The sequence below is a fragment of the Aliterella sp. E5.1 genome, from assembly GCF_057473825.1.
The window spans coordinates 1-43,608 of record NZ_JBYCCV010000029.1 but is presented as its reverse complement, the minus strand read 5'-3'; the positions used below and the strand labels follow the sequence as shown (position 1 = coordinate 43,608).

Genomic DNA, 43,608 nt, shown 5'->3' with positions numbered 1-43,608 from the left:
ATGTAAGATCCTCGTTAAGAACTTTGAGCGCACCTTGACCAATGCCACCACGAAGCTCAATCTCTGCTTCGTCAGGTTAATGATTAAGCGACTTGCCGCCTTTTAGAGATGTCAAATGGGTTCTATAGATAAAATCTTCAATTAATAGTTTTGTTAAGCTCTTGGTGTTTAATTAAGGATACTTAGTTATGTAAAAAAAATTATGTGTGATTTACCTACATTAGATACAAGAACTATCTGGGCTATTCTAAATGATGAAATTGATGATGCTACCGTCAATAGGCTAGTTTGGCATTACTTAGGATACGAATACGATCGACAAACCGAAACTTGGAATAATAGCAATGTCATTTCTAATTGGTGCGACGAATATCCAGAACCGCCAGATTTTTTAGAAAGCCGTCCAGCTACAGTAAAACTAACTCGTTCTATACCTGCGGAAAACAAACAGCTACTAAAAGAAGAACTTGGCTTTAAAGGTTATAAAGTAGGCGAATTTACTCCTAGACATACTCGCCGTGCTACGGCGGCTAGTTGGCTATTGAGTTATTTAAAACTTAGTAAATAAGTTTATAAACTATTAATACATTCTGGAGTGTTATTTTTAGGACTGTTAACTTTGGTACTAACAGTATAACTTGTCATCAAATCAGCTTGATAGGGCTGCAAAAGCGGTTGTAAAAGTTCGGGTTGTTGAACTTCTGGATCTAGCCAAAGATCGTAGTCTTTCTCGTCAAGAATCACTGGCATTCGATCGTGAATAGGACGCAATAAATCGTTAGCTTCTGTAGTTAAGATAGTGCAAGAACCAAGGGTTTGTTCGTCAGGAGATTTCCAATGTTCCCACAAACCTGCAAAAGCAAAGGGTTGTCCATTTTGCAGCCGAAAATAGTAAGGTTGTTTTTTCCCCTCTTGACGTTGCCATTCATAGAAACCATCGGCAATTATTAAACACCGCCGTCGCTTAAAAGCTGCTTTGAATGATGGTTTTTCGCTGACTGTTTCGGCTCTGGCATTAATTAGTTTTGCTCCTATTGCAGGATCTTTTGCCCAAGAGGGAATTAAACCCCAACGTAACATCTGTAGTTGTCTTTCGCCTTGTTCAACCGCAGATATTATCGCTGGAATTAGCTGGGTAGGCGCGATATTGTAGCTTGGCTCTAGATGGGGGATTTGGCTTAAATTAAACGCCGATGCGATCACACTGGTTGGCTGGCTTAAAGTAAATCTTCCGCACATAAAACTTACAGTGACTACCTACTAAATATTAGTCCTGATCACAATGATCTTTCCTCTCCTATTTGGTATAAAGGTGCAGGTCGTTCGTGAATATGCGCTTCAATGGGCTTGACTTTGCTGATAAAAGTAACTAACTCCTTATAGCTAGGTGGTTGAGCATTGGGAATATACCCCGCTTGCTGGGCTATTTCGGGTGTAGCTTGATTCATAGCTTGCTGGAGCGAATTTTGCTGATTGCGCTCAATATTGGGACTAACTAAAACCGCTCCCGATGGAATTGCTTTACTAGCGTGTAAAATTTTCAACTCTACAGGCAGAAACTTAGAGCGATAGCGCTCAAATTCATGCTTAGACAAAGCTCCCGCAGCTACCTCACCTTTGGCAATTAATTCTAGGATAGTTTTAGGAGTTGACGCAATTTGAACGGCGGCGAGAGTAATACCGTACAGGTTATATAGCGGCAAATAATAGCCCGTCGCCGAGCCTGGTTGTCCTAAAGCAACAGTTTTCCCATTTAGATCGGTTAATGTTTTAATCTTGCTGTTTTTTAAAACGACCAAAACCGAGCGGCGGTTATTCACGCCCTGAAGCGGAAACAAAGGCAAATACTGGGATTGAGTAGCGATCGCCGCTAAACCAGGTGATGCAAATACTAAAGCCCAAGCCTGAGCCTGAATTTGCTGTACCGCCTTAACTTCGTTGTATACAGGTTCCAATTCGATGATTGTCTGAGTTTGACTTTGCAGATAATTAATAAAACTTTGGTATTGCTCAACAGAGCTTACCCCTTCCCCATATACAACTAAGCCAATAGTTAATTTTCCTAACAGTTTCTGGTTAGACTTAAATTGCTCACAACCAGCTAACAACAGAATAATTTGAGACAAAAACAAACGGCGTGAAGTCATACCTATCTAAATATGAAATGAAAGGAAACTTAACTTAAAAGCCTCTGCTTTTAATAAATACTTTCTAATTTTAGTGGCTGCACTACAGCTTTAAGCTATTTTTATTTCTCTACATAAACTTAAAAACTTATACTATTTGGGCGAGTATGCTTTCGTGCCATTTTTTCTTTTAATTGTTAAAATAACGTAGATTGTAGTATGGCAAAATATAATGCTCAGGTCTAATCAAAGTTTAGGTTGAGTAGCGATGCTTAAAAATTTTCAACTCAGCCAAAAATTCAACATACTGTTACTAACAGTATTTTTAGTAGTAGCGATTATTGGCGGCGTAGCTTTCTCAGCTATTTTAAGCCGAAATACGGAGCAGCACGTAAGCACCAACGCCACTTTACTCCTCAAAACGATGCTGTCTGTTAGGCAGTATACTCTCAACCAAGTCGCTCCAGAATTAGCACCGCGATTGGAAACAGAAACCGAATTTTTGCCGCAAACCGTTCCTGGATATTCGGCGCGGGAAGTCTTTGAAGACCTGCGTAAAGACCCAGAATACGCCAACTTTTTCTATAAAGAAGCCACCCTAAATCCCACTAACTTGCGTGATAAAGCTGATGGCTTTGAAACCGATTTAGTGAGAGGCTTTCAAACTAATCCTGCGCTCCAAGAGATGACAGGCTATCGTTCCACTCCGGCGGGAGAATTATTTTTTATTGCCAGACCAATTGCGATCGCCAAACAAAGCTGTCTGCGCTGTCATAGCACTCCCGAAGCGGCTCCGAAAAGCCTGCTAACAACTTACGGGAGCGCTAATGGTTTTGGCTGGAAATTAAATGAGATTGTCGGCGCTCAAATAATTTCTATTCCAGCAAGTCTTGTAGCCAATAGCACCCAACGAGATTTTTTCCTGTTGATGGGAATTATTGCGGCGACTTTTGCCTCGATCTTCCTATTAGTTAATCTTTTACTTAAATACACCGTAATCCATCCGCTCAATCAGATGGCAAAAGTGGCAAATGAGGTGAGCTTGGGCAATATGCAAGTAGAGTTTGAGCGGGTAACAAATGATGAAATTGGCAAGCTTGCGGCGGCATTTAACCGCCTTAAAACTAGCTTAGTAATGGCGATGAATATGCTAGAGCGAGAATAAAAGCAATCTTACCTATTTTCTGTTGAGAACTTGGCGAAATACTTGCTTAGACTGGGCGTTAGGCAAATGCTCCGCTAAGGCATCAATAAGTTGGTTGCGAGACATATTTGGTTGACGGGTTAAAGTTCTCTGCACCATCAAGGAGGCAATAGGTCCTATGCTTTTTGTAAGTTCTACTTCACAGCATTTAATAAAACTAGCATCGAGGGCTAAATTAGTTTGGTTGGCAGAGACGATAGGCATAGTAGTCTTAGATGCAGCCTCTAAAACATTGCTTGGTGGCTGGTCGGGCAAAGATTTGAGCAAAAGCTCGATTTGCTGTTGAAACTGCGAAGTTTCTTGCTCTGGAATATGAAACAACAATTGCTCCACAAAGTCTTGCAGCGTTGTTGACCGTTCTAGTGCTTGTTTAAGTACAAGTGAAGCAATTGGACCAATAGTACGAATCAAAAGCTGCTCTAATTGTTTTTTGCGATCACCAGATAAATTTTTAAAATTAGCTGAACTACTGGCACTGTAGTTATTTTGAGTTGAGATGGCGCTCTGCTTGCTCGTGTGGCGTTGTTGAGCAGTAGTTGATTTTGGCGCTAGATTGCGACCCTCAATTAGTGGTCTGATGGTTTCTAGGGCGACTGTAGCGTTTTCGTAGCGTTGGCGGTAGTCGTAACGAACCATGCGATCCAAAATTTTTGCTAATTCTGGGCTGACTTGGGCATCATTGCTAAACAAAGCACAACTAACTTCGCCATCTAAAGAGTTTTGCAAAAGGTCTTTAGGATTTTTGCCACTCAAGGCTTGGATGCAAACCATTCCTACTGCATAAATATCGCTGCTGAAGTGGGGTCTAAAAGCTTGTTGTTCGCTAGGCATATAGCCAGGCGAACCTATAGCGACAGTCATGCTTGTCTGTGCGTGGGCGTTAATTGTTTTGGTTGCTACTTCTTTGACGGCTCCAAAATCAATCAGCACAATTTTACGATCTTTTCTGCGTCTAATTAAGTTAGCGGGTTTGATATCGCGATGAATTACAGATTGGGTGTGGACAAATGCTAAAACTTGCAAAATACTCTGTAATAGAGCAATTGTCGCAGTTTCATCTAACTTCTTCCCCAAGGTGAGTTCTCGATCTAGGGGTTGACCTTCGATATATTCTTGCACTAAATAGAATTCATTTGCTTGCTGAAAATGAGCCAGCAATCGGGGAATCTGCTCGTGTCCGCTCAACTGATATAAAACTTGAGCTTCTCGCTCGAATAAGCGTTTTGATATTTTTAGGGTTTCTGGATCGCTAACTTTAGGCTGGAGTTGTTTGACTACACACAAAGGGCTGCCAGGCAGATGACAATCTCTGGCTAGAAATGTCTGACCAAATCCACCACAACTAAGATATTGGACGATTTGATAATGACCCGCTAGCATTACTTCCATCGCCTTGTTTCACTCTTTGAGTAATATACTTAATAATAAATCAGAGCCTGCCTTTACCGCTAGTTTAGCGTTTGTTAGGTGCATATTTTTAATGATTGAGTTATGCAAAAATTAATCAAAACATTGCTTTAGAATTGCAGACAGTGCTAATAAAACTAAACAATAAATAACTTCAAGACTAATTGCTATTTTTCCAGTGACGATATGCTAAGTTTGATTGCGAACTTTAATCAGGAGTGTGATCGCATTTGATAACTAGACTAAGTACAAATTTTTTTGATTGAAGTTATATGTTGCGTTTGTATAATTTTTTACCCTCCGGCAATTGTTATAAGATCCGGCTATTATTAACCCAGCTAGGTATTCCCTTTGAGAAGATAGAAGTAAATATTCTTGAAGGTGAAAGTAGAACTCCAGAATTTTTAACCAAAAATCCTAATGGTAGAGTACCGCTTTTAGAAATTGAATCTAGTCAATTTTTAGCTGAATCAAATGCCATTATTTATTATCTCAGCGAAGGAACTCAGTTTTTACCGCAAAATAGTTTTTTACGCGCTCAAGTATTGCAATGGTTGTTTTTTGAGCAGTACAGTCACGAACCTTTTATTGCTACTTCTAGATTTTGGATTTCTTGCTTAGGTAAAGCCGAAGAATACAAAGCAGCGCTGGAGCAAAAACGCGCACCTGGTTATGCTGCTCTTGGAGTGATGGAAAAGCATTTGCAGCAACATAGTTTTTTTGTGGGCGAACAGTATACTATCGCCGATATTAGCTTGTTTGCTTATACCCATGTTGCTCATGAAGGAAACTTTGATTTAGGTGGATTTCCGACTATTCAAGCTTGGATAAAACGAGTTGAAGCTCAACCGCTACATATTAGTATTAAACAGTAACAATAATAGTTTTACTTGTCTGTATTAATTACAACTAATTTGTGCCGAGACGATAAACTAGACTTAATCGTAATGCTAGACTTTGGCACAGCAAACTTTTTAGCTAGTAATTTAATCAATTTCTCATTTGCCTTGCCATCCACTGGCGGCGATTTTAAATTTATAGTTAGGCTGCCGTCGGCTTCTTCAGTAATCTTTTGCTGTGGGGAATTTGGTTTAACTTTAATACTTTTTTGCATTACCTTTTTTTCCAATTGCCACAACCACAACCAGCCCAAAATACAACCGATTGCATAATGCGGAAAGTCCCACCATGAGAAAGTAGAACCTAGTATTAATCTACCTACAAGGCTAGAACGCATCTGTTTTAATAAAGGTGGATGCCATAACTGTAAAAATTCCAGCGTACAAGTAATAATAAAAACCCATAAGGGAATTTGGTCAACTGCTTTGCGACCTCGTATAAACCAATAAGCAAATAAGCACCAGAAAATTTCATAAAATATTGCCGCACCGTTATTATTAAACCACTGCCGACCAACTCCACTATAAAACTTGAAAAAAAAGCCCATCCCGATAACGATGAGCAGTGAAACGATAATATTTATTTGCTTGTTTTGAGTAAATGTCATACAAAAAGCAATTGATTCCTAATTTGCCTTGTATAACATATCTTCAACAACTTTTAAGGTTCTGTGCGGCTACCAGCGCCAACTACACCGATTTTATGGCGATAAGATAGTTCTGCCCCAAACCAACCAGAAACACTCGTCAAAGTACCGACAATCGTTGAGATAACTAACCCCCAAGGTAATACTCCACCTACGGGATTACCCCAGCGCAAATATAAGTTAACGGCTGTCAAAACTAACAAAGTGACATTAATAATCATGTGCGCCCATCCGGCGGTACGCTTGCGGACTCGCTCAATTTGCAAAAAGTCGCTCATGCCAATGATAGCTGCAACTACTCCACCAGCCAAACCTGCAACAATTAGCCAAAAAGAAGCCCGCGCCCAAAATTCGTCGCGTACTAGCCAATAAACCGCATCCGTCACTAAAGCCCCTGCTAAAAAGGCGATGGGAAAAATTACGCTTAAGGGGTGTAAAGGATGACCAGCGATCGCAACGGTGCTAGGTACGCCCGTATCGCGGTATTCGCGATCGTCGCTTTCGATAATTGGTGGAATATTAGGAAATGGCGAGCTACTTGTCCGTTGTGTTTCCATGAGTTCTCCTAGGGGTTATATGCTGACATCTAGACTTTAAGCAGTGGGAATTTTCTCAACATGAGCCTCGGCTTGGATTGTCAATTTTCCCGCATCCACTTGTAAATTTTTAATTCGCAATGACATTCCTTCTAAATCGAAGCTGCTGAGATTTAAAATTGCACTGGTTTGGTCTACTAGAGCTTTTGTTAATTCTGGCGATAATTCCTCGCCTTCTCCATACTCTACATTTTCTAGAGCAACAGTCTGTCCATCTGAACTAACTACGGGTACCGCAGAAAACGCTACTTGCTGAGTTTGATTGTCAGGTAAGGATACTAAAGCATTTAGAGCTACGTGGCGATCGCCAGGAAGACGAAAATCGACTTGCTGGGCGCTGATTGTCGTTGGTTGTCCGTTGACGTTTACTTGCAAGTTTTGCAACTGGTTGCGCACGTAGTCAGAATTGAAAGCGCGGTTGATGTCTGACTCGGTAAGCACGGCGCGGACACTAGCATCTGTCGGTTTGGTCAGTTCAATTTTGCCAAAAGCAACGCTAAGGGGGTTAATTGCTACACCTGTCATGTGCATATCTAACTGAGTTACACGCAAATCTTTTTGCATTACCAGTCCGTCACCAGCAATTTTTACATCATCTACTTGCCCTTGCACCAGCTTTAGCGGATCGGTTTTTATATTTACATCTAAGTTTTCTACTTCATCTAGCTGGCTAGATACACCAATTTCTACAGCTTTATCTAATGCCTGCTCTCCTAGTCCGGGCTTGTCTTGCATTACTGGTTGTTATTTTTTGTTTGAGGTTACTGAGTAAATCTAACGATTTGCTCAGTTGTCTTGTATCTGTCTTGTGGTGGAGGAAGCGATTTTTTAATTGTTTATTATTAGTAGGGTAGGAAAGTACTACAAAAATAGCAATGTTTCCTAAAATTAGTCAAATGGGGCATTATCTTTTTACTAAAGTTCTAAATTATTTCAACTTATATAGGTAGCGATCCGTCAAAAGAAAGATGGAATCACTAAGGCAATTATGACAACCTAAAAAGTGTAGCCGACTCAAAGAGATCGAGAGGATATTTTAAAATGACAGTTACTTTAGATAATGCCAAGCGCACCGCATTAGGTAGCAAATTAGCTGATATCAAAGCAATACAAAACTTGCTAATTGCTAACGAGCAAAAATTCCTAAGCGAAATCAAAGACCAAGATATTAGTGATCGCATTCAAGATATGCTCAATGACGACCAAAAAAACTTGGGAGTCTTGGATACAATTATTGTCCAGTACGGCGTTCAAGCTGAACCTAAAGAAACCATTACTCAAATGGTAAGCAAGCTTGACGAACTTATGGGCGGTTCGGAGCTAACAATTTACGAAAAAGTGTTCCAACACGAATTGCTCAAGCACCAGCAAGTAATGAGCGGCTTAACCGTACACAAAGCGGCTCAAAAAATTGGCGCAGATGTCATGGCGGCGATCGCACCTTTGAATACTATCAACTTTGAAAACCGCGCTCACCAAGAGCAACTAAAAGGTGTTTTAGAAGTCTTGGGCGTACGCGAGCTAACAGGTGAAGAAGCCGATCAAGGTATTTGGAGCCGCGTGCAAGATGCGATGGCTGCGGTAAGTGGCGTAGTTGGTAGTGTAGTTACTCACACCACCGACAAAGATGACATGAACATCCAAGATATAATTCGGATGGATCATGCTAAAGTCAATACTCTCTTTACCCAAGTTGCAGCTACCGACGACCCTCAAAAGTTGCAAGAGTATTTTGGTCAAATCTATAAAGATTTACTTGCTCATGCTGAGGCTGAGGAGCAAGTTGTATATCCTGCGGTACGTCCTTTCTACGGCGAACACGACACCACAGAATTGTACGACGAGCAAGCTGAGATGAAGAAAATGTTGGATGAAATCAAAGCCAGCGACCCCGCCGCCGTTGACGAATTCAAGTCTAAAATTAGAAGTCTAATGGACGCAGTTGGCGATCATATTCGTCAAGAAGAAAGCACCATGTTTGCGGCTATCCGTGATAATATGAGCAGCGACCAAAGCGAGCAACTAGCTACTCAATTTAAGAGTGCTAAGAGCGAAGTTCAACAAAAAATGTAGTCCGATTGCAGTACCATCTCTCAGAATTCTTAAATAATTAATTTACGTAAAAAATCTCACCAAAAATCCAGATGGTGGGATTTTTTACTATACGATCGCCTTAAGCTTTGCTTTTATAGCTGTTAAGTTGGATGGAGCAAAACAGAGTGAATATTATAGATGTAATAAAGCAAGAATATCAGACTATTCAAGAGTTATTTATAAAAATAGAAAATACTCAGCAAACAGAAAAACTGTATGAATTTTTCAATCAGATTTCCCAAACAATAATTACTCATTACCAAGCAGAGGAATTAGTTTTGTATTCGCTGTTAAGTGAATACAAAGATAGCGAATCATTAGTTGACATAGCTAAACAAGAACATCAACAAGCAATATTACTATTAGAAGAAATTGAATCTTTTAGCCCTACCTCCTCAGAATTTAAAAGAAGATTGCAGAAATTAAAAAAAATAGTTCAAAATCATGTGCAGCAACAAGGGCATACTCTTCTTGACCAAGCGCAAAGTTTAATTAGTTACCAAGAGCAAGAGCAGTTAGGAAAAGAATTTATATCTGTCAAAAGTAGATTACAAGCAGCTATATAAAGAAAATTTATTATTAGTAAGTAGTATGGCTAGAAGAACATTTGCGATCGCACAATCGGAAATAAGATTTATGCGATCGCATAAATCTTTAACCGTTAACTACCGTACCACCATTAGGATGTAGAACTTGACCGCTCATATAAGACGAGTCATCCGAAGCTAAAAAGACAAAGCTAGGAGCAACTTCCTCTGGCTGTCCTGCTCTTTCCATTGGTACTTCTTTGCCAAAACTTGCAACTTTTCCTGGAGGAAAAGTTGCTGGAATTAAAGGTGTCCAAATCGGACCTGGAGCTACTGCATTAACTCTAATTTTTTTGCTGATTAAGCTTTGGGATAAACTGCGAGTAAAAGCAACGATCGCACCCTTGGTAGAAGCATAATCAATTAATTGCTCGTTACCCTTGTAGGCGGTTACAGAAGTTGTATTAACGATCGCACTTCCTTCTTGAAGATGCTTCAATGCGGCTTTACTCAAGTAAAACATTGAAAAAATATTCGTGCGAAAAGTCCGCTCTAATTGTTCGGCGCTAATACCTTCAATACTTTCTTGGGGGTGCTGTTCGGCGGCGTTGTTAACTAAAATATCTAGCTTGCCAAATTCCTCGACAGTTTGCTGAACCAATTGCTGACAAAAGTCTTCATTACCAATATCTCCAGCAATCGTTACAGCGCGGCGATTTTGGGCTTCTACTAGCTGCTTGGTTTCTTTTGCGTCATCGTGTTCGTTCAAGTAAGCAATGGCTATGTCCGCACCTTCTTTGGCAAATGCGATCGCGACAGCACGACCAATACCGCTATCTGCGCCAGTAATTAGGGCAACTTTTCCCGCTAATTTACCACTTCCTCGATACTGCGAATCGTCTGATTGTGGTTTGGGTGTCATTTCTGACTCTATCCCCGGTTGTTGGTTTTGAGACTGGGGTGGTTGTAGTTCTTCGGGCATTATAGTTATCTCCTGATTAGTTTAAAAAACTTCCAACAATAAATCCCTGGATCGATATTTCGAGCCAAGGTTTTGTGCCAAGGCAAAAAGGCTTTTGGTACGTTGGCTTATTGTTTACTAGCCGCATTCATGAGGTTTAGCCGCACACAATGGCATTCTTATGTATCACCAGAAATTTAACAACTACCGTGGAGTTATTTATCATGCTAAAGATGGAACATATTTTTGCTTTGATAATTCTTAAGGCAGACAATTCTTATAAAAAAATGTATTTCAAATAACATTAAAACTTAGCAAATAATTAGAGAAGATTTATCATAAGTTTCAAATAGATTATATTTTTAAAGCTATTTATTGGCTTAAACCCTACTCCAAGACTCTTGAATAAAACTGATAGCTATTTGAATTAACGGCCATCCCAGCAAACAAATTATTGATGCCCAAATAGTATTAATATCTAGCCCTTGACGGACAGCAACAATTACTGCGAGTAAGCTCCAAACAGATAGTACTAACTCAATTGGTTCTCCTAGCAAAGGAATCAGCGTCAAAAAATTTAATACTTGAGGAGCATAAGCAAAACCAATAGGAATCAAAAGCTCTTTATAACTAGGTGTATTACCTATTAACCATTTGCCGATTCGTTCAATAGTTAAAGTCCACAAATAATATCCAATTACAATACTTAAAGCATCAATCAAGAGTGCTAAAGGTAAAATAGGAATAGCTGTCCAACTAATAACAAAAACTACAGCGCTACCTATAGCGTGGGAAATTGCTGCTAAAATTACAATTGTTTGAGCTACGCGATTGGTTATAGAATCATTGGGAGCATTTTCATAAAAATTAGCGTCTAGCGATAAAGCACTAGCTAAAGTTTTCCATAATCCCTTTCTTGTTTCTTTATTCCTCACTATTTGTGCCTAATATTAATAGATAAATGCAAGAGATTATTTACTTTATCAACTACAATTAAATGTTGCAACTACTAACTAAAATCATTCTTTGGTTGCGGAGTGGAAGTTTAAAACTATTAACTATAGCCGTAGTAATTTTATTAGTTTGGGGAACGCTATCGCCTGTAGGAACATTAATTTGGTGGGCAGATGAAGGCGTACAACTGCTTGGCTTGAAAAGCAATCCAAAAATTGAGTTTTCTCGTCCTGATACCTTAACTTATAAATCTTCTCAGTTAAATTGTTATATTGTCTTTCTACCAGGAGTAGGAGATTTTTCTGCCAATCAACTAACATCAGGCGAGGAAGTGTTTTTAAATAGTTTAGTTGCAGATCATCCTAATTGCATTGCTGTAAGCGATGTTTTTCCCTACTCAGCAACCAATGAAAGCTTAGGAGGAAAGCGCGTACTTGCTCCTTTATGGAAGTTTGCCGATCGCGCCCAAGGATGGCTTGCCGTCTCAAACGTAGTAATTAAAATTCGTAATTTATGGCGATTTGCAATTTCTGCCGATCCCCGTTACGGTCCAATTTACAATCAAGGAATTGCCACGGCGATCATCGAGCGCATGAATGCCCAGCAGCCCATACCAGAAAAACCGCAAATTATTCTGCTAGGGACAAGTGGCGGCGTGCAAGTTGCTCTAGGTGCGGTAGATTATCTCAAACGCGCTTTAGAGGCAAAAACTACCATAATTTCTCTGGGCGGCGTATTTGCAGGAACAAACGGTTTTACAGTTAGCGATCGCATTTATCATCTCCACGGTCAATTTGATTGGGTAGAAAATATTGGCGCAATTGTGTTTCCTTCTAGGTGGCGCTGGAGTATAGGTTCGCCTTTTAATCAAGCACGAGCGCAAAATCGTTATGTAGTGGCGAGTAGCGGTCCTCATGCCCATGACGGTGCGCAAGGCTATTTTGGCGAGAATTTGGCAAATAACGGCGTTACCTACGTAGATTTAACATTGCAACAGATAAATAAATTGCCGATTTGGTCAGCAAATAAGTAAAAAACTATTGCTGATGCTCTCTAGCCTTTGGAAGACGTAACACGCGATCGCTTAATGCTATCAAACACTAAAGAGACAAACGTAGGAACATAGCATGAGCCAAATTTCAGGAAAAAGCATTATTATTACTGGCGCAAGTAGTGGAATTGGAGAAGCCGCCGCCAAAATGTTAGCCGAGCAAGGCGCTAAACTAATGCTTGCCGCCCGTCGCGAAGATAAGCTAGATAAGTTAGTAGCAGAAATTGAAGCTGCCGGAGGAACTGCGGCTTATCAGGTGGTAGATGTAACCAAACAAAGCCAAGTTCAAGCTTTGGCTGACGAAACACTAAAGCAGTATGACAAAATCGATGTGATGATTAATAATGCTGGGATTATGCCCCTGTCGCGGCTCGACCAACTTTTAGTTGAGGAATGGGAGCGCACTATAGACATTAATATTAAAGGCGTACTCTACGGCATTGCTGCGGTGCTACCAGCGATGCAAAAAGCCCAAAGCGGTCACATCATCAATATATCCTCCGTTGCAGGTCACGTTGTATTCCCCAATGCTGCCGTTTATTGCGGGACTAAATACGCAGTCCGAGCAATTTCTGAAGGCTTACGCAAAGAAATAGGCAAAGATATCCGGTGTACGATTATTTCTCCTGGAGCCGTTGCGACAGAATTGACCAATCATATTAGCGACGAGGAAGCATCTAAAGGCGCTAACCAGCTTTATGAAATAGCCATTGGAGCCGATGCCGTGGCTAGAGCGATCGCCTACGCTATCGAGCAACCAAAGGAAGTAGATATTAATGAAATTCTCTTACGTCCAACGGCTCAAGAATTATAAGTGCAGCAGTTAAAACTTTAAATATGGCAGGCTAGGCAAAATAGTATTTTACCTAGCTTGTCAGTTTGTTTTTAGTAAAGTTGCACCAACGCGCGATCGCACTGGCTTATTTTTTGGGCTTTGAGATAAACTTTTCGGAAACGATCCAATCATTAGCGCAATTATGTAATCCTAAATAGTCTGGACTCTTATTTAAAGTAAAGGCGAAATCAATGGACGATAAACTGATGCTAATGATTCCTGGTCCTACTCCCGTACCAGAATCAGCACTACTGGCTTTAGCAAAACACCCAATTGGTCATCGCACCAGTGAATTTAGTAACGTGCTGGGCGAAGTAACCCAAAATCTCAAATGGCTGCACCAAACCCAAAACGATGTACTAATGCTCACAACTAGCGGTACAGGCGCAGTCGAAGCTGGAATGATTAACTTTTTGAGTCCAGGCGATCGCATTATAGTCGGCTGCAATGGCAAGTTTGGCGAACGTTGGGCGGAAGTAGGCGAAGCTTACGGTCTAAATGTCGAACAAATTACTGCCGAATGGGGTCAACCTTTAGACCCCCAACAGTTTGCCGACAAGCTTACCGCCGATACCGATAAGCAAATTAAAGCTGTTGTCGTTACCCATAGCGAAACTTCTACAGGCGTATTGAATGACTTAGAAACCATCAACCGCCACGTTAAAAATCATGGCGCGTTGATGATGGTGGACGCTGTAACTAGCTTGGGAGCGGTCAATTTGCCGATGGATGATTGGGGTTTAGATGTAGTGGCTTCCGGTTCGCAAAAAGGCTACATGATTCCGCCGGGTTTGGGTTTTGTGGCAGTTAGTCCTAAAGCTTGGGAAGCTTATAAAACGGCAAAGTTACCCCGCTATTATTTAGACCTAGGTAAGTACCGCAAATCTACAGCTAAAAACACTACTCCCTTTACGCCGCCAGTCAATTTAATTATGGCGCTGCATACTACTTTGGGCATGATGAAAGCTGAAGGCTTAGAAGGTATTTTTAGTCGCCACCAAAGATTAATGAAGGCTACCCGCGCCGCCATTAGGGGTTTAAATATGCCGTTATTTGGCGCGGATGAATTTGCAAGTCCCGCCATTACCGCCGTTGCACCCCAGGGAGTAGAAGCAGACAAAATTCGTTCAATTTTGAAGAAGCGGTTCGATATTGCCGTAGCTGGGGGACAAGATCATTTATCAAATAAAATATTTCGGATCGGACACTTGGGTTTTGTGAGCGATCGCGATATTTTGAGTGCAATTTCCTCTCTTGAAGTTGCTTTGCGCGAACTTGGTTATGAAGGTTTTACGCCAGGTGGGGGTATAGCCGCCGCCGCTAGAGTTTTTGCTGAGTAAGACATTTAGTTATTAAAAAAGCGAGTTGAATAATTCAACCCGCTTTTTAGTTTTTGTAGAGATTTTTTCGATTTTCGCTTAGTGAGTATCATTATTAAGCACCATCGATTTTGCATTTATCTTTACTCCAAGAATTAGCCTAATTTATGCTGTCTCTAACCAGTCATAAATTCTATCCAATTGTTCTAGGGTAACTAATCCGTATTGCCAAAGAATCATTGGTAAAGGACCTGGGTCTTGCTCCCGATGCCTTAAAGCCACAGCGATTGCTGCGGTGGAAATTGCTAGATCCTCCTGCAAAAAATTGATAAACCTAATGTATGTTGAGGGAGCCATTAACTTGTCACCTCCTGATGCTTGTTAACTTCTATTTTTTTTAATTGACGGCTACTTTTTAGTCTTGAGCCAGAAAACTGACTATTTATGGCGATCACAGTGCTGATTAGCACTTTATGTCTACAATTTTTTACTTACTGTATCAATTCGATCGTGACAGTAAGGTATGGAATAAGATTGTAGCCCACCTTTGCTTAAATTCAAGCAAAAGTGATTAGATTTCTTTATACAGTAAAAATCCAATATTCCTTATCTATAGCAAGGAGTATTTTAGATTATGCTTTACAGCTTTACTATTGGCTAATTTAATTAAAATCTAACTAGCTACAACGGCTAAGAGTGTTTTCTGCTCTTGGTTTGAGCTAATAACAATAGATTTCTAGTAATAGATAATTAATTAATAGTGGATAAAAATAAATATACTTCGCTACTTCTTGGCTGGCAAAAACTTAATGTTTAGTGGTGCGCCTACTTTTAAGCCCAGTTCTTTAGCTCGTCCGCCCCGAACTTCAATAACGCGATCGATTAGTGTTCCAGGTCCATAAGTAGGACAAGGAGTGGTATTACAGGGAGGTACGGCGGCGGCGATCGCTTTTACTTTGCCATCTTTGATAAAAATCATATCTAGCGGAATGGCAACGTCTTTCATCCAAAATCTTACGCTTTGAGGCGGATTAAATTCAAATAGCATCCCGCGATCGTCGGCTAAAGATTTTCTGTACATCAATCCTGTAGCTTGCTGTTCGGCAGTTCTAGCAACTTCCAACTCTAAAAGGCGATCGCCAATAACGACTTGCGCTGAAATAGGTAAGCTTTGTCCTAGTGTTGTTTCTGGCGTAGCCGTAGATGTAGCATCACAGCCCATTAACGTCACACTTAGCATGATTCCGATTACAGCTAACAAACGACTCACCTATTTTCTCCCAAAATACATAACACGCAATTTAATAAGCTTCTCGTAAAACGTAGCCTACACCACGAACTGTCTGAATCAAGCGTTTTTGACCTTCATCTTCTATTTTTAAGCGCAGGTAACGAATATACACTTCAATCACATTTGATTCGCCCATAAAATCGTAACCCCAAACATTTTCTAAGATTTGTTCGCGGGTCAACACTTCACGAGGATGCTCCATCAAATACTTTAGCAGTTCAAATTCCTTCATGGTTAGATCGATTGCTCGTCCGTGACGAATAGCGCGGCGAGTCGCCAAATCGATTGCCAAATCTCCAAACCGCAATTGTTCTGTAGCGGCGGGTTCTTGCAAGTATAGGCGCACTAACTTCAAAAATTCTTCCGAGCGGTAAGGCTTAAGAAAGTAATCATCCGCGCCTGATTCTAGACAAGCCACGCGATCGTCAACAGTATCTCTTGCCATCAAAACTAGCATTGGCTCTTTGGAGCCTGTTTTTCGCAAGAAGTCGCACAAATTTAGACCTGATGCCCCCGCCAGCATTCGATCGACCACAATCAAAGCTGGATGGCGATCCCGTGCTTCGTGAATTCCCCTATCTACATCATTTACTACTACTGGTTCATAGCCCGATGCTTGTAAGTCAAGACTTACTTGGGAGGCTAAAATTTCGTCTGTCTCAATTACCAACACACAGGTATTGCGTTCAACAGTTGTAATCATAATTTTATTGGGGTAAGGTTAACCGACCGCCAAATCTCATTAATTGTGGTTTTAATCTAACTCGAACAATAATTTAAACTTAGTTTATTTCAAATCGTTTGAGCATTAATACCTATTATACTCCTAAAATTAAGGAAGTTCCACCGAGGTAGGTTTAGCGATGTGAGCTAGACCCCAGCCTAGTTTTTCGCGTAAGATGCGGAAAAATTCTGGCGATTGCAAGCGAATAAATTTTGCCAAATAGGGCGACTTTTCTATATATACGCGATCGTCTGGAAATACATAGCATCCAGCATTACCATCTACTACCATTACCAAGCGAGTTGGGTTGGCAGAAAAAACTGTTACAGGCTCTGTATCCGCAAATACCAAAGCTCTAGAAGCCAAAGAATGGGGGCAAATTGGTACTAATTGCAATACTGGCACTCCCGGCGTTACGACTGGACCTCCAGCACTTAAAGAATAAGCAGTAGAACCCGTCGGTGTAGAGACAATTATCCCATCGGCAGCAATATCTACAGGAGCATGATGCCCGATCGCAATTTCAAAATGGCACATACTGGTCAATGGTTCTCGATGCAACACCATTTCATTGAGACATAGGGCTTCCCACGCCACAGCATTTTGGCGAAATACTCGCACCGTCAGCATTACCCGTTCTTCAACTTCGTATTCCCCCTCCATGACGCTATCTAAGGCTTCCGGCAGCGTATTAACGTAGGTTTCGGTCAAAAAACCCATGTGACCGCTATTTACCGCAAGTAAGGGGATACCAACCGGGGCAACTTGGCGAAATGCCGAAAGCACAGTTCCATCTCCCCCCAAAACCACAGCAAAGCTCATAGCTGAATCGAAACCCGTTGGAGTTAAGCATTCTATCGGCGTATGGCATACTGGGCTTTCGGGCGTGGCATAGCCCAAAATACCACCAACACCAGTAGTCATACAAACCTCGCAACCAATGGCTATCAACTTATGTTGTAATTCGTGAGCGACACGACGGGCTACGGGCTTTTCGTCATTGTATATGATGCCTATTTTCGGCACTTGCACACATCCAAATTAAAGCTAGGCTTGACGTTAGTTCGATATTTGCACATTTTTGAGTCAATTTGCACGAGAGCGATCGCCTGTGTTAGTTCTCCAAGCTAAAAGATATCTATCTACAAGTTATTAGCGACTCTATAGATTACTCAAATATTTTTTGCTCAGTCAAAAGATTTAGGACTTATTAAAGGGAGTCTTTTTTTGAGATTTCTTTTTTGTTTTTAATTTTTCGTAGTCTAATTCTTTAAGCTTTTTCATGATTCTACTAAAATATTCCTGCATATAGCTTTCTAACGTAGTAGTTTCATCAGGATTCAACTGAAATACTTCGTATACTTCTGCCATTGGTGCAGTAATAGGCTTCCCCGTAGCCAAGACTTCAGCAAAAGCAAGTCTATCAGACAAGTTCCAACCCCACTGAAAAAACCGCGATACATGGCGCACCGTCCGCAGTAGATTTATGGGCATCCGAGTTATCCGCGCATCTTGTCCTGATAAGCGTTCGCACAAGCTGATAAGTTCTTCTGCACTCCATGCACGAGTACCTACTAAAGGAAAAGTTTTATTTTCTGTTTCCGGTATTTTCAAAGCGCGGACAGCAAATTTGGCAATGTCTTGGGTATCCATGTAAGCAACAGGGGATGATTCTCCAGTAATCCACACGGCTTGTTTTTCTAAAATGGGAATTGCATATTGACCAATCAAGCCCTGCATAAATCCACTTAACTGCAATACGGTGTAATTTAAGCCTGATTGAGCTAAAAATAGCTCCGTACATCGCTTAATTTCCATTAGTGGCACTTCTGGGTATTTATCCGAGTCCAGAAGCGAAAAGAAAATGTAGCGCTCAACCCCCGCCGCCTTCGCCGCTTGAATTAGGGCAACTTTGCCATCCCAATCTACTTGTTTAATACTTAACGAATCTGTAGGGCGACTGGTTGCAGCGTCAATTATCGCTGTAATCCCTTCTAGGGATGGTGGTAAGGTGTCAGGATAACACAAGTTTCCTTGGACAATTTCAGCGCCCCACTCTCTCAAAAATGCTGCTTTTTTCGGGCTTCTGACTAGACAGCGTACTTTATACCCCTCATCTAAAGCGCGGCGAACTACTTGCCTTCCTAATGTTCCTGTGGAACCGACAACTAATAAAGTCATGAGGGGTAATTTTGTGAATGTTAATTTTTATTAATAAAATCTTATCAGAATACGCTTGACAAATACAGAGATAGGGAGGGAGAAAATAAATGCTTACTACTCCTTCCCTGATGGCAAACTAAAGTGCTTCTTCTTCGTCACCTTGAATTTTGAGCAGGGCGTAGCCTAAAACTATGCCGACTAAGATTAAAGAAAAAGACAAAATAATAGCTGTAAACATCTCTCCGCCCATAAGTAAAATCCTCCTGTTGGATTTGGAAAATAATTAGATAGTCGTAACTTATCTTAAAACAGTTTCATGAATTCAATAGAACTAGCAAGCAGCGTCACTACAAAAAAATCTCGTCCGCGTTTGGCTTTGCCCCTAGGTGATCCCGCCGGAATTGGTTTAGAAGTTACTTTACAAGCGTTAAATGACCCAAAGATAAGGGCAGATTGCGATGTAATAGTAATATGCGATCGCCAACAACTAACCAAACTTTACGATCGGCTAATTACTCAACAAAATGTTGAGCCGCAAAAATATATACATCCAAGTAAATTGTCTATTATTGATGTCAGTTGTAGCGGACAAATAACTATCGGTACAGGGAACGCGGCAAGTGGCAAAGCCAGCTTTAGTTACTTAGAAAATGCGATCGCCCGCACTTTGGCAGGAGAATTTGACGGAATTGTCACTGCACCCATTGCCAAATCTGCGTGGAAAGCGGCGGGTTACAATTACCCTGGGCAAACCGAATTATTAGCTGAACGTGCGGGAGTAGAGAAGTTTGGGATGTTATTTGTCGGCAAGTCACCGCATACAGGCTGGACGTTACGGAGTCTTTTAGCTACTACTCATATACCTTTAAGGCAAGTAGCAGACACCCTAAATCCGCAGCTAATGGCAGCCAAACTCGATTTATTGGTAGAGTGCTTAGACAAATATTTTGGGATAGCAAAACCAAGAATTGCGATCGCAGGCTTAAATCCGCACAGTGGCGAACAAGGACAACTAGGCACAGAAGAACAAGAATGGATGATGCCTTGGTTAGAACAAGAACGCGATCGCCGTCCAGGGTTAGTTTTAGATGGGCTAATACCCCCCGATACAATGTGGGTAAAACCTGCTCAAGCGTGGTTTGGTAGTATTGATTCAAAAGCTCACGATGCTTATTTAGCTTTGTATCACGATCAAGGCTTGATTCCAGTTAAACAATTAGCTTTCGATCGCGCAGTAAATACTTCCATTGGTTTACCATTTATCCGCACGTCACCCGATCACGGTACAGCTTTTGATATTGCAGGCTTGGGGATTGCCGATTCTACCAGCATGAAAGCAGCAATTTTATTAGCAAAGGAAATGGTTTATAGCCAACGTTTCTAAAAATAGAGGCGTATCAAAACCTTGGGTAGCAGAAACAATACCCAGAGAAATTTTCCAAAAATTAGTTGGCATCATAGACAACTAGGTCTATTGCGCAAAAACTTCCTCACCTCATAGATAAGACACTTTTGCAGGGGGTTTGGGCGGCATCTTTTCGGAGGAAGAATTCCCCCGAAAAATGCCTCGGGAGGCAACTCGTCCCCCAATGGGGGGCAGACCCCCCAAGCCCTGATTTTTCTTAGCAATCCTCTAGCTATATAAACCTCGATCGAAGTTGCAGAAGTCGCGTATTCTCAAAAAACAGAGTTTTTGTAAAACAAAATGACCCAATACCGAATTACGCTTTTACCAGGAGATGGCATCGGACCCGAAATCATGGCGATCGCCAAAGAAGTATTGCAAGTAGTCGGGCAGCAGTTCGATCTAAGCTTTGAATTTACCGATGCTTTAATAGGCGGCGCAGCAATTGATGCAACGGGCGAACCTTTACCCCCAGAAACCCTAGCTAAATGTCGAGATAGCGATGCGGTGTTATTAGCCGCCATTGGCGGTTATAAATGGGACAACTTACCCCGCCATTTGCGCCCAGAAACTGGACTACTCGGATTAAGAGCAGGTTTAGGATTATTTGCCAACTTGCGCCCAGCAAAGATATTACCTCAGTTAATTGATGCGTCTTCTTTAAAAAAAGAAATAGTAGAAGGCGTAGATATTATGGTGGTGCGCGAACTTACAGGCGGCGTGTATTTCGGGCAGCCAAAAGGAATTTTCACCACCGAAACCGGGGAAAAACGGGGAGTCAATACTATGGCTTACACCGAAAGCGAAATCGATCGCATTGCCAAAGTCGGATTTGAAACAGCACAAAAACGCGGCGGAAAACTTTGCTCAGTAGATAAAGCAAACGTTTTAGACGTATCGCAATTGTGGCGCGATCGCATTAACGAACTCGCCAAAGAATACCCCGATGTAGAACTATCCCACCTGTATGTAGATAACGCCGCTATGCAGCTAATTCGCTACCCCAAACAGTTCAATACCATCGTCACGGGTAATTTGTTCGGAGACATCCTTTCCGATGCCGCAGCCATGCTTACAGGCAGCATAGGAATGTTACCATCGGCAAGTTTAGGCAAAGCAGGAGAGCCGGGAGTATTTGAACCCGTCCACGGTTCAGCCCCCGATATTGCCGGACAAGATAAAGCCAACCCCATCGCTCAAGTATTGAGCGCCGCAATGATGTTACGCTACGCCCTCAATCAACCAACTGCCAGCGATCGCATCGAGCAAGCAGTGATGCAAGTATTAGACAATGGCGATCGCACTGGGGATATTATGGCTCCAGGGATGAATTTATTGGGGTGTAAAGCTATGGGTGAGGCGATAATTAAAGCCTTAGCGATTTAAAAACTATGGATACCCTGCTGGCATTACCCGCTTCTTTCGTCGTTTTTGGATTGGGGGCATCTATAGGCAGTTTTTTAAACGTAGTCATTTATCGAGTCCCTGCCGGATTATCGGTACTTCATCCCCCCTCTCGTTGCCCAAGATGCTTGCATAAACTAGGGTTACGAGAAAATATCCCGGTTTTTGGCTGGTTGATGCTTGGCGGGCGTTGTCGTCATTGCCGGACTAAAATTGCTCCTCGTTACCCAATTGTCGAAGCGGTTACAGGATTAATATTTTTGTGCGTATTTTGGCAGTTTGATGTTTCGATTCAAACCCTTGGCTATTGGACATTTTGTAGTTGGTTACTAGCCCTATCGCTTATCGATCTCGATACCATGACCTTACCCAACTCTCTAACTCAGCCAGGACTAATATTAGGGCTGATATTTCAGTTTGCTGTCGGGTACGTGACACAAAATAGCATTGCTGGAGCAATAAACCAGCTAATGGCAGGAATTATTGGTGCAGTCTTGGGAATATGGTTACTAAACTTAATTACTATATTTGGCTCCTTAGTGCTTGGACAGGCAGCAATGGGTTGGGGCGATAGTAAATTAGCGGCAATGATGGGCGCATGGCTGGGATGGAAATACTTGTTGTTGGCAAGCTTTATTGCTTGCGCTTTGGGGGCATTTATTGGGGGCGGTGCGATCGCGCTTCACATCATCAATCGGCGGCAACCTATGCCTTTTGGTCCTTTTCTGGCGCTGGGAGCATTGATTGTTGTGTTTTGGGGTGAATTTCTTTTATCCACTTACATTGGGTGGTTTTTCCCTACTAGCTAAACACTTGCTCCCTTTCGAGTAAGATCGTAATGTTTAAATTTATGCAGAGCGCTCTAGACTCATGTCCCTGTTTGATTGGTTCGCAAATCGCCGCAAAACTGGCTCTACAAATAAAGAACCCCAACGTGATATTGCCGATGGACTCTGGAATAAGTGCGTAGCTTGCGGCGTACTTGCTTACACCAAAGACTTGCGTGCAAATCAAATGGTCTGCTTAGAATGCGGGCATCACGTCCGCGTTGATAGCGAAGAGCGCATTCGCCAACTAATCGACGATCGCACTTGGAACCCCATTGACCAAAATTTGTATCCCCTAGATCCATTGCAATTTCGCGATCGCAAACCCTACAGCGACAGATTGAAAGAAACTCAAGAAAAAACTGGCTTAGTAGATGCGGTACAAACAGGCATTGGTAAGCTCGACGGCTTGCCCGTTGCTCTAGGCGTAATGGATTTTCGGTTTATGGGCGGTAGTATGGGTTCGGTGGTTGGCGAAAAACTTACCCGTCTAATTGAACAAGCTACCCTCAATCGCTATCCGGCAATTATTATTTGTGCCTCTGGTGGGGCAAGAATGCAAGAAGGAATGTTGAGCTTGATGCAGATGGCAAAAATATCGGCGGCTTTAGAGCGCCACCGCGAAGCGCAATTGCTATACATTCCCGTATTGACAAACCCTACCACTGGAGGCGTTACGGCAAGTTTTGCCATGCTTGGCGACTTAATTATCGCTGAACCCAAAGCTACTATTGGCTTTGCAGGACGCAGGGTAATCGAGCAAACTATCCGCGAAAAGTTGCCAGAGGAGTTTCAAACTGCCGAAGACCTATTGCGTCACGGCTTTGTCGATGCGATCATCCCGCGTCCGCAATTGAAAAAAACCTTGGCTCAACTAATTTGCTTGCATCAGCCAATTACAACTAGACCCGCCGTAGCTTCTTGGCAAAGTGCGATTGACCAAGGGGCAGTGCCGGAGGCAATCGCCCAGCAACCGATTTAACCCATGCCAAGTTTTGGTAACAAATTGCGTTCGCGACATGATATTGATATTAAAGCGGCTTAATCTCTATCTATTACTGAATTATTCATTATGGGTTTTGCAGACTTGTCCATTGCCGAAATAGCGGCGGACTACAACCTCTCCCAACAGGATGTACTAGCTCTGTGCGACCAGTTGGGAATAGCTTATAAATCCTCTAAGACTCGTCTAGCTTTAGAAGATGCCAAAGCAATCATTTCCCACGTCTTGACGCAAATACAATCAAGTTCAAACGAGCGACAAGTTTAAAATGCACTCAACTTTACATAAAAACTAAAAGTTATTAAGATACATGGCATTTTGCTTTGTTGGTGATGACTTTGCCGAAAAATAAGAACCGCAGCCGAATTTATTACCTGTGGTTTTTGCTCGAACAACAGTAATCAAGAGAATTAAGCCCATGATAAATAGCTGTATTCGGAGTCGAAACTTTTGAAGGGGAACTATGTTTAAAAAAACGATCGCTCTTGCGATGGCAACTCTACTACTGGCGTTTGGGCTAGTTGTTGGTGGTGCGGCAGCCGTCGAACTTAGCGAAGCTGTACGGACAGTGCCATTAAATGGTCAAGGAGATACGACGGTACTCAGCCTTAAGCAAGTTCAAGAAGGCAAACGCTTATTTAACTATGCTTGCGCTCAGTGTCATGCTGGGGGCGTAACTAAAACAAACCAAAACGTAGGACTCGATCCCGAAGCCCTAGCTCTAGCAACTCCACCCCGGAATAATATCGAAGGATTAGTCGATTACTTGCATAATCCTACGACTTACGACGGTGAGGAAGAAATTGCTGAATTGCACCCCAGTACCAAGAGTGCAGATATTTACGCAGCAATGAGAAATCTATCAGAAGATGACTTAGTAGCTATTTCCGGTCACGTTTTACTACAACCAAAAATTGTTGGTGATAAGTGGGGCGGTGGCAAAATTTACTACTAAAGCCTGAAACTTAAATCAATAGCCTCCAGCCATCCTCGGAATGCTGGAGGCTTTGATTAAACAGGGCGATCGCTCTTTAAAAAAACAATTAAGGTTGAATTTTATAAATGCTACGTCGATTGTGTTGTGTTATTGCCATAATTTTAATTTCAATTGTCCAAACTTATCCTGCTCAAGCTGCAAATATTGACCGTTATTTAGTGCGTTTTTTGCACGTGACGCAGCCTATAGATTTGGCATTGAACGAAAATGGCGAAACGCGCTCTTATTCTCCTGAAGCCTTAACTCGTGGCAAAGAACTATTTGAAAATAGTTGTCTCAACTGTCATGTAGGCGGCGCTACGTTGCCCGATCCGCAAGTGTCTTTATCTTTGCCCAAACTAAAGGGCGCAACTCCTCCGCGCGACAATATCAACGCTCTTGTTGCTTATTTACGCCAACCAATGGTTTATGACGGTAGCAGCGAAACTTATTGGTGTCGCCAAGTGCCAGAAAGCTGGATGAATCAAGACCAAATAGAAAGTTTGGCAGCTTTCGTCCTCACGGCGGCACAAAAAGCCCCCGGCTGGGGTACGGATAAGCTATAAACAGATAAAACTAGAGTTTATCGATGGTGCGATCGCGCTGTGCAGTACCCAGAAACGGTATTATTGAATAACAAAGATCGATATTTTTGGAGAAAACTATGAAATTAATTGCTGCAACTTTACGGCGCTGCAGTTTAGTAGTATTAACAATGGTGGCGCTAGTGAGCAGCTTTGCTTTATTTACCCCATCGGCGGCGGCGGAAACTTACCAAGTTAAGTTGGGATCGGATAAAGGTATGCTAGTCTTCGATCCTGCCAAACTAACTATCAAACCCGGCGATACCGTTGAGTGGGTAAACAATAAAGTCCCACCTCACAACGTTGTTTTTGATGCAGCTAATAACCCCACCAAGAGCGCAGACTTAGCCAAGGGCTTGTCTCACAAGCAATTGCTCATGACTCCTGGGCAAACTGTAAAAGAAACTTTTTCTGACGCGCCTGCTGGAGAATATACCTACTACTGCGAACCCCACCGTGGCGCAGGCATGATTGGCAAAATTACCGTAGCAGAATAAAGTCTTAGTTTCCCTTGTTGGTTAAAACTTAGCTCATAATTTTATAAAAGGGAAAAGGTTGAAAGTATAACCTTTTCCCTTTTACAATTTTTATCGGTGCAGCGCTATGAGAAAAATTTTGCCCTTCTTACTATCAGTCTTAGCGCAAATAGCATTAAGCACTTTTACGTTTTTACTTTTATACAACTTTCCCGCACTAGCTGTAGAATCCGATCGCGGAGTAGAAATTTTTAGCCATAACTGCGCGGCTTGTCATCTAGGGGGCGGTAATATCGTTATCGATGACAAAAATTTGCACAAACAAGCGTTGATTAAGTACCATATTCATTCTATTGAGGCGATCGCAACTCAAGTAAAGCATGGTAAAAAAGCTATGCCTGCGTTTAAAGGTAGATTAAGCGACTTCCAAATTGAAGCAGTTGCTGCTTATGTACTAAAACAAGCCGAAAAAGGCTGGTAAATTTTTAACTTAAATTAATAAATCCATCCGCAGGCTAGAAGCTACCGAACTAAAAATTAGTTATTCTGTTGCCAGTTTCAAAAAACTGGAAATAAGTCGGCATGGTTCCAATTAGAGACAATAATCCGATAACAATTACTCCTTACGTGACTTTTGGGCTAATTGCGGCAAATATTCTTGCTTTTTTATTCGAGGCAAGTTTACCTCCTCAAGAATTAGATGGATTTTTTCACTTGGCGGCGGTAGTACCAAAAGAACTAACAGCAAGTTTTGGCGGTATAGCAGTAAATCAACCCGTACCAGAATGGATAACCCTAATTACTTCGCAATTTTTGCACGGCGGTATATTACATTTGGGCGGTAATATGCTGTTTTTATGGATTTTTGGCAATAATATTGAAGATCGCTTAGGTCATGTCAAGTTTTTAATTTTTTATCTCGCTTGTGGCGTACTTGCAGGCTTAACTCAGTGGTTTTTCTCGCAAAACTCTGGGATTCCGTCTTTGGGTGCGAGTGGGGCGATCGCTGGGGTAATGGGAGCATACATCCTTCGCTTTCCTCGCGCGGAAGTTTTAACTTTAATTCCTTTGGGTTTATTCTTTCCGGCGGTACGGGTTCCAGCCTTTTACTTTCTAGGGTTTTGGTTTTTGCAACAAGCTTTTTACGGATTTGCCAGCTTTGAAGCACCAACTAATATTGGGATGGAAAGTGGTGGAATTGCTTACTGGGCGCACGCTGGTGGCTTTGTGTTTGGGGCAATTTTAGGTCCGTTACTCGGATTACTCGAACAGACCCCAGAGGAAAAAGCCTATTTATAAAGGCAAAATATAAAAAGATTTGCTTTCTTTATTTAGGAATAATTACCTGTGGTTCCATTACGAGATAACAACCCGATTACAATTACCCCGTATGTTACCTACGGAATATTTATTGCTAACATCGCTGTTTTTGTTTATCAACTAAGTTTGCCCGAAAGACAATTAGAGCAGTTTTTTCACGTTGCGGCGATGGTTCCCTGTGAATTATCTGGTAGTTGCCCTGCAATCGGACAATTACCAGAATGGATGACCTTATTTACCTCCCAATTTTTGCATGGTGGGTTTCTGCATATAGCGGGTAATATGTTGTTTTTGTGGATCTTTGGTAACAATATTGAAGATCGGCTAGGTCATATCAAGTATTTGATTTTTTATCTAGGTTGTGGCGCATTGGCAGCTTTGGCGCAGTGGTTTTTCTCGCAAAATTCAGGCATTCCATCGTTGGGGGCAAGTGGTGCGATCGCTGGAATTATGGGTGCGTACATTCTCCGCTTTCCCCACGCCAAAGTTTTAACTTTAGTTCCTCTAGGGTTTTTTATTACTACTTTCCAACTTCCCGCTTATTTGTTTCTAGGCTTTTGGTTTCTTCAACAAGCCTTTTTTGGTGTTGCAAGTTTGGGAGTGAGGACAAATGTAGGCATGGAAAGCGGCGGAATTGCTTATTGGGCGCACGCTGGGGGCTTTGTATTTGGGGCGGTTTTGGGACCAATGTTAGGGCTAATGAGGCGCGATTAAAATAACCTAATGGCACAACTCACCCTAATAATAGGCAACAAAAACTATTCTTCGTGGTCATTGCGTCCTTGGCTGGCTATGAAGCAATCGGGGATAGAATTTTTGGAAGTTCGTATTCCCCTTGATAATCCGACTACGCAGCAAGAAATTTTGAAATATTCCCCCGCCGGAAAAGTCCCGATTCTCAAGCACGGCAACTTAACAATTTGGGACTCTTTAGCTATTTGCGAGTATGTAGCTGAAGTTTTCCCTCAAACTAATTTATGGACGCGAGATATAGCAAAACGAGCGATCGCACGTTGCGTTAGCGCAGAAATGCACTCTGGATTTTCTAACTTGCGTCAGCATATGCCAATGAATTGTCGGGCTAAGTTGCCTGGAAAAGGAATACAGCCAAAAGTACAAGCAGATATCAATCGAATTACAGCTATTTGGCGCGAGTGTCGGGAAAAATTTGCCAATGAAGGCGATCTGTTGTTTGGAACTTTTACAATTGCTGATGCCATGTTTGCGCCAGTAGCATCACGCTTTGTTACTTACGATGTCAAGCTAGATCCAATTTCATCGGCTTATGTAGAGCAGATTTATTTGCTCCCGGCTATGCAAGAGTTGCTGAAAGCGGCAAGTTTAGAATCAGAATATCTAGAACAAGAAGAAATTTACTAAGTTTTATTTTTTAGCAGCAGAATCAAAATGATTAGTAAAGAGCAGGCGGAACACTATAATTGGGGCAATCTCTGTGATGGCTGGCATCTTGTCAAGCAGCCAGAAGCACCCGCTTTTTTTAGCTGACGAGTGATTTGCCAAGAACATAAGGTAAGTATGCTCAACTGCCCAAGTAGCGCCATAAAAATGTTAAATACCCCAGCATTTTCAACGGCAGCAGAAGCAAAGACGGTAAATAACCATAAAGTTAAGCCGTTGGTAGGATCTCCAAAAAGTAAGCCAAGTATAAAGGGCGGCAAAGCAATTACCACCCCCAAGATGCCCGTTATCCAAAGTCCCTGTTTTTGAATTTGCATAAATGCAACTAATTGAGAAGTCGCGGCATAGACCATAATTAAGCTTAAACTCAGAACCAAAGCCATCAAAACTGATAATTTATCGCGCTCGTCTAATGCTATAAGAATCCAGGGAATTAAGATAATAGCTGTAATTGCGGTGTTAAGAGCGATCGCAACTATTGCTGGACTTTTTTCACCCCATACTAAATCTCGAACTAGAGATGAATTTAATAATCCCTTGGGGCTAAAGTGTTTTTGCTTTCTATATCGCGCCCAATCTTGTACAGCTTGTCTTTGAGGTGTAAGCGCAATAATTAAGCCGAAAAACAGCAGGAAGTTGTAAGCAAGTAAAATCTGAAAATGGTATATTAACCCAGATTTTTCGCCAAAAACAGCAAAGCCTAAAGCTACTACTTCAAAGCAAGCAACTAATAGATAACTTTGACGTTTACTAAATATGCTCTTACTAGGATTAGGAAAGCGGCGCTGCATAGCTTGCCAACTCCAATAGGTCCACAAACTGTAATTTAAGACCGAAATACTGACTACGCCTAGAATTCCTAGCCCTACAGGCAAGTTAAACCAGTGTAAATTTTGAATTTCTAATTGAGAGAACGAAATTGTCGGTTCGTTGCCAGTAGCTGAGATTAGATATTGAAGAATTAAAGCTGGAGAAAATACATTTAGCCAATCAAAAGGATCGCTTTCTATCCGTTTACGCAAAGCAAAGCAGAGGAATATTAAAACAGTACCACTCCCTAACCAAGCCTCAAATCCACTCAATACACTAGAACTAACTAAGCCAAATAGTAGGGAGAGGCTATAAAAAAATACGCAACTGGTTCCTAATACGCCGTAAAAGCTCAAAATCCGAATTAAAGGAATATGAGCAACTAATCCAGCCCCCAAATGCAAAGGTACAGCCAAAAGCGCGACTATATAGAGCAAAATCGGTACTCCTAAAATTTTGCCCCATAAAATACTTTGAGGCGATCGCGGACTCAAACGAATAAAGTTTAGCGTCCCTTTACGTTCTTCTTGAGCTAAGTTGTCAATTAATAGGTAAGTTCCGGCTACTAATAAACCAAATATGCCAATTAAGCTCAACAGTGAAGTACCCCAACTTGCTTCGCTGAAGTTGGGGCTTCCAACACAACTGGCAAGGGCGGTCTTATTCGCCTTTGGAGTTTCCCGTTTCAACAGCCGATGCCACGTTAGGTACTCATTTCTGAGTTCGGGACTAGACCCGATGATGGTCTTACTCCGCCTCCACAGGCAGTCGTCCCACTTCCTGAGACGAAAATATTTTGTTTTTTTGGTTTAGAACTTATGTATGAAAAGTTACGTTATTCGCCTTTCAAGTTCAGTGCAGTCTCTAGGGTTTTTATCTGCTCTGTAAGCGGTTCGCCGACTGCGGCTACGTCCTCTCTCCCGACTAGAGCTTTGGGTATATGTATAATCTCATACCTAGAAGTGAAAGTCAAGACTAATTGGAGACTAAGAGTCTCCCGCTATCCATCCCCTCCCTGCCTGCGGCGAGGAAGGGGAATTCCGCGAAATCCGGTTAAAAATAAGTCTAGCGACCATCTTTGCCAGTCAATAACCAAATTGCCCGCCGCATCTACAAGACATTTGCGAAAAGTCCTATCTTCAGGGGCTATACAGTAAGGACTGCTAGTAGGCAATACTTCTATAGAGTTTCTATCTAATGTTGCGCGTGGTACGCGCAGCAGAAAAGACATCAATAGTAAGAACTGACCTAGGATGGATATGGCTCCAGCTAAGATTAAGTTGCGCGGTTTGTGAGTCGTCCTTTGAGTTCTCTTAATAGTTGGGGATTCCAATCGCCTAGCGGATCGAGCCAGTCTAGTTTCAACATAAAAATTCTCTGTTTAGTTTGTTATTCGCGGCTTGGGAATATGCACTTAATCAAGATGGTTGTTTGTGACCGAGTTTGAGAAAAATAGTTTCTAAGTCTTCCTGACTGCAATGAAACTCTGTAATTGGGATGCCAGCATTAATCAAAGACTGCAATAATTTTGCACTATCAGTGCGATCGCCTATAAAGTAAACTCGCATACTATTTGTTTGTGGCACAAGTTCCCATTCTTCAATTAATGGATGCTCGATTAGTTGAGCTTTGAGAGTTTCTAAGTCTCCTAACGTTGATATAACAATCTGTTGGCGGCTTTGGCGTTGGTAAAGATCGGTTAGATTGCAGCTTTCTACCAAATAGCCTAACTCCATAATTCCTATCGAGGTACAAAGTTCTGCTAAGTCGCTAAGGACGTGAGAGGAAATCAATATCGTCATTCCAGCTTCTTGCAATACTTTAATAATTTCCCGAAATTGCTGTCGGGCGATGGGGTCTAGTCCAGAAACTGGCTCATCTAAAAGTAGTAAAATCGGTTCGTGAATAATGGTTCGAGCCAAACTAAGACGCTGTTTCATTCCCCGCGACAGCGAATGAATTTGACTATTGCGCTTGTATGTTAATTGAACAAGTTCTAATACTTCGTTTAGGCGCTGACGGCGACGAGGATTTTTTAATAGGTACAACCGGGCAAAATAATCTAGATAGTCCCAAACGCTCAGATCGTTATATAATGGGAAATCATCGGGTAAGTAGCCGAGATGACGCTTAAGTAAAGGGTTGCTTTGGTCTAACAATAAGCGATCGCCATTGATATAAATTTCGCCGTTAGTCGGTTCTTCCGCCGCCGCCAACATCCGAATTAGGGTAGTTTTTCCCGCACCGTTTGGTCCGATCAACCCATAAACTTCACCTACAGCTATTTCTAAGTCAACATCATTAACGGCAATATGGCGATCGAAGCGCTTAGTTATTCCACAAGTTTTGATTGCTAATTCCTTGGTCATAGGTGCAGAAACTGATAGCCGTTTTTTGGTCTAGCCTAGCCTGTACTTACTAACTTAGGTGTCGAGTTGCATAAATTGAAACAATAGATTAGACTTCTACACTGTTAGATGAGAGCAACCTTGTATGGAGATGCGCTGTCATCTGGGCGCGGGAAGAAACCTCAAGTTTACGAAACATCCTTTTGAGGGCTTGCTTGACAGAGTTTTCGGTAATCCAAAGTTCAACGCCAATTTCTGCATTTGTCCGTCCTTGAGCAACCAATTGAGCAATTTGGATTTCACGAGGAGTCAAGAAATCGCTTTCTAGCTTTTGTGGAGGTGGCGATCGTACTGTCGCAGCCCAAGTAGATAAATGCAAACATAGCGCGCTCAAGTCTGCTAGATTTTGAGCATCAAACGCAGGCATAACCTGTTCGCGGGTAAAACCTACAGCCCCAACTAATTGACCGCTACTGACAATAGGACCTGCCATAACGTGCCAGTGATCGGCGCGTGGACAAATCAGCCGCCAGGTTTTGGGAGATGCTAGTAAACCCTCATGTACGGGGGCATGACGCTCTACGAGATAACGCGCAACGGGATTGTATTCAACTGATAGTGCCAATTGCATTGTTTTATGGAGATTGCTATTGGCAGAAGAAAGCCGATCGAAGAAGAATACACCACAACGTTTTGCTTGAAAATACCCGCGCCCCGTTTCTACAACCTGCGATCGCAATTGATGTTCGTTTTTTGCTTGAGAAATCGCTTGAAATAATGGTTGCAGAATACTTGTCATAGTTGCCAAAGTGTACCCGATCGAGGACTGGGCTGAACAGGGTTACTAATCCTATTCTAGTTTTATTCCTAGTAAGCGCCATTAGGACAATTGATTTTATGACTGACTCACAAAAACCCATCATTATTGGCTTAGTAATTTATCCAGGCATGACGGCACTCGATATTGTGGGACCCCAACAAGTTTTTAGCGCCCTCCCTGGTGTCAAAATTCATCGCCTCTGGAAAACGCTAGACCCGATTGAAACCGATGATGGAATGGTGATTTTGCCAGATACCACTTTTGAAGCTTGTCCGCCCTTAGACGTTATCTGTATCGGCGGCGGCTTAGGACAAAGGGCAGTAGTAGACGATCCAAAAGTGCTTGAATTTCTCCAGAAGCAAGGTAGCACCGCAAAGTTTGTTGCCTCTGTGTGTGGAGGTGCTGAGTTTTTGGCAAAAGCAGGACTGCTACAAGGCTATCGAGCCACGACTCACTGGATAGCACGGGAACAACTGGCACAATTGGGAGTTGAAGTCGGAACAGAGCGAGTTGTAATTGACCGAAATCGCATTACAGGCGGGGGTGTTACGGCAGGCATTGATTTTGGTCTAACGATTGCTGGCATACTTTGTGGTGAGGAAATCGCCAAACTCGCACAACTAATGTTGGAGTACGATCCAGCCCCTCCCTTCGATGTAGGTTCACCCGAAAAAGCAGGGGCGGATTTAGTGCATAAGGCGATGTCCTATGCTACGGGGACATTGGGTTTAGAAGTAAAGTAGGCAGTTTAATATGACCGCAAATTCAGAAATTGAGCGCACTTCCACCCATTGGGTACAAATTGGTTTTTACGCAACTTCAATCGTCTTTAACCTCTGCTTGATTGCTCAGTTATTAACGGTTGGAGTTGCCTACTTCAACGATCCTGCATGGTGGAATATTCATGTTTGGCTAGTGCGAGGGTACAGTGGATTAACCTTAATATTACTGGGATGGGCGTTTGTTGCTCCTTTCTCAAACAAAGTGCGATCGCTCACTGTCAGTCTACCTGTGCTGCTTGGGCTACAATTTGCCAGCATTCATCTCAAGACTCCTTTCCACCTAGAGGTACTCCATCCTCTGATTGGATTCACGTTACTCTATGTTTCTTCAAGCCTTGTTCATCGTGTATCGTGTAGTTTATCGTCCAAACATATTGGGGCTGAGGCAGCTTGAGCCGTAGAAATGGTGCGATCGCAATTGATGTTCGTCTTTTGCTTGAGAAACCGCCTGAAATAATGGTTGGAGAAGAATTGTCATAATTGCCAAAGTGTACCCGCTCGAGGACTGGGCTGAGTAGGGCTATTAGTCTTATTTTAGCTTTAGTCCTCTAACGCACCAAAATCTATGTCTCAGTATGCTCATCCTGAAGTTTTAGTCGATACTCAATGGCTTGCAAGTCGGTTGGGCGCTTTTAATATCCGAGTGGTAGAAGTAGATACCAGCCCAGAGTTATACAAAAATGCTTATATTCCTGGAGCAGTTTTTTGGAATATTTTTGCTGGCTTACTACTGCCAAATCTAAGCATAAATCTCGATCCAGTTTCTTACTTTAAACGTTGATGGAACTTTCAAGTCGATGGATCAATTGCAGGCACTTTATAGCAGCAAAGGAATTACAGCAAATAAACAAGTCTTTCCCTACTGTGCTATTGGTGGGCGCTCTGGTTATACCTGGTTTGTGCTGAAATACTTGCTCGGTTATCCAAGGATTCGTAACTACGATGGTTCTTGGAACCAATGGAGCCGCATTCCCGATGCTCCGGTAGAGAAGTAAGCTGCTAGAAGTTTGTCACAATAAATAGAGCGATCGCACCTTAATTTAATTCATTTCATGACAACTTCTACCTCTATTCTCTCAAATACCACAACTAAAACTTGGACTTGGCAAGGGTTTCCAATTTGTTACCAAGCCCAAGGCGATCGAGGACCTGCGATCGTTCTAATTCATGGCTTTGGCGCTTCGTGGTGGCACTGGCGGCACAATATACCTGTACTAGCTCAATTTGCCCGCGTGTATGCGATCGATTTAATTGGCTTTGGCGCTTCAGCTAAGCCAATTCCGGGCGAACTAAAACCAGGCGAACAAGTGCCTTACTCCTTTGAAACTTGGGGACGGCAAATTGCTGATTTTTGCACTGAAGTTGTCGGCGAACCAGTTTTTTTAGTTGGTAACTCTATTGGTTGTATTGCTGCAATGCAAGCGGCGGTATACGCACCAGATAAAACTTTGGGAGTTGCTTTACTCAATTGTTCTTTGAGACTGCTGCACGATCGCAAACGCCAAAATTTACCTTGGTATCGCCGTTTTGGAGCGCCTTTAGTCCAAAAACTTTTATCGATTCAACCTATCAGTCAGTTTTTTTTCAATCAATTAGCTAAGCCGCAGACAGTACGCAAGATCTTGTTGCAAGCTTACGCCCACCCGGAAGCTGTAACCGATGAATTGGTAGATATTTTGATGGCTCCAGCCCGCGATGCTGGGGCATTAGCCGTATTTGTTGCTTTTACGGCTTACGGTCAAGGTCCTTTGCCTGAAGACTTGTTAGCAGTGCTGCCATGCCCAGCTATTATGCTGTGGGGAACTGCTGACCCTTGGGAACCAGTGGATTTGGGCAGAGAATTAGCTAAGTTTCCCCAAGTCCAAAAGTTTATTCCTCTAGAAGGTGTAGGGCATTGTCCCCAAGATGAAGTGCCAGAATTGGTTAATCCAATTTTGCAGGCATGGATTGAAGAAAATTCCCCCTAAATAACCAACATAAATTTATTGCTTAAGCTGTTCTTGTTTTTTCAGCCAGTCTTGTCCTAGTTGAATTGTGATGTCAGATTGGAGATTGCCTGTACTTTCTACGCGCACTTCACCGACATTTAGCGCTTGACGAATTGTTTGAGCGCTATTGTCATCGCCTTGCTGGGCGACAATATGAGTTACATCCAAGGGTTCGCTCCAGCGTCTTGCCACGTATACATTCCGGTAGCCAGCTTCCGCTAGAGAATTTACCAATGATTGGACTGCTCCATCATTCCCTGTGCTATCTTGAATTGCTACTCTTAATCTTGCTGGATCTATCTCCGCTTGCATTCCTTCAGCCGGAACTTTGAAATACTGAGTCATCATCATCGCAATGCGATCGCTATCGGGTAGCCAGTAACTGGCGCTATATTCTCTCGGTTCGCTAAAACGTCCTGGTACTAGCAACATTTGCACATCAGAGCGTTTCGTCTGTACGCCAAACCCTACTAACGCCATTAGTTCCTGGACGGTCAAATTAGTATCAATGTGCGATTGAATTACCTCTAACATTTTGGGAACGCGGGTCACGGTGGTAGGGTTTAATGCTTGTTCCATTAAAGACCGCATCAATATTTGCTGCCGTTGAATGCGCCCAATATCACCATTTTCGTCGTAACGAAAGCGCAGAAATTGTAATGCTTGGTTGCCATTTAGGTGCTGTTTTCCGGCTTTGAGGTTGATGTACAAGTGTTGGCTATCGTCTTGATACTTCATATCTTTGGGAACGTAAACTGTTACCCCACCTAAAGCATCAACTAACTTTTCTATACCTTGGACGTTGATTCTGACATAGCGATCAATAGGTGCGCCGTTTAGTAGTTCGCTAGTAGCTTGAGCGCTAAGGGCAGGACCGCCGCGATAGTTGGCTGAGTTAATTTTGTTAAAGCTGTGTCCTTCTACAGCTACGCGGGTATCTCTTGGAATTGAAAGTACGGCTAATTTTTTGGTTGCCGGATCGAAACGCAGCAACAACATTGTGTCGGAAAGCCCTTCAAAAGAGTTAATTGTGGCGTGATAGCCCAACTTGTCGCTACCAGGAGGAGGATTGTTCACGTCTGAGGTGAGGACTTTTACACCCAAAACTAAAATATTTACTGGGCGAGTTAGTTCCGAAAGCTTCAAACCACCGCGAGATATGCGATCGCCTTTACCAAATATTGCTTCTTGTTCGGGGCTAAGTTCTGCTTGCATCAAGGGTTTACTTGATAAAGAAACTGCAAGCAGCGCTCCGGCGGTGGCTGATATCATTGCTACACCCGTTAAACCTGCCCAAAACCACAACCAACGACCAGTCTCGGAACGACGAGAGGATTTTTTAATTGCTTTTGTGGAACTTATCGAAGGAGACTTTCGCTCAGAATGTTTTTGAACTGCCACGGACTTCCTCACACTTAAATTAACACCAAAAATAATTACACTCAATGAAAGCGACCTTTTCAGCATTTAGCGAATAATTATTGACTAAATATGCCAAATAGACAATCTTTAGCCGTCAGCCGCCCTACTTATTACAAAATTCAACGGTCAAGGATAAAGTTTACTCGGATTATATTTAACTAGCAAACTGCATTTTTACGTAAAATGCAGGGGAAGGTATAATTTTTTGGTTTCAATTTTTAGGATAGGTATTTATCTAATTGCTTTGCCAAATTGCTAAACCCTGGCAAGCGCACGGATTTACGCTTATAAAGGCGCACCATTAACAAAATACTGACTAAAAAGTAGCCTGAAGTTAAAAAAGTATTTAATATTAATAGCCGCAGCGATAAAAATTCTGAAGTTTCTGCTCCCATTCCTAGCAATAAATAACCAATTAACCAACTACCTGCTAAGGTTACAGACAAACGACTGACTTTCAATTGTTCCGCTCCGGCAGCAGAATTGCCAGCTTTTTCACCCTGGTAGAGCGTCCATGAAGCCGGAAAAAAACCAAGGACTGGGATTAAATAGAAAAATAGCTGTAAATGATTAAGGTCTAAATTGTCTGTTGGTTCAACATTTTTCATATTGTCTGCGAAAATCCCGAACTAGAGGGATGAGTTTAAGAGGTGAATTTAGAGATAATGTAACCGCTTGAGCAAATTCGATTGTATTTTATCCGGCAGTAGGCAAATGCAGAAACGCATAATACTTGGATGGTGGCATGGAATGACCCTAGGAGGGCGATTAACTGCGATCGCTCTTGTAGCTCCTCTAATCGTACTTAATGCTTGGGCAGTTTCTTCGATATTCAATTATTTCAACTCGCTAATTGTAATTTTAGTGGCAGCCTCTCTACTAGCATTTTTGCTCAATTATCCGGTGAGCTGGATGGAGAGCAAGGGCGCTAAACGAGAACAAGTAGCTATTTTGGTGTTTTTGGCAGCTTTATCAATTTTGCTGGCTTTGGGGGTAACTTTAGTGCCGCTTGTACTTACCCAAGCTCAACAGTTGGTAATTCGTTTGCCAGAGTGGATTGATTCGGGACGCTATCAGTTACTATTATTGAATCAATGGGCAGACAATCAAGGTTTCCCCCTCAACCTCGATGCGCTATTGGTACAAATTAATGATCGCCTCAAAGGACAACTGCAAGCAATCGCATCTCAAGTATTAAATCTGGCGGTACTTACGGTTACTAGCTTGCTAGATTTTGTATTGACGATGGTTCTAGCTTTTTATTTGTTGCAGCATGGCGACAGTTTGTGGCAAAGTTTAATCGAATGGCTCCCAGCTAAAATTCGCCAACCGTTTTCTCAAACTTTACGGCTGAGCTTTCAAAATTTCTTTATTGGACAGCTAATTTTTGGCACTTGCATGGCTTTTGCCTTAATTCCTACCTTTTTGTGGCTAAAGGTTCCTTTTGGGTTGCTATTTGGCTTAACCATAGGCATTATGGCACTAATTCCGTTTGGGGGGACCGTAGGAATTATTGCTACTACTCTATTAGTTGCCTTGCAAGATTTTTGGTTGGGTTCGCGGGTATTAATTGCGGCGGTAATTGTCCAGCAAATTCTCGAAAACTTGGTTGCTCCCCGGATTTTGGGTAGTGTTACGGGCTTAAATCCTGTATGGATATTGATATCTGTGTTAACAGGGGCAAGAGTCGGAGGACTATTAGGGGTAATTGTAGCTGTGCCTACGGCGGTAGTAATTAAAACAGCCTTAAGTGCCATACGCGGGCGCAATAATGCCACAGGAGAAGCATCAATCGCCACAGATACAAGTTTATTAGAGCCAGAAACTAATGATACAACTCAAACTACCGTTGAAGTAGTGCAACCGCAGCTTAAAAAATTAGCGACGGATTAATTGTTAGAGGCGATCGCGCGATTGCTGCTGAATAGAAGATGGCGGTTGAATAAATAAGGAGGAAGAAGTAGTATCAAGCTTTGAGTATCCAGCGACAGAAAAGCTTAGCATCACTACGCTGGCGGCAGATAGTGCGTACCGTCTTCCTAACCGAGTTGCATAGCGTCGCAGCTTAAAACTTGCCTTTTGACTGGAGGGTTGCTGATTCATAAGTACCTTGTTTACTCTAGAAAATCTAAGTTAAGGCGATGAGTGTTGCTAATAGTCAAGACTTTACTATGGCACTATCCATGAGGCGATCGCGCCTTAGTTACTATTTTGGTAACAGGATTATTTGATTTTTTTAGCGCGTCCACCAAGCAAGAGCGTAAGGTTGATAGGCTTTGTTGACTTGTTGAGAAAATTGGACGCGGATTTTGTATTTGCCTGGACGCGGAACCGGGCAGAAAATATGCTCTACACTATCAACTTTGCTAATAGACTTGCAGATACTAGGCACATTTTTGGATTCGGTGCTAACTAAGTAAAGGTCTAAGTTATTTAAACCGTGATCGCGAAAAACCTCTTTGAGATCGTACTGTGCGTTTTTATTGGGATCATTTAGCTCGACCAACCGATTCCAAACTAGAGTTAATGCCACAAAACTACCTTGAACCAAAGGTTTAGCTAATACATATTCTTGAACGGAATTGGCGTTAATGTTACCGTAATCCCAGCCAATTGCTGGCACAACTGCCTTTGGTTTCGATTCTCCTGGGCTAAATTGTTGGTAAGCGCGAAAGGCGTTGAGTTGCCCGGTTCCCATTTGAGCGTGGAGAGGAATTTGAGGGTCGGTGTAAGCATCCGAGCTAGTCCAATCTTGATTTTGCTTATCAATAATTGTCTTAGTCATTGCCAGGCGCAAATAGTCGCCTCTATCCTGTATTTTGTCGGCAGAATTGAGCATTACAGCTTTCATTACTTCTTGGCGACGAGAATTCAAGCTCCAATTATTTCTTTTGACACGCAATTGTTTATCGCCGTATTCCTGTAATAAGGCAACTGTTGCCGTTACGTGTGGGGCGGCAAAACTTGTACCCGTTACTTTTGTAACTTTACCGTTGGGGTTGAGTAAAAAAATATTGCTTCCTGGTGCTACGAGGCCAATCGCGCGACGAATGCCCTGGTTTACTTCTTTGCCATTTAGCCGCCCTTTTATCCCGACTCTGGTGTCGCTCAAATTAGAAACATCTACCTTATTAAAAATTCCTGCTCTGCGACTGCTAAAAGCAACATTAATGCCGTTGTAATTATCTGTAGGAATAGGAATACCCCCCTTCCCTTGATTGCCAGCGATCGCGTACAAGACGTTGTGGAAGCGACTAGACCAGTCAATACACTGAGTCAATAACGCATTACCATCTAAACGAGCATTTAATCTAGGATCTCGCTCTAAAGTTTCGCCAAAGCTAATGTTGATAGCCCGAACATCGCCGCTATTTTGCATGGCTACGTGCTGGGTAGACAAGCATTCTTCGGGTTGACCTGCAGTTTTGAGGGAACCAACCGCTCCAGAATACAGCCTTGCTTCTGGTGCTACGCCGCGAATAGCTTTATCAGAACTAATCATGACGCTGGCAACGTTTTCGGCGTGGGGATCTAAGTTACTATTTGCTTTGGCTGGGCGATCGCGTAAAAATACTCCTGCTAATGCGATCGCTCGATTTCCCGATACGGCTTTATCTAGTCCATACTGTCCGGGACGACCGATTTCTACTTGTCCGATACTAATTTTGCGACCAACTAAATTGTAAGGAAATTGGTGCAAGCGCAAAGCATCAATTCCCGATTTGCCGATCGATGTATCTTGTAGCGCCAAAACTGGGCTACTCAGCCCAAACGCACTCAATCCCCCAATTGTCCACGCCAGTTGTTTTATCATCCGATCTCAACACAAGTCTTTGCACCCAAACACTTAATTTTAATTGTTTTTAGATGAGGAACAGCAACTTTGACTACGTTAGTGGAAGCCGTCGCCCAATGTTAAAATGTTTATAACTGAGGACTTAGGAGAACTAATCTATGACTAATGCGCCATCGCCCAAACCAATTGTAATTGCTCCATCTATCCTATCTGCTGATTTTAGCCGTTTGGGAGATGAAATTAGAGCGATAGATGCCGCCGGAGCCGATTGGATTCACGTTGATGTCATGGATGGTCGATTTGTCCCAAATATTACCATTGGTCCATTAATCGTTGAGGCAATTCGTCCAGTTACCAAAAAGCCTTTAGATGTCCACTTGATGATTGTGGAACCCGAAAAGTATGTAGAAGATTTCGCCAAAGCTGGAGCAGATCATATCTACGTCCACGCCGAACACAATGCGTCTCCTCACTTACATCGCACTTTAGGACAAATTAAAGAACTCGGCAAAAAAGCTGGGGTGGTACTTAATCCTGGTTCGCCTTTAGAGTTGATTGATTACGTTCTAGAATTATGCGATTTAGTCTTGATCATGAGTGTAAACCCTGGTTTTGGCGGTCAAAGCTTTATTCCTGGCGTACTTCCCAAAATTCGCAAGTTGCGCGCTATGTGTGACGAGCGCGGCTTAGATCCTTGGATTGAAGTAGATGGCGGTTTGAAAGTTAATAATACTTGGCAAGTAATTGAAGCGGGTGCAAATGCGATCGTTGCAGGTTCGGCGGTATTCAATGCGCCCGATTATGCAGAAGCAATTAAGGGTATTCGCAATAGCAAGCGTCCTTCCCCAGAACTTGCAGCCGTTGGTAGTCTTAAATAAGAAAGGATATTTTACAGGTTCAGGGGTGTGTGCTTCAAGGGCAAGCCACACCCACTGCCAATTGCTAGTAACCGTCTACATCTGTACCGTTAGATTTTTACTTTTTTGGCACTTCTGAATCCGACACATTAAGAACAGGATTTTGGGTAAAGAAACCCCTGGACATAATTTTAAAACTCGCTCGGTGAACGTTCATAATTGGCCATTCTTCTGGTCGGGGGATATGGGTAACTCCCATCGTGTACCAGACAACGAGATCCTTTCCATCTAAGGATTCGTTATCATTTACCCATTGAGGCAAACCTTGGTCGGGTAAACCTTGATTGGGATAGTCTCCGGCGGCATAAAGTTCATCTGGCTTATACTGTGTGACCCAAAGATGATGATTTGCAAATTGTCCTCGATGACGCACATTAGAATCAGCTAGGGGATAAAAGACGCTATTCTCGCCTGGCATGAGCAGATAAGAAATGGCTCCACCCAAAGCATTTTTCTTAGTAGCATTCTCAATCATCCACGAACGACTTTCGGCAAGGTTCATATCCCGTACGGCTAACGATTCGCTTGAGAGCGGAATTTCTTCCATTTTGAAGGCGTTAGATTGGGGATTTGACTCACTTTTGGGCAAGACCGCCACTTTCATTTCTGTCACCCGATTTGCAGTTCCATCAACATCAAAATCTAGACGGAAATTAATGAAATGTTGGTGATTAATCGCTAAAACATTAGGAGCTACCAATTGACCAAATTGGTTGCCATCCTGTCCGGCGGTGACTGCTTCTGTGCCTTTAACTAGCATAATCCCCGTTAGATCGGTTTGGACTTCTAGGGTTCCATCTTCACGAAAAACCCAGTTAATACCATAATCATAATTCCCGATCGCTGCTACTGTAGTTAAGACTAATTCTCGACTGCGATGCCCTTCATAAGTTTCCGTATTAGCATCATAATGTCTCCAGAGAATACCAGCATCCTTTTCATAGATGGCAATTAAATCCTTGCCTACCGCCGGGCTACCCGCATCATCAGCAAATAACGCATCCAACAGCAGCGCATTTACTGGTACATCTTTGCCCTTGGTTAAAGTCGTCGAAAGCCGACCATAGCGATATTCTCCTACATCAAAGGCACTTCTGACAGCCCAAGATGGTGAAGTATCTGCGTAAGGGACGACCATTTCTGATAATCCTGCTCGATAGAGAATTGGACGAACTTTGCCCTTATCGTTGTAAGACACCTGATATAAGGTCAAACCTTCCCTAGGATGCATGAGATAGCGAAACTTCCAATTTTGCCAAGTAACTTCATTTTTGTTGACTTTAAAAGTCACTCCTTGGGGTTGCTGAATCTGTAGAAGTTTAGGCGCAGGTTGTAATGGTTTTAGTGAAGCTGGATCGTAATCAAAATTCGTTTTAGAAAAGGGAACAACCCCACGATCGACTACTTCAACCACTTTTTTGTTATTTAAATCAATGACGATCACCAAGCCTTCAACAGGAGAACCATAGTAATTCGTCCGCTTTTTGTCTTTGTAGTAAGTCACGCCCCGCATTAATCGCTTACCAGAGGCTATTTCTTGCTCGCTCATTAGCCCCATTGCCCAACCGTCAACCACCACACTCTCTAAGTCGGTAATTCCGCGTTTTTTCATAGCTGCTTGCCAACGTGGATCGGTTTTGGCTAAGGTTGATAGAACTTCATAATCATCATCAACTAAGGCTGGTTGTCCATCAGAGACTTCTTTCCAAGACGAAATACTAGCTTTTTTGAGATCGACGATGGCTTCATAGGTTTTATTCTTAGCAGGTTCTAAGACGACAACAAAGGCTTCACGGGCGATAGGATTACCGATTTTAAAATCCAAGACCTTTGCTTTATCTGGATCTCGTAGGGATAGATTGGGAAATACCACGCGATCGCTTAAAGATTTTTCTTTTTTGAGGACGGTTACAGCCGTCTTAATCTCTGCCGCAGTTAAGGGTTCAAGGGGATGGGTAATCTGAGATGGTTTATCGATTTGGGGCGATTGAGCTAGGATTTGACTAGCCATTATCAGCGCGATCGCAACAGGTAAGAAGATAAATCTCAACCCTTGCAGCCATCTTATTTTTTTCATACTTTGAGAACTTACTTTGATGGTTAAACTGAGCAGTTGACCTATTATCAACGAATTTGCTGCCTATAGCGAGATTTTTTCAGAGTCAGAAAAATTTATCTTGCTCTAAAAAACCAGAAAACCATATTAGAGCTAAGCGTTGCTAAATTTTTAGCGTAAATAATGATCGATGCGCGATCCAAAAACCGCCGTTACAACTGCTAGTCTGGTTGCAAAAACTCACACATTTAATCAGTCACACCCGGCGCTATTTGGTATTGCAGCGATCGCTATTGATAAATTGCTACAACTTCAAGATTATCCATTCTTATACCAATTCTTTATGAAGCTGCGCTAAATAAAGCTTCAAGGATGAAATTGTAAGAAGTGAGAGAAGCAATCGTCTCAGGAGTGATGGCAAGGAGTGCATCAGTTAACTTCTGCTGTAGTTGTGGGA

At 42.3% G+C, this 43,608-nt stretch carries 49 protein-coding genes and 3 pseudogenes; 28 read left to right on the top strand and 24 right to left on the bottom strand.

Annotated features, from left to right (window positions below):
* Positions 1-106 (top strand): annotated as a pseudogene (locus tag AC2VE5_RS12220) (transposase); the annotation flags it as partial.
* A gap of 96 nt (positions 107-202) precedes the next feature.
* On the top strand, positions 203-568 hold the full coding sequence (locus tag AC2VE5_RS12215; RefSeq protein WP_486888018.1) for a DUF1823 family protein: 366 nt from the start codon (positions 203-205) through the stop codon (positions 566-568).
* Positions 569-570: 2 nt separating this feature from the next.
* Here AC2VE5_RS12215 and AC2VE5_RS12210 read toward each other — a convergent pair whose 3' ends face one another.
* Positions 571-1,239, bottom strand: coding sequence for an SOS response-associated peptidase (locus AC2VE5_RS12210; RefSeq protein ID WP_486888017.1), 669 nt, complete (start codon positions 1,237-1,239; stop codon positions 571-573).
* 38 nt (positions 1,240-1,277) lie between these two features.
* A complete protein-coding gene (locus AC2VE5_RS12205; protein WP_486888016.1) occupies positions 1,278-2,147 on the bottom strand; it encodes a phosphate/phosphite/phosphonate ABC transporter substrate-binding protein in 870 nt (289 codons plus the stop codon).
* A 247-nt stretch (positions 2,148-2,394) separates the two neighbouring features.
* On the opposite strand from AC2VE5_RS12205, the gene AC2VE5_RS12200 reads away from it, so the two are divergent.
* Positions 2,395-3,291, top strand: coding sequence for a c-type heme family protein (locus AC2VE5_RS12200; protein WP_486888015.1), 897 nt, complete (start codon positions 2,395-2,397; stop codon positions 3,289-3,291).
* Between the two features lie 12 nt (positions 3,292-3,303).
* Here AC2VE5_RS12200 and AC2VE5_RS12195 read toward each other — a convergent pair whose 3' ends face one another.
* Positions 3,304-4,719: a protein kinase domain-containing protein gene (locus AC2VE5_RS12195; protein WP_486888014.1), complete on the bottom strand. Its 1,416-nt coding sequence runs from the start codon at positions 4,717-4,719 to the stop codon at positions 3,304-3,306.
* A gap of 290 nt (positions 4,720-5,009) precedes the next feature.
* Between AC2VE5_RS12195 and AC2VE5_RS12190 the strand changes: the two genes are divergently transcribed.
* Complete coding sequence (locus AC2VE5_RS12190; RefSeq protein WP_486888013.1) at positions 5,010-5,612, top strand: glutathione S-transferase family protein; 603 nt, start codon at positions 5,010-5,012, stop codon at positions 5,610-5,612.
* Positions 5,613-5,623: 11 nt separating this feature from the next.
* Here the strand turns inward: AC2VE5_RS12190 and AC2VE5_RS12185 are convergent, their stop codons facing one another.
* The 4 genes and pseudogenes from AC2VE5_RS12185 to AC2VE5_RS12170 form a co-directional block, all read right to left on the bottom strand.
* A complete protein-coding gene (locus AC2VE5_RS12185) occupies positions 5,624-5,851 on the bottom strand; it encodes a DUF167 domain-containing protein (protein ID WP_486888019.1) in 228 nt (75 codons plus the stop codon).
* 3 nt (positions 5,852-5,854) lie between these two features.
* Positions 5,855-6,244 (bottom strand): annotated as a pseudogene (locus AC2VE5_RS12180) (ribosomal maturation YjgA family protein); the annotation flags it as partial.
* Between the two features lie 53 nt (positions 6,245-6,297).
* Positions 6,298-6,840, bottom strand: a complete 543-nt coding sequence (locus AC2VE5_RS12175) for a DUF2231 domain-containing protein (protein ID WP_486888012.1) — start codon at positions 6,838-6,840, stop codon at positions 6,298-6,300.
* Positions 6,841-6,876: 36 nt separating this feature from the next.
* Complete coding sequence (locus AC2VE5_RS12170) at positions 6,877-7,614, bottom strand: LmeA family phospholipid-binding protein (RefSeq protein WP_486888011.1); 738 nt, start codon at positions 7,612-7,614, stop codon at positions 6,877-6,879.
* 306 nt (positions 7,615-7,920) lie between these two features.
* Here AC2VE5_RS12170 and AC2VE5_RS12165 point away from each other — a divergent pair, with 306 nt between their 5' ends.
* Both AC2VE5_RS12165 and AC2VE5_RS12160 read left to right on the top strand, forming a co-directional pair.
* Positions 7,921-8,952 (top strand): hemerythrin domain-containing protein, encoded by a 1,032-nt coding sequence (locus AC2VE5_RS12165; RefSeq protein ID WP_486888010.1) that lies wholly within the window; start codon positions 7,921-7,923, stop codon positions 8,950-8,952.
* A 146-nt stretch (positions 8,953-9,098) separates the two neighbouring features.
* Complete coding sequence (locus tag AC2VE5_RS12160; protein ID WP_486888009.1) at positions 9,099-9,539, top strand: hemerythrin domain-containing protein; 441 nt, start codon at positions 9,099-9,101, stop codon at positions 9,537-9,539.
* 88 nt (positions 9,540-9,627) lie between these two features.
* Here the strand turns inward: AC2VE5_RS12160 and AC2VE5_RS12155 are convergent, their stop codons facing one another.
* Complete coding sequence (locus tag AC2VE5_RS12155) at positions 9,628-10,482, bottom strand: SDR family oxidoreductase (protein WP_486888008.1); 855 nt, start codon at positions 10,480-10,482, stop codon at positions 9,628-9,630.
* Positions 10,483-10,841: 359 nt separating this feature from the next.
* Positions 10,842-11,396 carry a hypothetical protein gene (locus tag AC2VE5_RS12150; protein WP_486888007.1) on the bottom strand — a complete coding sequence of 185 codons (555 nt, stop codon included), beginning with the start codon at positions 11,394-11,396 and terminating at the stop codon, positions 10,842-10,844.
* A gap of 62 nt (positions 11,397-11,458) precedes the next feature.
* Between AC2VE5_RS12150 and AC2VE5_RS12145 the strand changes: the two genes are divergently transcribed.
* The 3 genes from AC2VE5_RS12145 to AC2VE5_RS12135 all read left to right on the top strand — a co-directional run bounded on the left by AC2VE5_RS12145 (position 11,459) and on the right by AC2VE5_RS12135 (position 14,641).
* Entirely contained in the window at positions 11,459-12,448 is a 990-nt protein-coding gene (locus AC2VE5_RS12145; RefSeq protein WP_486888006.1) for a hypothetical protein, read from the top strand.
* 94 nt (positions 12,449-12,542) lie between these two features.
* Entirely contained in the window at positions 12,543-13,280 is a 738-nt protein-coding gene (locus tag AC2VE5_RS12140) for an SDR family oxidoreductase (RefSeq protein ID WP_486888005.1), read from the top strand.
* Positions 13,281-13,492: 212 nt separating this feature from the next.
* Entirely contained in the window at positions 13,493-14,641 is a 1,149-nt protein-coding gene (locus AC2VE5_RS12135) for a pyridoxal-phosphate-dependent aminotransferase family protein (RefSeq protein ID WP_486888004.1), read from the top strand.
* 144 nt (positions 14,642-14,785) lie between these two features.
* On the opposite strand, the gene AC2VE5_RS12130 is transcribed toward AC2VE5_RS12135, so the two are convergent.
* The 6 genes from AC2VE5_RS12130 to petM form a co-directional block, all read right to left on the bottom strand.
* Positions 14,786-14,977: a DUF2949 domain-containing protein gene (locus AC2VE5_RS12130; RefSeq protein ID WP_486888003.1), complete on the bottom strand. Its 192-nt coding sequence runs from the start codon at positions 14,975-14,977 to the stop codon at positions 14,786-14,788.
* A 427-nt stretch (positions 14,978-15,404) separates the two neighbouring features.
* Positions 15,405-15,890, bottom strand: a complete 486-nt coding sequence (locus AC2VE5_RS12125) for a DUF192 domain-containing protein (RefSeq protein WP_486888002.1) — start codon at positions 15,888-15,890, stop codon at positions 15,405-15,407.
* Positions 15,891-15,921: 31 nt separating this feature from the next.
* A complete protein-coding gene (nblR, locus tag AC2VE5_RS12120) occupies positions 15,922-16,614 on the bottom strand; it encodes a response regulator transcription factor NblR (protein WP_486888001.1) in 693 nt (230 codons plus the stop codon).
* A 129-nt stretch (positions 16,615-16,743) separates the two neighbouring features.
* Entirely contained in the window at positions 16,744-17,661 is a 918-nt protein-coding gene (locus AC2VE5_RS12115; protein WP_486888000.1) for an NAD(+) kinase, read from the bottom strand.
* Positions 17,662-17,835: 174 nt separating this feature from the next.
* Positions 17,836-18,816: an SDR family oxidoreductase gene (locus AC2VE5_RS12110; RefSeq protein ID WP_486887999.1), complete on the bottom strand. Its 981-nt coding sequence runs from the start codon at positions 18,814-18,816 to the stop codon at positions 17,836-17,838.
* 118 nt (positions 18,817-18,934) lie between these two features.
* The gene (petM, locus tag AC2VE5_RS12105) at positions 18,935-19,048 is read right to left on the bottom strand and encodes a cytochrome b6-f complex subunit PetM (protein ID WP_009630805.1); all 114 of its coding nucleotides are present in this window, start codon (positions 19,046-19,048) and stop codon (positions 18,935-18,937) included.
* Between the two features lie 66 nt (positions 19,049-19,114).
* On the opposite strand from petM, the gene pdxA reads away from it, so the two are divergent.
* The 12 genes from pdxA (at position 19,115) to AC2VE5_RS12045 (ending at position 28,173) form a co-directional block, all read left to right on the top strand.
* Positions 19,115-20,182, top strand: coding sequence for a 4-hydroxythreonine-4-phosphate dehydrogenase PdxA (gene pdxA / locus AC2VE5_RS12100; RefSeq protein ID WP_486887998.1), 1,068 nt, complete (start codon positions 19,115-19,117; stop codon positions 20,180-20,182).
* Between the two features lie 321 nt (positions 20,183-20,503).
* Complete coding sequence (gene leuB, locus AC2VE5_RS12095; protein WP_486887997.1) at positions 20,504-21,589, top strand: 3-isopropylmalate dehydrogenase; 1,086 nt, start codon at positions 20,504-20,506, stop codon at positions 21,587-21,589.
* Positions 21,590-21,594: 5 nt separating this feature from the next.
* Positions 21,595-22,416, top strand: a complete 822-nt coding sequence (locus AC2VE5_RS12090; protein WP_486887996.1) for a prepilin peptidase — start codon at positions 21,595-21,597, stop codon at positions 22,414-22,416.
* A gap of 61 nt (positions 22,417-22,477) precedes the next feature.
* Complete coding sequence (accD, locus tag AC2VE5_RS12085) at positions 22,478-23,416, top strand: acetyl-CoA carboxylase, carboxyltransferase subunit beta (protein WP_486887995.1); 939 nt, start codon at positions 22,478-22,480, stop codon at positions 23,414-23,416.
* A 90-nt stretch (positions 23,417-23,506) separates the two neighbouring features.
* Positions 23,507-23,704, top strand: a complete 198-nt coding sequence (locus AC2VE5_RS12080; RefSeq protein ID WP_486887994.1) for a translation initiation factor IF-2 — start codon at positions 23,507-23,509, stop codon at positions 23,702-23,704.
* Positions 23,705-23,900: 196 nt separating this feature from the next.
* Entirely contained in the window at positions 23,901-24,392 is a 492-nt protein-coding gene (gene psbV / locus AC2VE5_RS12075; protein ID WP_486887993.1) for a photosystem II cytochrome c-550, read from the top strand.
* A 107-nt stretch (positions 24,393-24,499) separates the two neighbouring features.
* Positions 24,500-24,979 carry a photosystem II cytochrome PsbV2 gene (gene psbV2, locus AC2VE5_RS12070; protein WP_486887992.1) on the top strand — a complete coding sequence of 160 codons (480 nt, stop codon included), beginning with the start codon at positions 24,500-24,502 and terminating at the stop codon, positions 24,977-24,979.
* Positions 24,980-25,077: 98 nt separating this feature from the next.
* Positions 25,078-25,494: a plastocyanin gene (gene petE, locus AC2VE5_RS12065; protein WP_486887991.1), complete on the top strand. Its 417-nt coding sequence runs from the start codon at positions 25,078-25,080 to the stop codon at positions 25,492-25,494.
* A gap of 106 nt (positions 25,495-25,600) precedes the next feature.
* Complete coding sequence (gene petJ / locus AC2VE5_RS12060; RefSeq protein ID WP_486887990.1) at positions 25,601-25,954, top strand: cytochrome c6 PetJ; 354 nt, start codon at positions 25,601-25,603, stop codon at positions 25,952-25,954.
* Between the two features lie 101 nt (positions 25,955-26,055).
* Entirely contained in the window at positions 26,056-26,772 is a 717-nt protein-coding gene (locus AC2VE5_RS12055; RefSeq protein WP_486887989.1) for a rhomboid family intramembrane serine protease, read from the top strand.
* 48 nt (positions 26,773-26,820) lie between these two features.
* Entirely contained in the window at positions 26,821-27,507 is a 687-nt protein-coding gene (locus tag AC2VE5_RS12050) for a rhomboid family intramembrane serine protease (protein ID WP_486887988.1), read from the top strand.
* A gap of 9 nt (positions 27,508-27,516) precedes the next feature.
* On the top strand, positions 27,517-28,173 hold the full coding sequence (locus AC2VE5_RS12045) for a glutathione S-transferase family protein (protein WP_486887987.1): 657 nt from the start codon (positions 27,517-27,519) through the stop codon (positions 28,171-28,173).
* Between the two features lie 53 nt (positions 28,174-28,226).
* On the opposite strand, the gene AC2VE5_RS12040 is transcribed toward AC2VE5_RS12045, so the two are convergent.
* The 4 genes from AC2VE5_RS12040 to AC2VE5_RS12025 all read right to left on the bottom strand — a co-directional run bounded on the left by AC2VE5_RS12040 (position 28,227) and on the right by AC2VE5_RS12025 (position 32,169).
* The gene (locus tag AC2VE5_RS12040; protein ID WP_486887986.1) at positions 28,227-29,711 is read right to left on the bottom strand and encodes an ABC transporter permease; all 1,485 of its coding nucleotides are present in this window, start codon (positions 29,709-29,711) and stop codon (positions 28,227-28,229) included.
* 311 nt (positions 29,712-30,022) lie between these two features.
* The gene (locus AC2VE5_RS12035) at positions 30,023-30,253 is read right to left on the bottom strand and encodes a hypothetical protein (protein WP_486887985.1); all 231 of its coding nucleotides are present in this window, start codon (positions 30,251-30,253) and stop codon (positions 30,023-30,025) included.
* 187 nt (positions 30,254-30,440) lie between these two features.
* Positions 30,441-31,391, bottom strand: coding sequence for an ABC transporter ATP-binding protein (locus AC2VE5_RS12030; RefSeq protein ID WP_486887984.1), 951 nt, complete (start codon positions 31,389-31,391; stop codon positions 30,441-30,443).
* 88 nt (positions 31,392-31,479) lie between these two features.
* A complete protein-coding gene (locus AC2VE5_RS12025; protein WP_486887983.1) occupies positions 31,480-32,169 on the bottom strand; it encodes a helix-turn-helix transcriptional regulator in 690 nt (229 codons plus the stop codon).
* Positions 32,170-32,267: 98 nt separating this feature from the next.
* Here AC2VE5_RS12025 and AC2VE5_RS12020 point away from each other — a divergent pair, with 98 nt between their 5' ends.
* The 4 genes and pseudogenes from AC2VE5_RS12020 (at position 32,268) to AC2VE5_RS12005 (ending at position 34,939) form a co-directional block, all read left to right on the top strand.
* The gene (locus AC2VE5_RS12020) at positions 32,268-32,933 is read left to right on the top strand and encodes a DJ-1/PfpI family protein (protein WP_486887982.1); all 666 of its coding nucleotides are present in this window, start codon (positions 32,268-32,270) and stop codon (positions 32,931-32,933) included.
* A 10-nt stretch (positions 32,934-32,943) separates the two neighbouring features.
* Positions 32,944-33,366 (top strand): DUF6220 domain-containing protein, encoded by a 423-nt coding sequence (locus AC2VE5_RS12015; RefSeq protein WP_486887981.1) that lies wholly within the window; start codon positions 32,944-32,946, stop codon positions 33,364-33,366.
* Between the two features lie 171 nt (positions 33,367-33,537).
* A pseudogene (locus AC2VE5_RS12010) lies at positions 33,538-33,967 on the top strand (sulfurtransferase).
* A gap of 57 nt (positions 33,968-34,024) precedes the next feature.
* Positions 34,025-34,939 carry an alpha/beta fold hydrolase gene (locus AC2VE5_RS12005; protein WP_486887980.1) on the top strand — a complete coding sequence of 305 codons (915 nt, stop codon included), beginning with the start codon at positions 34,025-34,027 and terminating at the stop codon, positions 34,937-34,939.
* A 15-nt stretch (positions 34,940-34,954) separates the two neighbouring features.
* On the opposite strand, the gene AC2VE5_RS12000 is transcribed toward AC2VE5_RS12005, so the two are convergent.
* Together AC2VE5_RS12000 and AC2VE5_RS11995 are read right to left on the bottom strand one after the other, a co-directional pair.
* The gene (locus tag AC2VE5_RS12000; protein WP_486887979.1) at positions 34,955-36,361 is read right to left on the bottom strand and encodes an LCP family protein; all 1,407 of its coding nucleotides are present in this window, start codon (positions 36,359-36,361) and stop codon (positions 34,955-34,957) included.
* Positions 36,362-36,600: 239 nt separating this feature from the next.
* Positions 36,601-36,990: a hypothetical protein gene (locus AC2VE5_RS11995; RefSeq protein WP_486887978.1), complete on the bottom strand. Its 390-nt coding sequence runs from the start codon at positions 36,988-36,990 to the stop codon at positions 36,601-36,603.
* Between the two features lie 106 nt (positions 36,991-37,096).
* Between AC2VE5_RS11995 and AC2VE5_RS11990 the strand changes: the two genes are divergently transcribed.
* Complete coding sequence (locus tag AC2VE5_RS11990) at positions 37,097-38,275, top strand: AI-2E family transporter (protein ID WP_486887977.1); 1,179 nt, start codon at positions 37,097-37,099, stop codon at positions 38,273-38,275.
* Positions 38,276-38,278: 3 nt separating this feature from the next.
* Here AC2VE5_RS11990 and AC2VE5_RS11985 read toward each other — a convergent pair whose 3' ends face one another.
* On the bottom strand, positions 38,279-38,485 hold the full coding sequence (locus tag AC2VE5_RS11985) for a proteinase inhibitor I4 serpin (RefSeq protein ID WP_486887976.1): 207 nt from the start codon (positions 38,483-38,485) through the stop codon (positions 38,279-38,281).
* A gap of 133 nt (positions 38,486-38,618) precedes the next feature.
* On the bottom strand, positions 38,619-40,196 hold the full coding sequence (locus AC2VE5_RS11980) for a S8 family serine peptidase (protein WP_486887975.1): 1,578 nt from the start codon (positions 40,194-40,196) through the stop codon (positions 38,619-38,621).
* Between the two features lie 140 nt (positions 40,197-40,336).
* Here AC2VE5_RS11980 and rpe point away from each other — a divergent pair, with 140 nt between their 5' ends.
* The gene (gene rpe / locus AC2VE5_RS11975; RefSeq protein ID WP_486887974.1) at positions 40,337-41,056 is read left to right on the top strand and encodes a ribulose-phosphate 3-epimerase; all 720 of its coding nucleotides are present in this window, start codon (positions 40,337-40,339) and stop codon (positions 41,054-41,056) included.
* 97 nt (positions 41,057-41,153) lie between these two features.
* On the opposite strand, the gene AC2VE5_RS11970 is transcribed toward rpe, so the two are convergent.
* Positions 41,154-43,172: a primary-amine oxidase gene (locus tag AC2VE5_RS11970; RefSeq protein WP_486887973.1), complete on the bottom strand. Its 2,019-nt coding sequence runs from the start codon at positions 43,170-43,172 to the stop codon at positions 41,154-41,156.
* Between the two features lie 169 nt (positions 43,173-43,341).
* Here AC2VE5_RS11970 and AC2VE5_RS11965 point away from each other — a divergent pair, with 169 nt between their 5' ends.
* On the top strand, positions 43,342-43,509 hold the full coding sequence (locus AC2VE5_RS11965; protein ID WP_486887972.1) for a hypothetical protein: 168 nt from the start codon (positions 43,342-43,344) through the stop codon (positions 43,507-43,509).
* The last annotated feature ends 99 nt before the right edge of the window (positions 43,510-43,608 follow it).

Coding starts and splice junctions, on each gene's coding strand:
- AC2VE5_RS12200 (WP_486888015.1), top strand. CDS start 2,395: ATGCTTAAAAATTTTCAACTCAGCCAAAAATTCAACATACTGTTACTA.
- AC2VE5_RS12215 (WP_486888018.1), top strand. CDS start 203: ATGTGTGATTTACCTACATTAGATACAAGAACTATCTGGGCTATTCTA.
- AC2VE5_RS12025 (WP_486887983.1), bottom strand. CDS start 32,169: ATGACAAGTATTCTGCAACCATTATTTCAAGCGATTTCTCAAGCAAAA.
- rpe (WP_486887974.1), top strand. CDS start 40,337: ATGACTAATGCGCCATCGCCCAAACCAATTGTAATTGCTCCATCTATC.
- AC2VE5_RS12185 (WP_486888019.1), bottom strand. CDS start 5,851: ATGCAAAAAAGTATTAAAGTTAAACCAAATTCCCCACAGCAAAAGATT.
- psbV2 (WP_486887992.1), top strand. CDS start 24,500: ATGCTACGTCGATTGTGTTGTGTTATTGCCATAATTTTAATTTCAATT.
- AC2VE5_RS12165 (WP_486888010.1), top strand. CDS start 7,921: ATGACAGTTACTTTAGATAATGCCAAGCGCACCGCATTAGGTAGCAAA.
- AC2VE5_RS12205 (WP_486888016.1), bottom strand. CDS start 2,147: ATGACTTCACGCCGTTTGTTTTTGTCTCAAATTATTCTGTTGTTAGCT.
- AC2VE5_RS12020 (WP_486887982.1), top strand. CDS start 32,268: ATGACTGACTCACAAAAACCCATCATTATTGGCTTAGTAATTTATCCA.
- AC2VE5_RS12190 (WP_486888013.1), top strand. CDS start 5,010: ATGTTGCGTTTGTATAATTTTTTACCCTCCGGCAATTGTTATAAGATC.
- psbV (WP_486887993.1), top strand. CDS start 23,901: ATGTTTAAAAAAACGATCGCTCTTGCGATGGCAACTCTACTACTGGCG.
- accD (WP_486887995.1), top strand. CDS start 22,478: ATGTCCCTGTTTGATTGGTTCGCAAATCGCCGCAAAACTGGCTCTACA.
- AC2VE5_RS12090 (WP_486887996.1), top strand. CDS start 21,595: ATGGATACCCTGCTGGCATTACCCGCTTCTTTCGTCGTTTTTGGATTG.
- AC2VE5_RS12135 (WP_486888004.1), top strand. CDS start 13,493: ATGGACGATAAACTGATGCTAATGATTCCTGGTCCTACTCCCGTACCA.
- AC2VE5_RS12195 (WP_486888014.1), bottom strand. CDS start 4,719: ATGGAAGTAATGCTAGCGGGTCATTATCAAATCGTCCAATATCTTAGT.
- AC2VE5_RS11985 (WP_486887976.1), bottom strand. CDS start 38,485: ATGAATCAGCAACCCTCCAGTCAAAAGGCAAGTTTTAAGCTGCGACGC.
- AC2VE5_RS12045 (WP_486887987.1), top strand. CDS start 27,517: ATGGCACAACTCACCCTAATAATAGGCAACAAAAACTATTCTTCGTGG.
- pdxA (WP_486887998.1), top strand. CDS start 19,115: ATGAATTCAATAGAACTAGCAAGCAGCGTCACTACAAAAAAATCTCGT.
- AC2VE5_RS11965 (WP_486887972.1), top strand. CDS start 43,342: ATGCGCGATCCAAAAACCGCCGTTACAACTGCTAGTCTGGTTGCAAAA.
- AC2VE5_RS12130 (WP_486888003.1), bottom strand. CDS start 14,977: ATGGCTCCCTCAACATACATTAGGTTTATCAATTTTTTGCAGGAGGAT.
- AC2VE5_RS12155 (WP_486888008.1), bottom strand. CDS start 10,482: ATGCCCGAAGAACTACAACCACCCCAGTCTCAAAACCAACAACCGGGG.
- AC2VE5_RS12175 (WP_486888012.1), bottom strand. CDS start 6,840: ATGGAAACACAACGGACAAGTAGCTCGCCATTTCCTAATATTCCACCA.
- AC2VE5_RS11995 (WP_486887978.1), bottom strand. CDS start 36,990: ATGAAAAATGTTGAACCAACAGACAATTTAGACCTTAATCATTTACAG.
- AC2VE5_RS11980 (WP_486887975.1), bottom strand. CDS start 40,196: ATGATAAAACAACTGGCGTGGACAATTGGGGGATTGAGTGCGTTTGGG.
- AC2VE5_RS12210 (WP_486888017.1), bottom strand. CDS start 1,239: ATGTGCGGAAGATTTACTTTAAGCCAGCCAACCAGTGTGATCGCATCG.
- AC2VE5_RS12170 (WP_486888011.1), bottom strand. CDS start 7,614: ATGCAAGACAAGCCCGGACTAGGAGAGCAGGCATTAGATAAAGCTGTA.
- AC2VE5_RS12015 (WP_486887981.1), top strand. CDS start 32,944: ATGACCGCAAATTCAGAAATTGAGCGCACTTCCACCCATTGGGTACAA.
- AC2VE5_RS12110 (WP_486887999.1), bottom strand. CDS start 18,816: ATGACTTTATTAGTTGTCGGTTCCACAGGAACATTAGGAAGGCAAGTA.
- AC2VE5_RS12030 (WP_486887984.1), bottom strand. CDS start 31,391: ATGACCAAGGAATTAGCAATCAAAACTTGTGGAATAACTAAGCGCTTC.
- petE (WP_486887991.1), top strand. CDS start 25,078: ATGAAATTAATTGCTGCAACTTTACGGCGCTGCAGTTTAGTAGTATTA.
- AC2VE5_RS12145 (WP_486888006.1), top strand. CDS start 11,459: ATGTTGCAACTACTAACTAAAATCATTCTTTGGTTGCGGAGTGGAAGT.
- AC2VE5_RS12080 (WP_486887994.1), top strand. CDS start 23,507: ATGGGTTTTGCAGACTTGTCCATTGCCGAAATAGCGGCGGACTACAAC.
- AC2VE5_RS12035 (WP_486887985.1), bottom strand. CDS start 30,253: ATGTCTTTTCTGCTGCGCGTACCACGCGCAACATTAGATAGAAACTCT.
- nblR (WP_486888001.1), bottom strand. CDS start 16,614: ATGATTACAACTGTTGAACGCAATACCTGTGTGTTGGTAATTGAGACA.
- AC2VE5_RS11990 (WP_486887977.1), top strand. CDS start 37,097: ATGCAGAAACGCATAATACTTGGATGGTGGCATGGAATGACCCTAGGA.
- AC2VE5_RS12005 (WP_486887980.1), top strand. CDS start 34,025: ATGACAACTTCTACCTCTATTCTCTCAAATACCACAACTAAAACTTGG.
- AC2VE5_RS12055 (WP_486887989.1), top strand. CDS start 26,056: ATGGTTCCAATTAGAGACAATAATCCGATAACAATTACTCCTTACGTG.
- AC2VE5_RS11970 (WP_486887973.1), bottom strand. CDS start 43,172: ATGAAAAAAATAAGATGGCTGCAAGGGTTGAGATTTATCTTCTTACCT.
- AC2VE5_RS12140 (WP_486888005.1), top strand. CDS start 12,543: ATGAGCCAAATTTCAGGAAAAAGCATTATTATTACTGGCGCAAGTAGT.
- petM (WP_009630805.1), bottom strand. CDS start 19,048: ATGGGCGGAGAGATGTTTACAGCTATTATTTTGTCTTTTTCTTTAATC.
- leuB (WP_486887997.1), top strand. CDS start 20,504: ATGACCCAATACCGAATTACGCTTTTACCAGGAGATGGCATCGGACCC.
- petJ (WP_486887990.1), top strand. CDS start 25,601: ATGAGAAAAATTTTGCCCTTCTTACTATCAGTCTTAGCGCAAATAGCA.